This is a genomic window from Brevibacillus choshinensis, from assembly GCF_016811915.1.
Taxonomy (GTDB): Bacteria; Bacillota; Bacilli; order Brevibacillales; family Brevibacillaceae; genus Brevibacillus; species Brevibacillus choshinensis_A.
Map to the genome: position 1 here is coordinate 347501 of NZ_CP069127.1, position 57671 is coordinate 405171.

49 protein-coding genes, 1 rRNA gene and 1 riboswitch (1 of these 51 cut by a window edge) are annotated in these 57671 nt (G+C 52.9%); of the genes, 34 read left to right on the plus strand and 16 right to left on the minus strand.

The features are described from left to right. From JNE38_RS02015 to JNE38_RS02060, 10 genes are all read left to right on the plus strand, one after another. Positions 1-166 (plus strand): 23S ribosomal RNA (locus JNE38_RS02015); it begins 2761 nt to the left of the window's first position. Between the two features lie 234 nt (positions 167-400). After that, on the plus strand, positions 401-1846 hold the full coding sequence (locus JNE38_RS02020) for an efflux RND transporter periplasmic adaptor subunit (RefSeq protein WP_203355020.1): 1446 nt from the start codon (positions 401-403) through the stop codon (positions 1844-1846). Positions 1847-1855: 9 nt separating this feature from the next. Continuing rightward, complete coding sequence (locus tag JNE38_RS02025; protein WP_203355021.1) at positions 1856-5005, plus strand: efflux RND transporter permease subunit; 3150 nt, start codon at positions 1856-1858, stop codon at positions 5003-5005. A 44-nt stretch (positions 5006-5049) separates the two neighbouring features. After that, a complete protein-coding gene (locus tag JNE38_RS02030; RefSeq protein WP_203355022.1) occupies positions 5050-5724 on the plus strand; it encodes a response regulator transcription factor in 675 nt (224 codons plus the stop codon). Continuing rightward, positions 5724-7016, plus strand: a complete 1293-nt coding sequence (locus tag JNE38_RS02035) for a sensor histidine kinase (RefSeq protein WP_203355023.1) — start codon at positions 5724-5726, stop codon at positions 7014-7016. The genes JNE38_RS02030 and JNE38_RS02035 overlap by 1 nt, the downstream gene beginning before the upstream one ends. Before the next feature lie 147 nt (positions 7017-7163). Next, complete coding sequence (locus tag JNE38_RS02040; RefSeq protein ID WP_203355024.1) at positions 7164-7451, plus strand: HesB/YadR/YfhF family protein; 288 nt, start codon at positions 7164-7166, stop codon at positions 7449-7451. Positions 7452-7572: 121 nt separating this feature from the next. Continuing rightward, positions 7573-8385, plus strand: a complete 813-nt coding sequence (locus tag JNE38_RS02045; RefSeq protein WP_203355025.1) for a TrmB family transcriptional regulator — start codon at positions 7573-7575, stop codon at positions 8383-8385. A 13-nt stretch (positions 8386-8398) separates the two neighbouring features. Beyond that, the gene (locus JNE38_RS02050; protein ID WP_203355026.1) at positions 8399-9133 is read left to right on the plus strand and encodes an AzlC family ABC transporter permease; all 735 of its coding nucleotides are present in this window, start codon (positions 8399-8401) and stop codon (positions 9131-9133) included. Next, on the plus strand, positions 9124-9453 hold the full coding sequence (locus JNE38_RS02055) for an AzlD domain-containing protein (RefSeq protein ID WP_203355027.1): 330 nt from the start codon (positions 9124-9126) through the stop codon (positions 9451-9453). Before JNE38_RS02050 ends, JNE38_RS02055 begins: the two co-directional genes overlap by 10 nt. Before the next feature lie 121 nt (positions 9454-9574). Then, positions 9575-10483 carry a hypothetical protein gene (locus JNE38_RS02060; RefSeq protein ID WP_203355028.1) on the plus strand — a complete coding sequence of 303 codons (909 nt, stop codon included), beginning with the start codon at positions 9575-9577 and terminating at the stop codon, positions 10481-10483. A gap of 77 nt (positions 10484-10560) precedes the next feature. On the opposite strand, the gene menC is transcribed toward JNE38_RS02060, so the two are convergent. The 4 genes from menC to JNE38_RS02080 form a co-directional block, all read right to left on the minus strand. Beyond that, positions 10561-11709: an o-succinylbenzoate synthase gene (menC, locus tag JNE38_RS02065; protein WP_203355029.1), complete on the minus strand. Its 1149-nt coding sequence runs from the start codon at positions 11707-11709 to the stop codon at positions 10561-10563. Positions 11710-11742: 33 nt separating this feature from the next. Then, positions 11743-12879 carry a M20 peptidase aminoacylase family protein gene (locus JNE38_RS02070; protein WP_203355030.1) on the minus strand — a complete coding sequence of 379 codons (1137 nt, stop codon included), beginning with the start codon at positions 12877-12879 and terminating at the stop codon, positions 11743-11745. A gap of 27 nt (positions 12880-12906) precedes the next feature. Continuing rightward, positions 12907-14340, minus strand: coding sequence for a YfcC family protein (locus tag JNE38_RS02075; RefSeq protein ID WP_203355031.1), 1434 nt, complete (start codon positions 14338-14340; stop codon positions 12907-12909). Between the two features lie 188 nt (positions 14341-14528). Then, positions 14529-16556: a sigma 54-interacting transcriptional regulator gene (locus tag JNE38_RS02080; RefSeq protein ID WP_203355032.1), complete on the minus strand. Its 2028-nt coding sequence runs from the start codon at positions 16554-16556 to the stop codon at positions 14529-14531. A 144-nt stretch (positions 16557-16700) separates the two neighbouring features. On the opposite strand from JNE38_RS02080, the gene JNE38_RS02085 reads away from it, so the two are divergent. Next, on the plus strand, positions 16701-17372 hold the full coding sequence (locus JNE38_RS02085) for a LytTR family DNA-binding domain-containing protein (RefSeq protein ID WP_203355033.1): 672 nt from the start codon (positions 16701-16703) through the stop codon (positions 17370-17372). Positions 17373-17524: 152 nt separating this feature from the next. Continuing rightward, positions 17525-19039, plus strand: a complete 1515-nt coding sequence (locus tag JNE38_RS02090) for a succinyl-CoA:acetate CoA-transferase ScpC (RefSeq protein ID WP_203355034.1) — start codon at positions 17525-17527, stop codon at positions 19037-19039. 43 nt (positions 19040-19082) lie between these two features. On the opposite strand, the gene JNE38_RS02095 is transcribed toward JNE38_RS02090, so the two are convergent. Together JNE38_RS02095 and JNE38_RS02100 are read right to left on the minus strand one after the other, a co-directional pair. Next, positions 19083-20111 (minus strand): cytochrome d ubiquinol oxidase subunit II, encoded by a 1029-nt coding sequence (locus tag JNE38_RS02095; RefSeq protein ID WP_203355035.1) that lies wholly within the window; start codon positions 20109-20111, stop codon positions 19083-19085. A gap of 26 nt (positions 20112-20137) precedes the next feature. Continuing rightward, the gene (locus JNE38_RS02100) at positions 20138-21469 is read right to left on the minus strand and encodes a cytochrome ubiquinol oxidase subunit I (RefSeq protein ID WP_428993711.1); all 1332 of its coding nucleotides are present in this window, start codon (positions 21467-21469) and stop codon (positions 20138-20140) included. A 211-nt stretch (positions 21470-21680) separates the two neighbouring features. Here JNE38_RS02100 and JNE38_RS02105 point away from each other — a divergent pair, with 211 nt between their 5' ends. From JNE38_RS02105 to JNE38_RS02130, 6 genes are all read left to right on the plus strand, one after another. Then, on the plus strand, positions 21681-22409 hold the full coding sequence (locus JNE38_RS02105; RefSeq protein ID WP_203355037.1) for an amino acid ABC transporter ATP-binding protein: 729 nt from the start codon (positions 21681-21683) through the stop codon (positions 22407-22409). 54 nt (positions 22410-22463) lie between these two features. Further along, entirely contained in the window at positions 22464-23318 is an 855-nt protein-coding gene (locus tag JNE38_RS02110) for a transporter substrate-binding domain-containing protein (RefSeq protein WP_275296672.1), read from the plus strand. An 85-nt stretch (positions 23319-23403) separates the two neighbouring features. Continuing rightward, a complete protein-coding gene (locus tag JNE38_RS02115) occupies positions 23404-24057 on the plus strand; it encodes an amino acid ABC transporter permease (RefSeq protein ID WP_203355038.1) in 654 nt (217 codons plus the stop codon). A 14-nt stretch (positions 24058-24071) separates the two neighbouring features. Continuing rightward, positions 24072-24722 (plus strand): amino acid ABC transporter permease, encoded by a 651-nt coding sequence (locus tag JNE38_RS02120; RefSeq protein ID WP_203355039.1) that lies wholly within the window; start codon positions 24072-24074, stop codon positions 24720-24722. Between the two features lie 76 nt (positions 24723-24798). Then, a complete protein-coding gene (locus tag JNE38_RS02125) occupies positions 24799-26067 on the plus strand; it encodes a sensor histidine kinase (protein ID WP_203355040.1) in 1269 nt (422 codons plus the stop codon). Beyond that, positions 26067-26999: a response regulator gene (locus JNE38_RS02130; protein ID WP_203357384.1), complete on the plus strand. Its 933-nt coding sequence runs from the start codon at positions 26067-26069 to the stop codon at positions 26997-26999. The genes JNE38_RS02125 and JNE38_RS02130 overlap by 1 nt, the downstream gene beginning before the upstream one ends. A gap of 71 nt (positions 27000-27070) precedes the next feature. Here JNE38_RS02130 and JNE38_RS02135 read toward each other — a convergent pair whose 3' ends face one another. The 5 genes from JNE38_RS02135 to JNE38_RS02155 all read right to left on the minus strand — a co-directional run bounded on the left by JNE38_RS02135 (position 27071) and on the right by JNE38_RS02155 (position 29881). Continuing rightward, positions 27071-27838 (minus strand): pirin family protein, encoded by a 768-nt coding sequence (locus JNE38_RS02135; RefSeq protein ID WP_203355041.1) that lies wholly within the window; start codon positions 27836-27838, stop codon positions 27071-27073. A 52-nt stretch (positions 27839-27890) separates the two neighbouring features. Then, positions 27891-28277, minus strand: a complete 387-nt coding sequence (locus tag JNE38_RS02140) for a DoxX family protein (protein WP_203355042.1) — start codon at positions 28275-28277, stop codon at positions 27891-27893. A 104-nt stretch (positions 28278-28381) separates the two neighbouring features. Beyond that, a complete protein-coding gene (locus JNE38_RS02145; RefSeq protein WP_203355043.1) occupies positions 28382-29008 on the minus strand; it encodes an FMN-dependent NADH-azoreductase in 627 nt (208 codons plus the stop codon). Positions 29009-29132: 124 nt separating this feature from the next. Further along, on the minus strand, positions 29133-29579 hold the full coding sequence (locus JNE38_RS02150; RefSeq protein WP_275296673.1) for a MarR family winged helix-turn-helix transcriptional regulator: 447 nt from the start codon (positions 29577-29579) through the stop codon (positions 29133-29135). Positions 29580-29719: 140 nt separating this feature from the next. Beyond that, positions 29720-29881, minus strand: coding sequence for a hypothetical protein (locus JNE38_RS02155; RefSeq protein WP_203355044.1), 162 nt, complete (start codon positions 29879-29881; stop codon positions 29720-29722). Between the two features lie 510 nt (positions 29882-30391). Between JNE38_RS02155 and JNE38_RS02160 the strand changes: the two genes are divergently transcribed. The 5 genes from JNE38_RS02160 (at position 30392) to JNE38_RS02180 (ending at position 36277) form a co-directional block, all read left to right on the plus strand. Beyond that, a complete protein-coding gene (locus JNE38_RS02160) occupies positions 30392-31147 on the plus strand; it encodes an SDR family NAD(P)-dependent oxidoreductase (protein WP_203355045.1) in 756 nt (251 codons plus the stop codon). A 230-nt stretch (positions 31148-31377) separates the two neighbouring features. Then, positions 31378-32478 carry a carbohydrate kinase gene (locus JNE38_RS02165; protein ID WP_203355046.1) on the plus strand — a complete coding sequence of 367 codons (1101 nt, stop codon included), beginning with the start codon at positions 31378-31380 and terminating at the stop codon, positions 32476-32478. Positions 32479-32481: 3 nt separating this feature from the next. Then, complete coding sequence (locus tag JNE38_RS02170; RefSeq protein WP_203355047.1) at positions 32482-33408, plus strand: pseudouridine-5'-phosphate glycosidase; 927 nt, start codon at positions 32482-32484, stop codon at positions 33406-33408. A 173-nt stretch (positions 33409-33581) separates the two neighbouring features. Next, positions 33582-35999, plus strand: coding sequence for a heavy metal translocating P-type ATPase (locus JNE38_RS02175; protein ID WP_203355048.1), 2418 nt, complete (start codon positions 33582-33584; stop codon positions 35997-35999). Positions 36000-36076: 77 nt separating this feature from the next. Further along, on the plus strand, positions 36077-36277 hold the full coding sequence (locus JNE38_RS02180; RefSeq protein ID WP_203355049.1) for a copper ion binding protein: 201 nt from the start codon (positions 36077-36079) through the stop codon (positions 36275-36277). Between the two features lie 122 nt (positions 36278-36399). On the opposite strand, the gene JNE38_RS02185 is transcribed toward JNE38_RS02180, so the two are convergent. Next, on the minus strand, positions 36400-36768 hold the full coding sequence (locus JNE38_RS02185; RefSeq protein WP_203355050.1) for a Na-translocating system protein MpsC family protein: 369 nt from the start codon (positions 36766-36768) through the stop codon (positions 36400-36402). A 261-nt stretch (positions 36769-37029) separates the two neighbouring features. Next, a riboswitch (cyclic di-AMP (ydaO/yuaA leader) is annotated at positions 37030-37175 on the plus strand. A gap of 698 nt (positions 37176-37873) precedes the next feature. Here JNE38_RS02185 and kdpA point away from each other — a divergent pair. From kdpA to JNE38_RS02220, 7 genes are read left to right on the plus strand one after another with little or no spacing between them, the layout of a single operon-like run. Then, positions 37874-39547, plus strand: coding sequence for a potassium-transporting ATPase subunit KdpA (gene kdpA / locus JNE38_RS02190; protein WP_203355051.1), 1674 nt, complete (start codon positions 37874-37876; stop codon positions 39545-39547). Positions 39548-39593: 46 nt separating this feature from the next. Beyond that, complete coding sequence (kdpB, locus tag JNE38_RS02195) at positions 39594-41633, plus strand: potassium-transporting ATPase subunit KdpB (RefSeq protein WP_203355052.1); 2040 nt, start codon at positions 39594-39596, stop codon at positions 41631-41633. Between the two features lie 36 nt (positions 41634-41669). Further along, the gene (gene kdpC / locus JNE38_RS02200) at positions 41670-42230 is read left to right on the plus strand and encodes a potassium-transporting ATPase subunit KdpC (protein ID WP_203355053.1); all 561 of its coding nucleotides are present in this window, start codon (positions 41670-41672) and stop codon (positions 42228-42230) included. Positions 42231-42243: 13 nt separating this feature from the next. After that, complete coding sequence (locus tag JNE38_RS02205) at positions 42244-44571, plus strand: universal stress protein (protein WP_203355054.1); 2328 nt, start codon at positions 42244-42246, stop codon at positions 44569-44571. A 12-nt stretch (positions 44572-44583) separates the two neighbouring features. Next, complete coding sequence (locus tag JNE38_RS02210; RefSeq protein ID WP_203355055.1) at positions 44584-45342, plus strand: hypothetical protein; 759 nt, start codon at positions 44584-44586, stop codon at positions 45340-45342. Between the two features lie 44 nt (positions 45343-45386). After that, a complete protein-coding gene (locus tag JNE38_RS02215) occupies positions 45387-46271 on the plus strand; it encodes an arginase family protein (protein WP_238933532.1) in 885 nt (294 codons plus the stop codon). 33 nt (positions 46272-46304) lie between these two features. Continuing rightward, entirely contained in the window at positions 46305-47267 is a 963-nt protein-coding gene (locus JNE38_RS02220; protein WP_203355056.1) for a sporulation protein, read from the plus strand. Positions 47268-47337: 70 nt separating this feature from the next. On the opposite strand, the gene JNE38_RS02225 is transcribed toward JNE38_RS02220, so the two are convergent. Together JNE38_RS02225 and JNE38_RS02230 are read right to left on the minus strand one after the other, a co-directional pair. Next, positions 47338-48282: a spermidine synthase gene (locus tag JNE38_RS02225; RefSeq protein WP_203355057.1), complete on the minus strand. Its 945-nt coding sequence runs from the start codon at positions 48280-48282 to the stop codon at positions 47338-47340. 47 nt (positions 48283-48329) lie between these two features. Then, positions 48330-50216, minus strand: a complete 1887-nt coding sequence (locus JNE38_RS02230) for a spermine/spermidine synthase domain-containing protein (RefSeq protein WP_238933533.1) — start codon at positions 50214-50216, stop codon at positions 48330-48332. A 221-nt stretch (positions 50217-50437) separates the two neighbouring features. On the opposite strand from JNE38_RS02230, the gene ytaF reads away from it, so the two are divergent. The 4 genes from ytaF to JNE38_RS02250 all read left to right on the plus strand — a co-directional run bounded on the left by ytaF (position 50438) and on the right by JNE38_RS02250 (position 55821). Beyond that, positions 50438-51118 carry a sporulation membrane protein YtaF gene (ytaF, locus tag JNE38_RS02235; RefSeq protein ID WP_203355058.1) on the plus strand — a complete coding sequence of 227 codons (681 nt, stop codon included), beginning with the start codon at positions 50438-50440 and terminating at the stop codon, positions 51116-51118. A gap of 104 nt (positions 51119-51222) precedes the next feature. Next, complete coding sequence (locus JNE38_RS02240; protein WP_203355059.1) at positions 51223-54030, plus strand: calcium-translocating P-type ATPase, SERCA-type; 2808 nt, start codon at positions 51223-51225, stop codon at positions 54028-54030. Between the two features lie 23 nt (positions 54031-54053). Then, on the plus strand, positions 54054-54752 hold the full coding sequence (gene yunB / locus JNE38_RS02245) for a sporulation protein YunB (protein ID WP_203355060.1): 699 nt from the start codon (positions 54054-54056) through the stop codon (positions 54750-54752). 85 nt (positions 54753-54837) lie between these two features. After that, entirely contained in the window at positions 54838-55821 is a 984-nt protein-coding gene (locus JNE38_RS02250; RefSeq protein ID WP_203355061.1) for a copper amine oxidase N-terminal domain-containing protein, read from the plus strand. Positions 55822-55825: 4 nt separating this feature from the next. Here the strand turns inward: JNE38_RS02250 and JNE38_RS02255 are convergent, their stop codons facing one another. Both JNE38_RS02255 and JNE38_RS02260 read right to left on the minus strand, forming a co-directional pair. After that, positions 55826-57004, minus strand: coding sequence for an MFS transporter (locus JNE38_RS02255; protein ID WP_203355062.1), 1179 nt, complete (start codon positions 57002-57004; stop codon positions 55826-55828). A gap of 75 nt (positions 57005-57079) precedes the next feature. Further along, on the minus strand, positions 57080-57607 hold the full coding sequence (locus JNE38_RS02260; protein ID WP_203355063.1) for a GNAT family N-acetyltransferase: 528 nt from the start codon (positions 57605-57607) through the stop codon (positions 57080-57082). Positions 57608-57671 lie beyond the last annotated feature (64 nt).

Below are 57671 nucleotides of genomic sequence, written 5' to 3' on the forward strand. Positions count from 1 at the left end.
CGGGATAAGCGCTGAAAGCATCTAAGCGTGAAGCCCCCTCCAAGATGAGACTTCCCACAGCGCAAGCTGGTAAGACCCCTCATAGACGATGAGGTTGATAGGTTCGGTGTGGAAGCGTGGTAACACGTGGAGCTGACGAATACTAATCGGTCGAGGACTTATCCACACACTCTTAGCAAACATGCATATTCAGTTTTGAAGGAATGAAGATGAAAAACTGCATTCTCGATTACTTGAAAAAGTAATGGAGAATGCAGTTTTTTTGTTTTGTCCAAGGGAAAGCGGCATCTTTTGATTTTTCAAATCTAATTCAAAAAAATCCATGCTCTAATGAATTTATCTATACATATGCCTGTCTTTTGGCCCAAGCCAGATGGCAGACGAAACGGAGGAAAGTAAGGTGAATCGAACGATTCGTAGCATCACCATAGGCTTATTGGTCCTGGCTGTGGTGAGTGGTTGCTCTAGCAATGCTGAAAATTCGAACAGGAGAAATAGCCAGGCCGCCAGAGCAGTGCCTGTTGAAGTGAAAAAAGCGGTGGAGGAAGAGTTTGCGGTCCAAATGTCACTCTCTGGACGTTTGGAAGCGGCACAGCAGGTCGATGTACCCTCAAAGGCCACAGGACGTGTACAGCAGCTGCTCGTCAAGGTAGGGGACCGAGTAAAGAGCGGACAGCCTATCGCGTTGCTGGATGGGGAAGAGCTGCGAATCCAAATGCAGAAGGCCCAGGCTTCCATGCTATCTGCCAAAGCCAGATATGCAGAGGCGACAGAGGGAACCGAGGCGGAAGTACTGGCGCAGACGGCTAATTCTCTCGCAGATCTCCAGAATAAGGCCAATGCTGCAAAAATCGATCTCGATCGCGCACAAAAACTATTCTCTGAGGGCGCCATCTCTACAGCAGAAGTGGAGAAAGCTCGCCTGGCCTTGGCGTCTGCTCAGACGAGCCTGGAAAATCAAAAGCAAAAGGCACAGCAGGAGAAAAAAGGACCGACACAGGCAGCGCTGGATTCAGCGGCAGCGACATTAAAGCAGGCGGAGGCAGATTATGCCTTATCGCAACTGAACGTATCAAACCTGACGATCAAATCGCCGATTGACGGTATCGTTGGGTCGCTCTCCGCAACGGTCGGAGAAAACGTATCGAACAATACGGTCGTCGCACAAGTCATCAACATTTCCACAATGAAAGTGACAGCCAAGGCAAGCGAAGGACAAGTCGGGCAATTCCAGCCAGGGCAAAGCGTAGCGGTAAAAATTCCTTCAGCAGATGTGACGGTGAATGGGAAAATCACGTCGGTTAGTCCAATGGCCGATTCCAGCAAATCCTATCCAATCGAAATCGAAGTAGCGAATACGGACCTGCGCGCAAAGGCAGGCATGGTCGCTTCTGTCGAAGTGAAAGGAAACCCGCATAAGGCGATCATCGTACCTCGTGAGGCTGTTATCACGAAGGCGCAAAGCTCGTATGTTTTCGTGGTGGAAGGCGACAAGGCCAAGCAAGTAACGGTCACTACGGGAGAATCCGATGGGACGAAGATCGAGATTTTGACTGGACTGCAAGGGGGAGAGTCTGTCGTCGTGCAAGGTCAAAATACGCTGACTGCCAACGCCACGGTAGCTGTCATCGATCCAGCCCAAGCTCAAAAGGCGTCGGGTAAAAAGGGCGGCAATGGACAGGGCAACGGTGGTTGGCAAGGTGGCCAAGGAGGATCTGGCGGGCAAGGCGGCCAAAGAAACCAGGGCGGCCAAGGAGGTCAATCGAACCCGGGAGGACAAACCAACCCATCAGGACAACCAAACAGTACAGGGAACCCCGAGCCTTCGGCAACCCCAAAAGGATAGGTGAGCCCCATGCATATATCGGAACGCGCCATTCGTCGTCCCGTCACAGTCATGATGGGAGTCCTCATCGTGATTATTTTGGGAATCATGTCTCTCAGCCGCATTCCCATCGATCTGTATCCGAAAATCGAAATCCCAACCATCGCGGTCATCACAAGCTATTCAGGGGTAGGGCCGGAAGAGATGGAGAACCTGGTCACGAAGCCGGTGGAACAAGCAGTCGCTTCCGTAGCAGGCATCAAGTCCGTGACTTCGACATCACGTGAAGGTTCTTCGATGGTCATCGTGGAGTTTTCCTATGGAACCGATCTGGATAAGGCCGTAACGGAGGTTACCCAAAAGGTAGAACGTGCGAAGCGCTCTCTGCCGGATGATGTAGATTCCCCAACCGTCGCTCGAATGGACCCGAACAGCACGGCTGTGCTGACGCTGGCTATCTCAGCAGACATGGGGGCCGATCAGCTGAAAAGCTATGTCCAAGACCAGATAGCACCTTCGCTCGAACGCGTGAATGGAGTCGCATCGGTAACGGTATCGGGCGGTCTGGACAGGGAAATCAAGATTGTCGTGGATAAGGCCAAATTGGAGCAGTACGGCATCTCACTGTCTGACATCAGTTCGCAGCTGAAGAGCCAGAACCTGGACTCGTCCGGAGGAAATATTACGGAAGGCGGAGTATCTTACAATGTTCGATCCTTGGGTAAATTCAAGTCCGTAGATGACATTCGCAAGGTCTCCATACCATTGAAGGACGGTGGCCGGATTTTCCTCGAGGATGTGGCTCTTATCCAAGATGGATTTAAAGAAGTATCCATCGAGAACACGATGAACAACCAGACGACGGTAACGATGTCGATCATGAAGCAGTCGGGTACCAATACGGTTGCGGTCGTTGACGAACTGTACGCGGAGCTGGACCGTCAGCGAGCAAGCATGCCGCAATCGATGTCCGTCATGGCCTTGTCGGATCAATCCTCGTTCATCCGTGCATCCATCAATACACTCGTGCACGACACCCTGATCGGTGGAGTGCTGGCAATCCTGATCATTCTGCTCTTCCTGAAGAGCGCAAGCAATACAGTCATTATCGCAACAGCCATTCCGATCTCCGTGATTTCTACCTTTACGCTCATGTACTTTGCTGACATGTCCATTAACATCATGAGCTTGGGGGGACTCACGCTCGGTATCGGGATGATTGTCGATGATGCGATCGTCGTATTAGAAAACATCCACCGTCACCGGGAGACCGGCCTGTCGATTAAGGAATCAGCTGTCAAAGGGACGAAAGAGGTGGCGATGCCGGTTATCGCCGCTACCTTGACGACAGTCGCGGTATTTTTCCCGATCGTATTCGTGGAAGGTGTGACCGCTCAGCTGTTCCGGGACTTGGGAGTGACAGTATCCTTCTCCCTGCTCGCCTCGCTGATTGTTTCCCTGACGGTCACTCCGATGCTGACATCCAAGTGGACGATGGCGCACAAAAAAGAATCGCTCAAAGCTGCCGCTCATGCGGAAAAACGCAATGACTCACGTGGATTATCAGCTTACAGACGCATTCTCCACTGGTCTTTGAACCACCGCAAATCGGTCCTGGCAATCGGGCTGGCTTCGCTGGTAGCTGGAGTAGGCTTGATTCCATTTATCGGCTCTGAATTCATGCCGACATCCGATCAGGGGCAGATCAACGTATCCATCTCCATGCCGAACGGGACAGAGCTGGAAAAGACAAAAGAAGCAGTCACACAGGCAGAGGCCATTTTGGCGACAATCCCTGAAGTGAAAACGATCTTTACGGCAATCGGATCTACCAACGCTACACGCGGGAACTCTGCGTCCACCTCCGCGGGATCGTTCTTGCTGATTCTATCCGACAAGTCCGAGCGTGAGCGGACAACCGCAGAAGTAACGGACGAGATCAGACAAAAGCTGAACCGTTTCCCAGGAGCCAGACTCCGGGTCAGTGAGGCTGGCGGTACGACCTTGCCAGGCATGGGAGGCGGCGGTGGCGGACAATTCGGAGGGGCAGCGCCGATCTCCTATGCCATTCGCGGAAATGATGAGGATACGCTGAAAGAAGTAGCGGAAGGTCTGACAGCAGCCATCAGCGAGGTACAGGGTGTCCGTGAAGCAGATAACAACCTCGAGGAATCCCGTCCGGAAATCCAGGTAAAACTGGATCGCGTGCGAGCGGCGGATTTGGGCGTGACCCAAAGCCTGATTTCGGGCACCATCCAAACCGCCTTGAGGGACCAGGTGGCGACCAAATACGAAACAGCTGGGACAGAGGTGGACGTCACGCTCAGCCTCAGCGACGGGCAGGCCAGCAGCATGCAGGATATCGGCAACCTGCTTTTGACGACGCCAAAGGGTGAGCTGATTCAGATCAAGGATGTCGCCGATGTCGTGATGGCGAATGGTCCGCAAGCGATCCAGCGCTACAATCAGACGAGGGTAGTCAACGTGACGGCATCGACGGCACCAGGCCAAGACTTGGGTACGGTCACAGCCGCAATCGATCAAGTGTTGGCGACCTATCCGATCCCGCCTGGGTATACCATTGAAAAGCAGGGGCAAAATCAGCAGATGGATGAGTCTACCAAAAGCATGCTGATTGCCTTTGGACTGGCGATCGTGCTGGTGTACATTATTTTGGCAGCGCAGTTCGAGTCGATGGTGTATCCGCTGTCGATCATGCTGTCGGTTCCGCTCTCCATTTTCGGAGCGACGTTCAGTCTCTGGGTAACGGGAAGGCCGGTCAGCGTCCCAGCCTTTATCGGGCTGATCTTGCTCGCGGGGCTCGTAGTGCGTAATGCGATCGTCCTGATCGACTTTACCAACATCCTGCGCAGAGAAGGCATGGAACGGACGGAGGCACTCCTCACAGCCGGACCTGTGCGTCTTCGCCCGATTTTGATGACGACGTTTTGTACCGTACTGGCGCTGCTGCCATTGGCACTGGGCTTGGGAGAAGGGGCAGAAAGCCAGGCGCCCATGGCGACGGTCGTCATCGGTGGATTGCTGTTCTCGACCATGCTGACGCTCATTGTGATTCCGGTCGTTTATGCTATGCTGGATGATATCACGGTTAAATTGAAAAAAGCAGTACGAATCACTGTGCCGTTTCGCAAGCCAAAAACAGTAAGCATCGAAAAATAAAAGAAGCTTTCACACGTGGCTTTTCAGATGAAAGAGGGATAAGTATGCTGATTCTTGCAGTGGAGGATGAACAAGCTCTGCTTCAGGCGATCGCTGGAGTTTTGACGGATGAAGGCTATCAAGTGGACACCGCTGAGCGTGGAGACGACGGGCTATTGCTGGCGCAACGGGGAATCTACGACCTGCTCGTGCTCGATATCATGATGCCTGGCATGGATGGACTCACACTGGTCAAAACACTGCGCGCGAAAGGAATTACGACACCTGTGCTGTTTTTGACGGCAAAGGACAGTGTGAAGTCGCGCGTAGAGGGCTTGGATGCGGGAGCAGACGATTACTTGGTCAAACCGTTCGCTGCAGAGGAGCTGACTGCCCGAGCACGAGCATTATTGCGCCGGAACGGAAAGACAGGGGCAGAGGGGGAAATGTCGTACGGCCCTCTCTCCCTGAAAGTAAACGAGTACGATGGCTTCATCGATGATGATCCCATGAAGCTGACCACCAAGGAATACGAGCTGCTCAAGTACTTTTTGCAAAACCGGGAGCAAATTCTGACCCGCCAGCAAATTTTCGACCGGGTATGGGGGATCGACTCGGAAGCCAATTACGGGGTAGTCGATCTGTACGTTCATTATTTGCGAAAAAAGCTGGGTCCCTATGAAAGCTTTATCCGTACCATCCGCAATGTTGGCTACATTTTGAAGAAGGAAGAGCGATAATGTTTCAAAAAACCCGGATCCGCCTGGTGACCTTGAACGTCATCGTCGTTTTCCTCCTGCTCAATGCTCTGGGTAGCGCGGTTTACTTTACCATGAAGTACCGGCTCTACTCGCAGGTAGATCGCGAGCTGACAAAAGTAGCGCAGCGGCTGACGATTGATCCCCTCCCTCGTCTCCAGCGGATCAATGAGGATCTTTTTCCGTACAATCGCACTGAGCGCAAGAAATTTAACGAGATGGACCGAAGATATGCCCTGATCGCATGGGACGGGGTGGGACAAGTCATCGGTACGGCATTTGGAGAAAGGCTGGAGCCGGAGGATTTCCCCAAGTTCCGCCATGTCAACAAGCAGGATGGGATCGAAACCATGTCCATCAACGGTCAGGTCTATCGAGTGCAAACGGTCACCATCCCGAAAAAAGTATTCGTTGGGGATCGGATCCAGCTGGCGATGCAATATCAAGTCGTCTACAATCTGGCACCCGAGCAAAACATGCTGAGCAGCTTGCTGTACGTCGTGGCGATCGGGGATGCCGTCAGCATCGTCATCGCTGTGGTAGCCGGACTCTTTCTCGCAAGAAGGGCCCTCGTCCCAATCCAGGTCTCCTGGGAAAAGCAGCAGCAGTTTATCGCGGATGCCTCGCATGAGCTGCGAACGCCTCTGTCCGCCATCCTGGTCAATCTGGAGCGCCTGTTTCGCCACCCGGATCACACCATCGAGCAGGAAAGCGAAAAAATCATGATCGGGATGCAGGAAGCCCGTCGACTGACCAAGCTCGTATCCGACCTTTTGACCCTGGCGCGCAGCGATTCCAATGAGCTGCAAATCATGAAACAAAAGCTGCGGTTGGACGAGCTGGTGCTCAAATGCACCCAGGTGTTTACCGAGCTTGCTATCGTCAAGGAAATCCACCTGGAGACAGATATTGAGCAGCCGCTTGAAATCGTCGGGGATGAAGAGCGGTTGCATCAGCTCTTGGTTATCTTGCTGGACAATGCGCTGAAATACACGAACCAAGGCGGCAAGATCTACGTATTGTGCAAACGGGAAGGGCAGAGGGTGACGGTCATGGTCAACGACACGGGGATCGGCATTCCCAAAGAGGACATTCCCTTTTTGTTCGATCGCTTCTTCCGCGTAGACAAGATGAGGTCGCGGCAGACGGAAGGAACAGGCTTGGGATTGTCGATTGCCAAATGGATCGTTGACGCCCATCACGGAAAAATCCAGGTGAGCAGCGAGGAAGGCGTGGGAACAAGCTTTTTACTGACGCTTCCCCTCAAGCAATAGAACAAGAACAAGGAACCGATTTCCTGAAGGGGAGATCGGTTTTTTTTGAAAAAACAAAGTGCACATTTATTATACTTTTTTACTGTACATATTTAGAAAGTGGGGTAAACTACAGAAGAGAGGAATTAGCAAAGGAGTGTGGCATCGATGAACCTGACCGTGACAGCTGCTGCCGTGGATTGGTTTCGGCAAGAGTGGGGCTGTGTGCCGGGAGACAGCATTCGCTTTTTTGTCCGCTATGGCGGAGTAAGCACCGTGCAAGACTCCTTTTCCATGGGAATTGCAAAGGAACAGCCGAATGAGGCCGGGCTGTCTACCGTGGTGGATGGCATCATGTTTTATATGGAAAAGGATGAGCTGTGGTACATGAACGGACAAGGATTGACGGTGGATTACTTGCCCGCGACAGACGAAGTTGATTTTAAACTGACTTAAAAATAAAGAAGAGAACAACGGAAGGCAGAGGGCGAGAACCTCTGTCTTTTCTATTTCCAATTGACAGCTTGAGCAAACCGACTTTATAGTGAGTATAACACTAACTACTAAAGGAGCGGCTATGGACGATATCTTTAAGGAGCTTCAGAGATTGGGGTTTTCCCAATACGAATGCAAAGCCTATGTCGGGCTGCTGAAACACCATCCGATTACCGGGTACGAGATCAGCAAACGGTCGGGAGTGCCGCGCTCGATGATCTACGAGGTGGTCGGGAAGCTGGTCGACAAAGGGGCTGTTTATATCGTACCGTCCGAGCCTGTGACGTATGCGCCACTGCCGGCCAAGGAGCTGATTTCCCGGCAACGCAAGCAATTTGAACAATCGTTTGATTATCTGGAAAAGGAGCTCTCTGCCCTGGAAAGCGAGCGTGAAGTCGATGTCATCAGGCGAATCGACGGCGATGAGCTTGTGATAGCGGAAATGGGAGAGCTGATCGGGAAAGCAAAGGCGGAGCTCTGGCTATCTGTATGGGAGCCTCAAGTCCCGTTTATTCAAAAAGGGATAGAGGCGCGCATCCAGGAAGGGATCGATGTTTTTTCCGTCCTGTTTGGGGAAGCCGGTACACGAGTAGGAACGACCTTTCATCATGACTACATGTCGCCAAAGGTCGCACAGGAGCGCATGGGCGGCTGCTTGACGATCGTGGCTCGCGATCAGGAAGAAGTGCTCATCGCGAATTTCGCTCCGGGTGCGAGTGCGTGGGCGGTAAAAACGCAGGACCCGGCTCTGGTGCTGGTGGCGATCGAATACATCAGGCACGACATCATGTTTGCAGAAGTGACCAAGGAGCTGGGACCGGAGAAAGTGGAAGCGCTTTGGAAAAATAAGGCCGAACTGTTCCACGTGGTGACGGGCAAGCGGTTCAAGAGATAGGGGGATATGGCAAGTGAGGGAGCAAGAAATACGTCTGAAGGCAGATGCGGCCATCGAAAGAGAAGATACCTTTCTCCAGGGAGTCAAGGACTGCATACCGACGTTGCTCGGATATTTGAGCATCGGCTTGGCAGCGGGGGTCGTGGAGAAGACAGCAGGCCTCAGCGTGGCTGAGATTGCACTCATGTCCATCTGTTTATACGCAGGCTCTGCCCAGTTCATCGCGGCAGGCATGATGGCAGCAAACGGGTCGGCATCCGCGATCATCATTACGATTTTCTTTGTAAACTTGAGACATATCCTGCTCAGTGCGGCATTATCGCCATACTTTCGGCATTTGTCTCCGGGGCGTAACATGCTGATCGGCTCTCTTTTGACCGATGAGACATTCGGTGTCGCCATCAACGAAGCGGCGAAGCGCAAGCGCATCAGTGAAAGATGGATGCACGGTCTGAATATAACCGCGTACCTCAATTGGATTCTTGCCAACATTGCCGGGGCTTATTTCGGGCAGTGGATTGCAGATCCGGAAAAGTTCGGTCTGGACTTCGCGCTGCCTGCCATGTTTATCGGACTATTGGTACTCTCCATGGTCAGCAGAAGCAAATGGCGGCTGGATATAGCGGTAGGAGTTAGTGCTGTCGTGATTGCGGTAGGAGCCTCCCTCCTTCTGGGCGGAAATATCGGGGTAATCGCGGCGACGGTGATCGCTTCCACGATTGGGATGGTGATTGAGAAATGGAAATAAGATGGGATGTCATGCTGATCATCCTGGGGGCAGCTCTCGTAACGTTCCTCCCGAGGGTTCTGCCGTTGATGCTGTTCAGCCGAATCGCGCTGCCGGAGTGGGGAGTGCGCTGGTTGAGCCATGTGCCGATATCCGTGATGGCGGCTTTGGTCGGTCAGGAGCTGTTTTTGCAGGATGGAAAATGGGCGCCCCTAACGTCAAATGTGCAATTGCTCGCAGCTATTCCGACATTCCTGGTGGCGATCAAAACACGCAGCCTGCTCGGAACGGTAGTGGCTGGCATCATATCGATCATGCTATTGCGTTATTGGGTGGCGTAGCCGCTTCTTGGAAAGCTCCGAAAATGAAGGAGCTTTTTTCTTTTTCTAATTTTAATACTTAACAAATAAAAATGTTTGTTATATTATGAATACATAGCATTTGGAAAAAGGAGGAATGGGTATGCAGCGATTGGTGGATTCCTATTTGGAGCTTGGCGTTGTGGGAATGGCAAGGGCAGCAGCATCGGGATGGTTCGGGGGGCATTATGGAGCGGCTTTGCTGGCTGGTTATTTCATGACGCGCGAGCACGATTTGCCCGAGCATGTCATCGAAGGAATCGAGCGCACTTGTGAAGCATATCGGGAACTGAAGCCGGAGTGGTTCCTGTCTTTGGAGCAGAACGAAGAAGCAGATCCCGCTCTCTTGCAAAAGGTCTTGTCGGGCCTGGAGGAAAACGTGAAGCAGCTGCGTACATCAGGCCATGGGCTCGCGCTAGGTGTCCTCGCCCTGAAAGCGCTGCGTGAGCGTCCAGACCTGATCCGTCCGACGATAGTGGAGGGCCTGGCTACTCTCTTGAAAAAGACGACGGAAGACAGGTGTGACCGATATTGGGGGATTCCCAATTACTTTGAAGTGACGGCAGCGGATATCCGGGACATTCCTGAGTACGATACGACATTGGAGATGGCGAAAAGGACGTTTGAGGAATTGCCACCGGTCGTTCCAGGGCGTGTCATAGACGGGGTCATGTACTTTTTCTCTGGAGAAGTAGACCACAGTATCACGCATGCCCAAGCTTTGACCGATCTGGAGCGTTTCGGGTATGGTGAGTTTACAGCCAAAGGCATGCGAAATCATCGAGTGCAGCTTTACCTCGATCGGCAGATGCCCGAATTCGTTTTGCAGGATGAAGTAACAGAACCAGCCTTTGAAAAAATTACGTCCCCTGACTATTGGGCAAAGACGTACAGCGATCCTCATGCACTCAAAGTGCCTTATGCAGCGCTGGATTTGCTCAAACGCCTACCGAAAGAGGCGCAGGCGAAGGCGGAACGTGACGTATGCAAGCTTTTGACCCTCATGGATTAAGTCAGGAGGAAAGGCCCAACCGCTGCGAAGGGATACAAAAAGGGAGACCGCTATGGATCTCCCTTTTCTCATTTCCCTTAGAAGTTCGGAATGACGGTCGTCGTCGATTCGCGGTTGGCAAAGTAGCTTTTGTGTTCGATGAGGGCATCGCGGACCACGTCTTCGTTGATGACCATTCCGATTCCTGGGGCAGTCGGCACGTCCAGGACACCGGGAGCAGCGAAGTCGATCATCGGGGTGACGACATCGGCTGCAAAGTAGCGGTGAGAAGGAGAAGTGTCCCCTGGAATCGTGAAATTGGATAGCGAGGCGATCGCAATGTTGTGAGCGCGCCCGATTCCGACTTCCTGCATGCCGCCACACCAGACCGGGATGTTGTGCGCCTGACAGAGGTCGTGTACCTTTTTCGCCTCGGTCAGTCCGCCTACGCGTCCGATCTTGATGTTGATGATCCGGCAGCTGCCCAGCTCGATGGCTTTGCGTGCATCCTCGACCGTGTGGATGCTTTCATCGAGGCAGATCGGCGTCTTCAGCTCGCGCTGCAAGGTCGCATGGTCGATGATATCGTCATGGGACAGCGGCTGTTCGATCATGATCAGGCCGAATTCATCCAGCTCTTTGAGCAATTGGATGTCTTTGAGCGTGTATGCGGAGTTGGCATCTGCCATGAGAGGTACATCCGGGCCGAATTTTTGGCGGATCGCGCGCATCGGCTCCACGTCAGCACCTGGCTTGATTTTCACTTTGATTTTTTTGTAGCCGTCGCGGATAAAGCCGTCTACACGCTCCAGCAGTTTTTCGATGGTCGGCTCGATGCCGATGCTGACCCCGACATCGATCTGCGCACGAGTGCCGCCCAATGCCTGTGAGAGGGAGATGCCGTTCATCTTGGCATACAGATCCCAGATAGCTCCTTCCAGGGCAGCTTTGGCCATATTGTTGCGGCGCATCCATGAAAACAGGCGGGACACATCGTCGGGATGCTCGATCTCGCGGGTAAACAGCTGCGGGATCAAATATTTCTCGAGCATGTACCAGACCGTGTCGACATCTTCTTCATTGTAGACTGGGACGTCCATCGCTACGCTTTCCCCGAAGCCAACGTAAGGGCCGCTGTAAGCACGGACGAGAACGCATTCTTTGTGCGTCTCGAGCCCCATGCTTGTCACAAACGGTGCAGTCAACGGGATTTTGATACGTTGCAGGTCAACGCGTTCGATTTTCATGATGATCACTCCTTGGCATTGGATTGATGTCAATCAGGCATGAAGCTCAAAGGTGGAAAGTACCGTTCGGGTCAGGATCTCGATTCCATCGAGCAGGGCTTCGCGATCAAAGGTCATGTGCGGGTGATGCAGGCCTGGCGTAAGGCCGCAGCCGAGGCCGAGCATCGTCGCGCGCAGATGAGGACGTTCTTTGGTGTAGTAATGGAAGTCCTCTGCACCGGGAGTGGAGATGGGAGCTTCGAGCTTGCCTGGGCCGAGCGTCTGCGTGATCGCTGCTGCCAGGATTTGTCGGGCTTCCTCGTTCACCTCAGCGGCATACACGCGCTCGGTAATCTCGTACTGCACCGGGACCTCATAGAGCTGGGCGATATGCTGCAGGATGTGCTCCACCTTGGTGAACAACGCATGGATGGCTTCGTTTGTCTGGGCCCTTAAATCCAGATGGAAGTGTGCCGAGCCAGGGATGATGTTCGTGCTTTTCCCGCCAGCAGACAGCTGTGTCATCTTGACGGAATACGGAATGAGCGGGTCCAGATGGATGCCTTTGAGCTGTTCCACGATCGCGGCTGCCACCTCGATGGCATTGACCCCGAGATGAGGACGCGCACCGTGGGCATCGCTGCTCTGAATGTGACCCGCAATCGTGCCTGCCGCGCCATGCAGAATAGCAGAGGCAGCCGTTCCGTTTGGAATTTCTTGAACAGGGCGTAAATGAACGCCGTAAAGGTAGTCAATCTCGTCGACGACCTTCTTGTTTACGAGGGTGAGCGCTCCATTCCCGGTCTCTTCGGCTGGCTGGAAAATGAGGCGCAGTCGACCGGGCAGCTGGATCTTCTCTGCATGCAGAACCATGAGGACACCCATCGCCATGGTCATATGCGCATCGTGACCGCAGGAGTGATTGGCGCGAAACACACCGTCTACTTCTTGCCATAGGGCGTCCATGTCGGCGCGCACCCCTACGGTAAGGGACTCGGGAGCAGCATGGCCATAGTCTCCCACGACCCCGGTCACATCCTCAAAGGTAGTAACTTGGCAACCGTGCTGGCGCAAAAAATCAGCGACAAACGAGGTAGTGGCTTCCTCCTGCCAACTCACTTCCGGATGCTGATGCAAGTGATCGAATAGAGAAAAGATGGCAGGCCGTAATTGTTCGATAGTAGTGCGCATGGTTCCTCCCTATGATGTTGGACCGATTTAGGTGATGCCGAGGTATACGGCGGTGATTAGCGCGACGCAGGCAATCAACGCCCAACCGAGCAGCAGCTTCCAGATGAATTTGACCCATTTTTCATAAGGGATACCAGCAACCGCCAAGTAGCCCATCAAGGCGGAAGAAGTCGGAATGATCGAGTTGGTGACCGAATCGCCATACTGGAAGGCGAGGACGGCGACTTGACGTTGGATGCCCAAGAGATCGGCAATCGGTACCATGATCGGCATCGTGGTCGCAGCCTGTCCGCTTCCAGAAGAAATAAACAGATTGAGTACCGCCTGGATCAGGAACATCGCAATGACGTTGATGGCGTCGGGCAGATGACCGATGGCCGAAGTGAGGGCGTAAATCATCGTATCGATGGTCTTCCCATCCTCCAGCACGACCGTGATGGCACGGGCAAAGCCGACGATCAAGGCACCGAATGTAACGGCTTTGGCGCCAGCTACGAAAGAGTCAAACAGGTTGTTGACGGAGAGTCCGCCGACGAGTCCCGCGACCAGACCCATGATCAGGAAAGAAGCAGTGAGCTCGGTCAGGAACCACTCGTATTTAAAAACACCGTAGACGTTGCAGGCAAGTCCGACGACCATGACCAGAAACACCAGCTTGTGGCGAATATTCAGCTCTGGAATGTCCATCTCTACTTTTTCTGAGACGGCTTGCTTTTCTACCTCATAGATCACGCTCTTGGTCGGGTCAGCCTTTACCTTGTAGGCATAGCGCATGACGTACCAAATGGCAAAGCCGAGAACGATGACGTAGATGACCGCACGGAATGCCAGGCCGGAAAAGAGGGGGAGCTGCGCAAGAGATTGGGCGACCCCGACTGTGAACGGATTGAGCATGCCGCCCATGAAGCCACTGGCTGCTCCCATGGTGATCATCGCGGTACCGGTGACGGCATCAAAGCCCATCGCACGAGCCAGCGCAATGCCGATCGGAACGAAGATAATGCTCTCCTCCGCCATCCCCATCGTGAAACCGCCGATGGAAAAGAGGAACATGGAAGCGGGGATCAAGAGCTTTTCCCGTCCCTCCAAATGACGTACTCCTTTGTGTATCCCGGATTCAATGGCCCCGGTGGAACGAATGATGCCAAAGACCCCGCTGACGATGAAGATGTAAAAAATGATTTGCGCACCTTTTTGCATCCCGTCTGGAATCGCTTTGAACATGTCAAAGAATCCGACAGGGCTGCTTTCGACTGGATGGTAGCTGTTGTTCACGACAATCGTTTTGCCGGAGGTAGCGTCCTTGATGCGCTCGAATTCTCCTGTAGGGAGCACATAGGAGGCCAGGGCTGCCAGGACGATCATGATAAAGAGAATGGCATAGGTATGAGGCACGGAAAAACGTTTTTTGGCCGGCGCTTTGGTCTGCGCAGGAGCCGGAGAATGATGCTGTGTAGCCATGAGGTCACCTCGCTTTTAATTGTTACAACTCGGTGAATAAGCAAGGGTCATGCCAAGATTCGACAAAGCTTGAAAATAGCGATTTCTCAGGCATTGCTTCACGGTCAACAACCATCCACCTGTTCCTTTAGGAATGTTTATTAGGATTAAGTCGACCTAATAGCGCCTAATAAACCTTGCAAAAGGCGTCAGATCCGGTCAAGGCTGCGGAGCATGTCGATCCCGTCCGGTGTGATCGTCGTGCCTTGCCGGGTCGTTCCGGAGCGGACCAAGCCTCTCTCCTCCAGCTGCTTTAGCTTGCCTCGCAGCGCGCTTTCCGTCCACCCCTTAGAGCGCAGGGCGGGAGCATGGGCGAGCTGGTAACGTCCGACTGGTCTGTTGGTCACATAGAATTGGTACAGGCACAAGAGCAGATCGACGTCTCTCTCGTCGGTTCCACGAAAAGCGGAGGCTGCTCCCAGGGACTTCTGTGCGAGGCGATCGGTTAAACGCTTGGGCAAATCATCGATGGTGATGACCGGCTTTTCTGATACGGCCAGAGCGTAGTCCACGACATTTTTCAGCTCACGGATATTCCCGGGCCAATCATGGCTAATGAGCAGCTCCATGACGTCAGCAGACCAGGTTTTGCGAACGCCTTGGCTGGTCAAATGATCCTCGATCAAAAGCGGTAGGTCGCTGATGCGCTCGCGCAAAGAAGGGATTTCGATAGGCAGCACCGCCAGTCGATAAAACAAATCCTCGCGAAATTGCCCTTGCTCCACAGCGGCTTCGAGATCGCGATTGGTGGCAGCAATGACGCGGCAATCTACGGACAAGATGCCTGTTCCGCCCACTCGGATCACCTGCTTTTCCTGCAGAACACGCAGCAGCTTGACCTGAATGGCGGAAGAAATATCCCCGATCTCATCGAGAAAAATCGTGCCTCCATCTGCCTGCTCAAACAGACCGGGCTTTCCGCCTTTGCGCGCACCTGTGAATGCGCCTTCCTCGTAGCCAAACAGCTCGCTCTCCAGCAGATTTTCCGGCAAGGACGCACAGTTGATGGCGACAAAGGGGCCGTTCTTGCGCAAGGAATGCTGGTGAATGGCATGAGCAAAAAGCTCCTTTCCCGTTCCGTTTTCACCGAGAAGCAGGATGGTCTGATTGTTCTTTGCCATCTTTTTGCTGATTTCCATCGCTTTCTGGATCGGCCCGCTCTTTCCTTTAATATCCGCAAAGCTGTAAGTGGCGGTATGCCCGCGCTGCACGAGCTGCGTCCTCAGCCTTTGGAGCTCGGTCACGTCCTTCAGGGTGCAGACAAAACCGAGTCGCTCGTGACGGCGTCGAATGCTTTGACTGCTGACGATAAATTGCTTGTGCGCCAGTGTGACCAATGTATCCTCCTGTCCCACGTGCTCGAAAAACGGCGTAAGGAAGCTGTGCTCCATCAGGACGGTATAAGGCTGACCGACGACAGAGTCGGCGTGAGGGCAGAACAGCTCGATCGCGACATCGTTGATAAAGGTGATTTGCCCTTCCTGATTGCAGGCAATGACGGGATCGCGGACTGCCTGGAATGTGGACTGGAGCTGGCTGTTGAGCTTTTGGACTTCGGCATAAGAAGTTCCCAGCAGCTTGGACAGCTCGGACATTTCCGCAATAAAAGCAGACAAATAGTTGCGTTCCCATTCGACGGGTACTCCTACCTTGCGCCCTACATCAATCAGGTCGTGAATGTGGATTTTGCGGAATCCCAGATCAATCAGCTCCAAATGGGGAGGCGGCGGAACATCCGGGATGCTCATGATGACAGCGTACTGAAGGCTGGGGTCATCAAATGTACAGTCGGGATGAAACGGAATATAGTTCAGATGATCGACGTTTGCTTCCTTCAGGTTTTCGATGACCTCCTGGGCGGTGACGGGAGAGTTGTTCATGACGGGAACCGTCGTGCCAGGTGGAATCTGCATCAATGCTTTGAGTTTTCGCAGCTCAAAGTAGCGGTTCAGGACCGTGATGGGAACCGCGTCTGCCACTGCCTGCCGAGCGATGGTGAAGAGTTCCGGCGACTTTGTCGTGAGAAAAACATGAGCGGCCTCGTGCAGATCGGGGATGTACTGGTGACTCGCAAACCCGATGACGCGACAGTAGGGTTCGAAGTACGCTTTTAATTCCTGGAGCAAAAACTCAAGGGTATCCGTGCCTTTGGCAATCAAGACAATGGTGTTTTCCATGCTGCACCGCCTTTTTCCAAATCAGTTGCCTCCATGATAGCACACGAAGTGTCACCGGATGGAAAGACAAGGCTCGCTCGAACATGCGAAAAATATGATTTAATAGAAGGAGAGACGAAGTCACTAGGGTCAGGGGGAATCTTCATGGATAACACATTGGTGCCAGAAGTGCTGCAAATGATCGGGGAAGTCGTGCCAGATGGTGTATCCATCGCCATATCTGACGGTTCGCATTACCTGTACTATCAGCCAAGTGCCGTCATTGATCTGAAAATCATGCCAGGCGATACCGTGCCTGTGGGTTCAGCTACCTATAAAGCGCTGCAAGAGATGGGAAAAGTCGGTCATTATGTGGAGAGCCGGATATTTGGCGTGCCGTATTACGGCCTGTCTCTGCCTCTGGTCAGTCACGGACAAGTCATGGGGTGCATTACGGCGATTTATGCACCGCAAGCTTTGCCGATGGCAGCCCCGGAGCCTAGCGTTTCCTTTTTGATCGGCAAGGATGAAGATGGCTGGCGGCCACTGTCTTTAAGCGAGATTGTGTACATCAGCTCCAACGACGGGAAGACCTTTTTGCACACGACGACAGGCTCGTATGCGAATAAGTTTTCCATGTCTGAACTCGAAGGAATGCTGCCTCAGGGCAAGTTTGTTCGCTGCCACCGTTCTTACTTTGTGAATGTGGAATCGATCGGATTCATTCATCCTCATTTTCACTCTACGTTTATGCTGGAAATGAAGGACAAGCAAAAAACAAGAGTACCCGTCAGTCAAACGTATTCCAGCTCGTTTCGGCAATTATTGGGTTTTTAAGTCCGTTCTGTTGAGAACGATTCGCGGCTTAATTTTCTGGCTTTTCCTCCGATTATTCTGCTTTGCGTGAAATCGAGTGCCCGCTCAGATTGGATGTGCTAGTGTAAATACACAACAATTCGAGAACGAACAACATACGGGGGGTCACTATCATGTGGGAGCGCTTACGCGATAAACGAATGGCAGAAAAAATCGTGACAGCAGAGGAAGCTGCAAGCTGGATCGAAAATGGCATGACGATCGGGCTAAGTGGCTTTACGCGAGCTGGGGATTCCAAAGTCGTGCCGGTCACGCTGGCAGAACGGGCAAAAAATGAAAAAGAACCTTTCGGGGTGAACGTATATACAGGAGCTTCCATGGGAGCAGATGTGGATTCGATCATGGCAGAAGCGGGGATTGTCCTGAAACGACTGCCATTCCAAGCCGATGCGACCATGCGCAAAAAAATCAATGACGGCAGCATCATGTTTGTAGACCAGCATTTGTCGCATACTGCTGAGCTGATTCGGAGCGGTGCTCTGCCAGCGATTGATTATGCCATTGTGGAAGCGGTTGCAATCACGGAGGATGGAATGCTCATCCCGTCCACATCTGTGGGCAACTCCAACATCTTCGTCGAGCAAGCCAAACACGTGATCATTGAACTGAATCTGGCGCAGACAGATGCACTCGAAGGCATTCATGATATTTACACCCCAGCGGGGCAAGGGGAGCGGGAACCGATTCCACTCGTGGCGGTCGATCAACGGATCGGGACTTTGGGTATTCCTGTGGACCCTGAAAAGGTAAGAGGAATTGTCGTAACCAATATTTCCGATTCTCCTTCCTCCATCGTCAAACCGGATGAAGAGACAGCTCAAATCGCAGCGCACCTGATCGAGTTTTTGCGTCAGGAAGTGAAAGAAGGCCGCTTGCCGCAAAACCTCGCTCCGCTGCAATCCGGAATCGGGTCGGTTGCCAATGCGGTGTTCAACGGATTTTTGGACTCGGAGTTCACCGATCTGACCGTATACTCGGAAGTGCTCCAGGACGCAGTATTTGATCTGCTCGATGCCGGGAAAATCGCTTTTGCCTCTGGCTGTTCGATTACGCTGACAGATGAGAAGATGAAGCACGTGACGGAAAACTTCGCCAACTATCGCGACAAGCTCCTCCTTCGTCCACAGGAGATCACGAACCATCCGGAGATTATCCGTCGTCTGGGGCTGATTGCGATCAATACCGCGATCGAGGTCGACATCTACGGAAATGTAAACTCCACCAACGTATCCGGTACGAAAATGATGAACGGTATCGGCGGATCGGGTGATTTTGCCCGTAATTCGCGTCTGGGGATTTTCGTCACCAAGTCCATCGCAAAAGGCGGGAACATCTCCAGCGTCGTACCATTCGCATCCCACGTGGATCATACCGAGCATGACGTGGACATCATCGTGACCGAGCAAGGACTTGCTGACCTGCGTGGGTTGGCTCCACGCGAACGGGCACTGAAAATCATCGATAACTGCGCACATCCGATGTATCGCGGTCAGCTGCGTGCTTATTACGAGGAAGCACTCACTCGCGGCGGCCATACACCGCATGTATTGGAAAAGGCGTTCTCCTGGCACGTGCGCTATGCCGAGGAAGGAACCATGCTGGAAAAACAACCGGCTTTGGCTCGATAATCATCAATAAGGCGATGCCCGATAGGTAGGGGCATCGCTTTTTTCATTTCTGCCGAACATACTGCTCGTCCTTCATGAAGAGCCGCCAGAAGTAAATAAATCCCGGGACCAGAATAGCAAAGCCGACCAGATAGCAAATAAACAGGGCGTGGAAGGTATCGGGATGCGTAAAGCTCGACTCGATCGTGACATGTGGATAGACGATGTACGGGAGGCGCGCCGCCCCGTAGGCATAGCTGGCGAGCAAGTATTGGATCGTGACGGCAACGACTGCCAAACGGGGCATATGGAAGATCAAGCGCCGCTCAGGAGGGAGTAGCACCGCGATATAGCCGACAAAGAAAAAGAGCACGGATGCGATGAGCCAAGGCATATAGGCGAGGATGCGGTCGTACAGCCACGTCGCTTCGATCTGCATGGTCACGACCGTCAAGACCGCCATGAGCAGGGTGATGGGCCCGAGCAAGGTCGCATCCCTCCGGTAAACGGAATACGCCTGGTGTGCACCTGCCACGTAGGAGTAGTCCGCGAGCAAAAGGGAGGAGAGCAGCAGCGTGCTGCTGACGGCTAGCCCTATGTAGGCATATACGTGCGGGCTGGTAAAGAAGAGCGACCAGTCCAGATGCTCGATGCCGTCCGTGGCTTGAATAAAGCCGCCCTGAGTGACAGGCAGGACGCTGATCAGCAACGCGGGCACCAATATGCCCGTGATGCCCGAGACGATGCTAAGGGTTTTGTCGTACTTGTGGATCAGGTGAGAGAAAACCATGAATGCGCTGCGGATCAGCATCAGCAGCAGGACGAGACTGCCGGGGATCAGCAGCACGGACCCGAGTGTGTAGGTGGCTCCGGGAAAAAAGGTGACCAGCGCGACGACTATCAGCACAATGAAGACGTTGACGACTTCCCACGAAGGGGAAAGGTAACGGTTGGCGATGGACGTGGCTTTGGTCTTTTCGCGGTTCAGGTAGATCATGGACCAAAAGCCTGCCCCAAAGTCAAAAGAGGCGGCCACGGAGTAAATCACGACGAAGATCCACAGCAGGGTAATGGCAATGATGGTATCGGTCATGTCATGCAGGCCTCCGGGATCAAGGATTACTCAGCCGTACGCTCTCGTGGCTGGTCATGGGGGTCCAGCTCGAGAGGATGCCGGCCGAAATAGCTGCGAAAGACGAGCAGCGTGACAATCGCCAAAAATAGATAGACGGCCAAAAAGATCCAGAAAAACGTGGAAACTCCGGCAGCCGCAGTGGCAGCGTCGACCGTTTTCATGACGCGGTAAATGACCCACGGCTGGCGTCCTGTGCAGGCAAATATCCAGCCGAATTCAATTCCTAGCAGTGCGAGCGGACCGCTGGCGACAAATATCCAGAGCACCCAGCGGGGAAACTCGGAGCGCCTCAGCAGCTTCTTCCAGGCAAATCCGAGGAAGCCGACCACGATCAACAGGCTCCCGATGCCGACCATCCCGTTGAAAAGCGTATGGATGTAGAGCGGCGGCCACAGCTCTTCAGGGTAGTCATTCAAGCCGACGACGACTTCATCAAACCGGTTTGCCGCCAAAAAGCTCAGAGCCCATGGAATTTCGATGGCGTACTTGACTTCCTTTGTCTCCCGATCGGTAAAGCCTCCTATGGCTAGCGGTGCGTACGCTTGTGTCTCAAACAAGCCTTCTGCGGCGGCGAGCTTCTCCGGCTGATACTCGTGCAAGAGCTGAGCGGATTCATGGCCGTTCAACGCTGTCAGGAGAGAGAAAGAACCACCGACGATCAACCCGAGCAGCAAGGCTTTTTGATGGTACCGGTAGACTCGGCCACCTTTTTCCGAACGCAGCAACTTCCACGCCGCCACACCCGCGATCGCAAATGCTCCCGTCATATACGCCGAGACGGTGACATGGCCAGCGGTGACAAAAAAGCTGGGGTTGAAAAAGGCAGCCCACGGGTCAACATCGACGATCTCTCCGTTGCTGATGCGAAAGCCCGCCGGAGTGCCTTCAAAAGCGTGGACATTGGTAATCAAAATGGCAGATGCCGTGGCTCCCACCAGCACCATAAACACGCTGAGCAGGCGCATCGCGGGGGAGAGGCGATGAGCTGCGTACACGTAAATGGACATAAACAAGGCCTCGAGGAAAAAAGCGAAAATCTCGATTTGAAAGGGCAGCGAGATGACTTTTCCCACGACCTCCATAAAGCCTGGCCACAGAAGGGAGAGCTGCACCCCGGAGATGGTGCCCGAGGGAATGGCGACGCCGAGCAGGATCGCTTGCGCTTTTGTCCAGCGTTTCGCCATAGTCTCGTAATCGCGGTCTTTGGTGCGCCAAAAGAGCAGCTCGACAAGCAGGATCATGAGAGGAAGTCCCACACCGAGAGTGGCAAAAATAATATGAAAGGCCATGGTTGTCCCAAAGGCGGCTCTCGTCATAACGATGTCTTCCACGGGGCAGCTTCCTTTCTAGTTCACACCTGAATTGTTAGGGATTCCCTGATAATGTCCCAAGAGGGGGGAGCGATTATGCAAAAGACGTTATTAGAAAATTAGAAAGAGAGAGATATTTCTTTCGTCTTTTCGTGTAGATTCGTGTAGAATCCCGTTACGATATGTCTAACAAATAGAGAAAAGAGGGGGATTCTGGTTGATCAGTTTTCATCAAGTGAACAAACATTACGGAAGCTTCCATGTCTTGAAGAACATTAACCTGCACATCAACCAGGGCGAAGTCGTCGTTGTGATCGGGCCTTCCGGTTCGGGGAAGAGCACGATGGTTCGGTGTATCAATCGATTGGAAACGATTACAAGCGGCGAGCTGGTAGTCGACAATGTGAAGGTAAACGACAAGGACACGGACATCAACAAGCTGCGGCGCGATATCGGCATGGTCTTCCAGCATTTCAACCTGTATCCGCACAAAACCGTGCTGCAGAACATCACGCTGGCTCCCACCAAAGTGCTGGGCATTCCGGAAAAGGAAGCGATCGAGACAGCGATGTACTACTTGGAAAAAGTGGGTATTCCTGAAAAGGCTGAAAAATACCCGTTGCAATTATCGGGAGGACAGCAGCAGCGCGTGGCGATTGCCCGCGGGTTGGCGATGAAGCCGAAAATCATGCTGTTTGACGAACCAACCTCAGCGCTCGATCCGGAGACGATCGGCGAAGTGCTGGATGTCATGAAACGCTTGGCGCAGGAAGGCATGACGATGGTGGTCGTTACCCACGAGATGGGCTTTGCCCGTGAAGTAGCGGACCGCATCGTATTCATGGACCAAGGACAGATCCTGGAAGAGTCCACTCCTGAACAATTTTTCGCCAGTCCTCGTGAAGAGCGGGCACGTCTGTTCTTGAGCCGCATTTTGAATCACTAGTTTTCTGCCGCAAAGGTATCAAGCTTTCAAAACATAGAGAAAAGGGGCATTCACATGAAAAAAAGCGTTTGGAAGAAAGTAACGGGCTTGGGCCTGGTATTGATGCTCGGCGCAAGCGTTTTGGCAGGCTGTGGCGCGGGCAAGACCTCCGAGGGTGCAAACCAGGGCGGACAGGCAGCTTCTGGAGCAGCAGCTAGCACCGTGGCGAAAATCAAAGAAAGAGGCAAGTTCGTTGTTGGCGTGAAGTATGATCTGAACCTGTTTGGCTTGAAAGACCCTGCTTCCGGAAACGTAGAAGGCTTCGACATCGACATCGCCAAAGCAATCGCCAAAAAAGTACTGGGCGATGAAAACAAAATCGAGCTGAAGGAAGTCACTTCCAAAACGCGGATTCCGATGCTCAAAAACGGTGAGATTGATGCCATCATCGCTACAATGACCATCACGGAAGAGCGGAAAAAGGAAGTGGATTTCTCGGATATCTATTTCATGGCGGGTCAATCCCTTTTGGTGAAAAAGGACAGCCCGATCAACGGACTCAAAGATTTGCAAAAAGGCATGAAGGTTTTGACTGCCAAGGGCTCCACTTCTGCGAAAAACATTCGTGAAAAAGCGCCAGACGCAGAAGTGCTGGAATTTGAAAACTACGCGGAAGCCTTCACTGCACTGAAAGCGGGACAAGGCGACGCACTGACCACCGATAACGCACTCTTGTACGGCATGGCCAAGCAAGATCCGAATTATCGCGTAACCGAAGAGACCTTTACCGAGGAGCCTTACGGAATCGCGATCAGCAAAGGCGATGCGGAATTCGTGAAGACGGTGAACGATTTGTTGAAAGAAATGAAGGACAATGGTGAATACGACAAGATCTACGAAAAATGGATCGGCGAAAAACCGAAAAAGTAAAGCGGTAGGACTTCAAGAAGGATGAGCGGACACCCTACCGCTCATCCACTTATTTCTAACTGGCAAAGGGGGATCGACTACAGAGATGATTGATATGTCCATCCTGTTTGATCACTGGGATATGTTTCTCCAAGGATTCGGCAACACGCTGAAGGCCAGCTTGCTTGCACTCATTGGGAGTTTTCTGTTAGGTACGCTCATGGCCGTGTTCCGGATTGCGCCCGTGCGCCCTCTCAACTGGCTGGGGACAGCGTATGTGGAATTCATCCGCAACATCCCGTTAATTCTCGTCGTTTTCATATTCTTTGTCGGGCTTCCTGCCATTGGTATCCGCTTGGAATCATTTGTTGCCGGGACTCTGGGGCTAACCGTTTACACGGCAGCTTTCATCGCGGAGACGATTCGTGCGGGAATTCAGGCTGTACCCAAAGGACAAACGGAGGCAGCTCGTTCATCAGGGCTTACCTATGTCCAAACCATGCGTTACGTCATTTTGCCGCAAGCGATCAAAATCGTCATTCCGCCCATGGGCAACCAGTTTATCAACCTGGTGAAAAACTCTTCCGTGCTGGGAGTGATTGCAGGTCTCGACCTGATGTATTTCGGCGACCTGATTTCGGCGGATACCTTCGTTACGTTTGACGTGTACATTTTTGTTGCCATTTTTTATTTGATTCTCACTCTTCCGCTGAGTCTGCTCGTAGGATACCTGGAGCGACGCTTGGCGAGAGCAAGATAAAAGGAGGGTAAACCATGGACTTTATCGGCGCATACGCTCCCAGTCATCTTACCTTCCTGCTTGAAGGTTTTTGGGTCACATTGCAAGTGGCTTTCCTGTCCATCGTTCTCAGCTTTGTGGTCGCGACCATCGTTGGCGTCCTGCGTTATGCACGCATTCCCGTGGTGTCACAGGTACTTACCACGATTGTGGAGCTGGTTCGCAATCTGCCCCTTCTGCTGATCATTTTCTTCACTTACTTCGCATTGCCGGAGGTAGGGATCAAGCTGGATAAGTTTTATGCGGCTATTATGGCACTGGTCATTTTTGAATCGGCCATGATTTCCGAGATCGTCCGCAGTGGTCTGAACTCGATCGAGAAGGGACAGATCGAAGCGGCCCGTTCCTCTGGGCTTACCTACATGCAAACACTCTGGCACGTCGTGCTGCCGCAAGCGCTTCGCCGTATGGTGCCGCCGATGGTGAGCCAATTCATTTCGCTATTGAAGGATACGTCGCTGGCAGTCGTGATTGCCCTGCCAGAGCTGATGAACCACGCTCAGATCATCAACGGCCGGAACGTGAACTACGTCATTCCGACATTCCTCCTGGTGGCTGTCATGTATTTTGTGGTGAACTATGCACTTTCCATCATCTCAAAGCGTTTGGAAAATAAGCACGCCTAATCTTTTACACTTTGCAGGTCTCCGATTCTCGGTACAATAGGAATGGGAGATCTTTTCTATTGGGAGAGGGGCGTCTATGAGAGAGCGTTTGGTGGTACTCCTCATCATCATGCTGGCAACCGCCTTCTTCGGGGAAATGAAGGTAAACCCTCTAGGGGGCTCTTTTCGTTTTTCACTGGGGATTGCCGCTTTCTTTTTTGGGTTGTTATGGTTTCAATCAGTGCCTGTGCTGCTGACTGGTTTTCTGACCGGGACGTTTATTCTCGGATTTCGGATTGGACTCGATCAAATCATCGGCCAAGCGGGATGGCTGGAAAGTCTGCAGGTCCATATGCCGTCTGCTTTCTATTACTTCAGCTTTTCTTTGCTCATTCATTTCATCCATGCGAGGCGGTATCTGGAGTCACCGTTGCTGCTTGGACTGATTGGAGCTTCGGTCGATTTTGCATCCAATATGGTGGAGCTGCAGGTGCGACATTTATTCAATCATTTTCCTCCCATCAGCTGGGAGAGCGTCTTCATGCTTCTCTTTTTTGGGGTCTTGCGCAGTTTTTTTGCCGTGGGTCTGTACAACAGCTTTTCGATTCGTCAGGTCCGGGCTGTAGGAGAAGTGCGCCAACAAGAGTTGGAAAAGCTGCGGATGATCAACACAGAGCTTTACGAGGAAGCATTCTACCTGCGAAAATCCATGTCTCATATGGAGGAAATCACGCGGGAGAGCTACCAGCTCTATACACGACTTCTCTCATCAGAAAATACAGAATCGTCAACGGCACTTCTGATCGCGGAAAATGTCCACGAGGTGAAAAAGGATTCTCAGCGTATGCTGGCGGGCTTGTCCAAGCTGATCAATCAGGAAGGACTGGATTCGCAGCTTTCCATCACGGAGCTGTGCGGACTGGTGATGAGAGCGAATCGAAAATATGCCGAAATGATGGGGAAAGATATCGAATTTTCTTTGAGGTGCGACGTAAATTTATGTACGAGCCAAATTTATGCACTGCTATCCGTATTGAACAATTTGGTGGCGAACGCGGTTGAGGCGATTTATTCCACCGGCTGGATTGAGCTTGTGGTGAAGCTGGATAAACGAAATATTCTTTTTCATGTAGTGGACAGTGGGCCAGGGATTCCTAGCGAGGAACGGGAGTGGGTGTTCAAACCAGGGTATACCACCAAGTTTGACCAGCACGGGAATGCCTCTACGGGAATCGGATTGACACATGCCAGAGGGATCGTGCACAGCTTGCAAGGAAGCCTGCAGATTATGAACGACTGGGGACCGACCACTCATTTTGCAGTGAGCCTCCCAACGGATCAACTTTTACGAAAGGAGGGGGTATGATGATACGATTTTTTCTAATCGAGGACGACCCTGTGGTGCGAAGGATGCTGGAGCGCATTATCATGGAAAGCAGCCTGGGGGAAATCGCGGGGCAAGCAAGCGACGGGATCGGCGTGTCCATCGATCAACTGTACGGTGTCGATGTTGTGCTGATCGATCTGCTCATGCCTGGCCAGGACGGAATTCAGACGATCAAAAAGCTGCGATCGGAAGGATTTGCAGGACGATTTATCATGGTGTCACAGGTGGAGAATAAAGAGATGATCGGCGAGGCGTATTTGCAAGGAATCGATACCTTTATCCAAAAGCCGATCAACCGGTTGGAAGTCATGTCTGTGCTGAGACGGGTAGCCGATCACCTTTCGCTGGAAGCTTCCTTGCAGTCCATCCGCAAATCCCTTCAGATCCTGGATGTGAAGGCAAAGGAACCCGCTGATCATGACAGCAAGAGCACGCTCTTGCATGGATCGGGTGGTTACGTGGGAAGCAGCCTGGAGCAAAAAGCTCGGCAACTGCTGCTGCAGCTGGGTATTGCCAGTGAAGCGGGGGCTCCTGATCTCTTGCTGATCATGCGTTGGCTGGGTCAGGAAGAGCAGAGGGGAGATAAGCTGCGCGAATTGCAGTTAAAGGAATTGTACACGCACATCCTGCATAAAGTGCATGGCGATCTGGATGAGCAATCGATCGTGAAAGAAGTGCGTGCGATGGAGCAGCGCATACGACGCATGGTGATACAAGCATTTACTCATTTGGCATCACTGGGGCTGACGGATTACGCCAATCCTACCTTTGAGCATTTTGCCCCTCGATTGTTTGATTTTCAAGAGATTCGGGTGCGCATGCAGGAATTGGAGGCAGGAGAAAAAGCGACGAAGTGCCGAATTAGTGTGAAGAAATTTTTATCTGTCTTTCTATTAGAGGCGAAAGCATAAGGAAAGGGCACCCCAGAGAGAAGGATCTACTCTGGGGTGCCCCTTTGTTTGTAAGTGGAAGAGTAAAATGATTATTTCCGATACAGCGGATAATCGACTTCGGTTGGCACCTGAATGAGTACCACTCGAAGCGGTGTGTTCTCAGAGGCTGCATACACCAATTTCCCGTCCACATCAGCGGAGGACACGACAAAATCGCCTGTGTTCATCGATTTTGCATCCTGAAGATTGTCGCTTTCGACTCGCCCGTCTCCTTCGACCACAACGACTGCATGGCTGTAGCCTGCGGGAATGCTCACGGGGTAGGATTGGCCTGCCGGGATCGTGATATCGCTCATAAGGGAATCCGTGACGAGCTGGATCGGTGTGTCGGGTCCGATGATCCGTTTGATCTGAACTCCATCTGAGACCTCAGCCGGAAACGCTTCATGATCGTACTGATTGTAGGTCGGAGGACGTTTGACCGCTGTTGCCAGATGGGGCTCAAACCAGATTTGGAACAGCTCCGAATCCTGGCTCAGCTCTTCCGCATGGTGGGCACCGGAACCGGTCTGCATGATCTGGACGCCGCCAGTCGTTACTCTTTGTACATTGCCCAAAGTATCGCGGTGACCGACTGTGCCGTCCAAGACATAGGTCAAGATCTCGAAGCCGGAATGCGGATGCAATGGAATTTCGAATGTATTCAATGATTTCGCCCAAGCCCAGTAAAAGAGGGGACCTACCCGGGTTACAACCGATCCTTCACGGGGAAAGCCAATCGGTTTATTTTCCACGATTTCACCGTCGCCAAAATGCCCTTTTGCTTGTTCATCTCGTGTATAGACGCGGATATCCATGTTTTCTGCCTCCTTTAGTCAAGTCATTGGCGCCCCAGCGAGAAGAGGGGGATTAAAGCAGAACGTATGCGCCAGGTCCGATCAAAGCGACACCGATGGCTACTGCAATCAGAGCCAGGTTGTATTCATAACCGTTTTGCGTTACCCAATATCCATTTTGACCGTGGACCTTTACAATCGCAACCAGCATGGTGAAAGCAATCAAAATCGCTCCAATCCAAGTGCCGACACCAGCAGCGAACAACAGACCGCCTACGAGCTCACCCAAACCTGCGAGCAGTGCCATCATGACGCCAGGTTTGACCCCGATGGAATCCAACCAACCGCCCGTTCCTTTCAAGCCATAACCGCCGAACCAGCCAAACAGTTTTTGTGTACCGTGAGCAGCGAACGTCAGACCAACAACCAAACGAATAATGAGCAAACCGAGATCCATCATTTTCAATCACTCCTAAATTAGTTTGAATTATAGTATTTTAAATTTGAGATATTGTGGCTGTAGAAAGCCTCAAAGCGAGGCTTTCTTTCCATGGCAAAGCATTCTTAGAATGTTTCAGCCAGTTTCGCAGCTTTTGTAACGCCTTCAGAAACGATTGCTTCTGCTTTGTCAGGGAATTGGTTGTGGCCTTCTACGATCACCTCAGTGATGTTGGAAACGCCCCAGAATCCGAGCAAGGTGCGAACGTATTTGTTAGCCATTTCAATTGCAGCCATAGGGCCTTCGGAGTAAACGCCACCACGTGCGCTCAGCAAAGCCACTTTTTTGTCGCCCATCAGGCCTACAGGGCCTTCAGCAGTATATTTGAACGTGATGCCTGCTTGGGACAGGTAGTCCATGTACGTGTGCAGAGGAGCTGGTACAGTGAAGTTCCACATTGGGAACGCGAAAACCACTTTATCTGCTTCAGCAAATTGGTTCAGGTATTTTTTAACCAGATCAGCGCCTTTTTGCTCTTCTGCGCTCAGTTCCATACCGCGGCCTGCTTTGAACATAGCAGTCAACAGATCGTTGCCGTAGTAAGGGAGGTTTTCTGCGAACAGATCCAGCTCGACTACCTCATCGTTTGGATGCGTTTCTTTATAAGATTGAGCAAAAGCTTCGTACAGCTTTACGCTGACTGCTTGCTCCACTGGGCGGTCGTTCGCTTTAATTAAGAGTACTTTACTCATGGAATGTTTATTCCCCTTCCTTTTTGTAAGTAGCTTACTTTTGTTTGTAAATCTTGATTTTAAGATTATTATGCCTTGGAGATTTTGTCAAGGTCTTTTTTTGAGACCAATCGAGCCGCTCAAGCTAGTAGCTTTCCTGAGCAGCGCGACCCAGTTTTTTCAGCAATTGAATAGCCTGACGTTGTTCCTCTGGCGAAAGGCCGCTGACTGCCTTTTCAATCGCTTGCTTGTGGGAAGGAAAAATGTCGGCCAGTAATTGCTGGCCTTTTTCCGTCAGCTCTGCGTAAATGACACGGCGATCCTCTAAACAAGGCTTGCGAATGAGCAATTCCTTCTTCTCTAGTTTGTCCACGACATAAGTGATATTTCCGCTGGAGATCAGGATCTTTTCCCCAATCTGCTGCAGTGGCTGGGGACCTTTATGGAAGAGAACCTCCAGTACGCCAAACTCGGTAGGATTGAGGCCATGCTGGCGAATATCACGATTGGTATGGGCCGTGACCCAGTTGTACGATCTCGATAATACGACCATCAGATCGAGGGAATCATCTCGGATGAACTTGTCCGACATCATGCCCCTCCTTTCTGTTTACCATTTATCAAGAATTTGCGATATCTTGAATTTGAGATAATGATACCTGAATCTCCCCATGCTTGTCAAACAAAACCCTGACCTAGGAAAGCAGTGTCAGGGCTTAGAGGGTGGATTGATCAATATTCGATCTTCGTTACCTCTTCTAATGGAGAGAGGGGATTTTCCTCTGCTTCCTCCAGCTCATGCTGCAGCAAACGTTGGTTACCCTCACTGGAGAGGTCGAAGTAAAAGTATTCGGGCGGCTCCTTTTGCTTTTGCTTTGGACGTTTTTCTGGCATGATATCCTCCTTGTTTTTTCTTATTGTTCTCAAATCGAAGGGATTCATCCATAGATGCCATCTTCAGGTGCATACATTTCCATAGAAACGGTTGAACTTTTGCAAGGAATGAATTATTGTTAAAAGGGTTAAGTAATTTTGGTCTGAGGACGAAGGGAGGGAAAAGTGATGATGGACACTGTTTTCGCGATGGTCGAGGCGTTGGTAAAAGCACCCAGACTGCTTGGGGATTTGCGTGCAACGGGATCAGTCTGCCCTTTTTTTGGCATGCCAATTTCATACGAAAACAGGTACCGGATGCTTTTGCCCCTCGATAGCTCACACTTTACTGCAAGCTGACTTCATGTGGATTGCTATATCGTGATGCGATTATTTATAGAAGACGCCGGTATTCTTACGGCGTCTTTTTTGCGTTCTCAAAAGGAGGTGAGGGTAGCCGAAGTATCACTCAAGCAGCAGGCAGTCCGAAGGCATCATCAAAAAAAACAGGAACAAAGGGAGAGAATCAATATGTCTCATACACAGGTAGCGGTAGTAACAGGAGCAGCAAGCGGAATTGGCAGGGCGACCAGCATCAAGCTTGCGGAAAACGGATATCGAGTGGTGCTTGTAGATTTCAATGAGGAATCAGGCAAGGAAACCCTGCAGCAAATTCAAAGCAATGGGGGAGTAGGCATTTTCGTGAAAGCAGATGTCTCGAACCCAGCCAATGTGGAAAACTATGTGAAGCAGGCCATGGATGAGTACGGGCGTATTGATGTCTTGTTCAACAATGCAGGGATCATTCAAAAGTTCGCTCCGTTTACCGAAGTGTCTATCGAGGAGTACGAACGGATCATGTCCATTAATTTGAAAGGCATTTTTCTGGGAATGAAATATGTCCTCCCGATCATGGAGCAGCAAGGAAAGGGAGCCATCGTCAATACAGCTTCCTCGGCCGGTATACGCCCTGAGCACAGCATCGCGGTCTACTCTGCCAGCAAGCATGCGGTGATTGGTCTGACGAAGGGAGCCGCAATCGAGTACGCGAAAAAGGGGATTCGGATCAATGCTGTGTGCCCCGGCGGGATTGAGACTGCGATCTTCAAGAGCGTGGCCGATACGTTTGCAAACGGTGGATACGTGCCGGAAGAGCTTTCGCCTATGCGAATGGGACGGCACGGTCAGCCAAATGAGATCGCAGAGGTTGTCCTATTCCTGGCTTCTGAAAAAGCGAGCTTCATGACGGGTTCCGTCGTTGCTGTCGACGGCAGTCTGACTGTGTAAAGGAAGTGCTCGTAGCGATAGGAGGTGCAAAAAGGCTGTCGAAAATCGGCAGCTTTTTTTGTACTGATAAGAGAATGATAAGATTCTTATCCAGTATAAGTGCATCCGCAAAAGGCTTGGCGCAGATAAATTTTCTAATTGAAGTCGGTTTGCAAAACTTTTGTTTGTGTGATAGACTTTTGTTTGTAAACGAAGCTGTGAATGCTATTTAGGAAGAAAGGAGGATGACCGTGGACAAAGAAATGCAGATTTTACAGCATATCCGCCACAATCCTTTTATCAGCCAGCAGGAGCTGGCAGACTTGATGGGAATCTCCCGTTCCGCTGTCGCAGGCTACATCGCTCAGCTGACCAAGCGGGGAGAGATCAAGGGACGTGCGTATGTCCTGCGAGAAGAGGGCTCGATCGCGTGCATCGGCGGAGCCAATCTGGACCGCAAAGCGCGCGGGAAACAGCAAGTGCGGCTGCATTCCTCCAATCCCGTCACGATTATGGAATCATGCGGAGGGGTGGCGCGGAACATTGCCGAGAATTTGGGCAGGCTGGGCTGCAAAACCTCTCTTTTTACCAGCATAGGTGAAGATAAAGAAGGGGAATGGATCCTGCAAGAGACGCGCAAGCACGGTGTCGACATCAGCCAGGTATGGCGCTTGCCAACCCAGCGGACAGGCACCTATACGGCTCTGCTGGACATCGACGGGGAGATGGTTGTCTCGCTGGCGAACATGGATATTTATGATGCGCTGACACCGGAAATGTATGCAGACAAGTGGTCTCATATCGCGGCGGCCCAAGCAATATTCCTCGATACAAACGTACCGGCCGATTGCTTGGCTTATATCATCGAGCGCTGCCGGGAAGAGAACATTCCGCTCTTTGTGGACCCGGTCTCTTCTGCCAAAGCCAAAAAGCTGCCACAGCGATTGGACGGAGTCGAAGCCATTTTGCCCAATCGGGAAGAGGCTGAGTTATTGGCAGGAATGAGCATCTCCAGCATCGAGGAGTGCGCCGAGGCTTGCCGCAAAATCAGGGAGCGCGGCGTGAAGCACGTCATCGTGACCATGGGAGAACAAGGCGTTTATTATCAGTCAGAGGATGTATCCAAGCATTTCACTCCGTACCCTACGGAGGTCGTGGATGTGACTGGTGCGGGAGATGCCTTTGCATCGGGATTACTGTACGGGTATGTGGGTGGCGAGTCCTTTGAACGAGCCTGCCAATTGGGGCTGGCTGCTTCTGCCCTGACCTTGAAGACAGAGCAGTCCGTATCCCCAATGCTGAAACCGGAACAGCTCGAGATGACCGTAGATCAATTCGAAAAGGAGCGATAAGCAATGAAACAATATATGACCTTCACAGAGGAAGTACGTCACGCCCTGGAAAACAATCTGCCGGTAGTGGCTCTGGAGACGACGATCATTTCGCACGGGATGCCATATCCGCAAAACATCGAGATGGCGAAAGAAGTGGAGCAAATCATCCGTGACAACGGGGCCGTTCCAGCCACGATCGGGATCATGAACGGAAAAATCAAGATCGGCCTGACGGAGAGCGAGCTGGAAGAGTTTGCGACCAACAAGTCCGTAGAAAAAGTAAGCCGCCGCGACTTCCCTTACATCCTCGCGAGCGGTAAAATCGGTGCGACGACGGTGGCAGCTACGATGATCGCAGCTGAACTGGCTGGCATTCATATGTTTGCGACAGGCGGGATCGGCGGGGTGCACCGTGAAGGAGAAATTACATGGGACGTTTCTGCTGACCTGACGGAGCTGGCCCAAACAAACGTTGCAGTCGTTTGCGCAGGCGCCAAGTCCATCCTGGACATCGGCCGTACACTGGAGTACCTGGAGACACAAGGTGTGCCAGTCGTAGGCTACCGCACCTCCGAATTCCCTTCCTTCTTTGCCCGTGAGAGCGGCTTTGGGGTAGACTTCCGCCTGGATACACCGGAAGAAGTGGGAACCTTGATGGATACCAAATGGAAGCTGGGCCTCAAAGGCGGCATGATTATCGCCAATCCGGTGCCAGAAGCAGATGCGCTGGATCACCAAAAAATCGAGGCAGTCATCCTGCAAGCGCTGAAAGAGGCGAAAGACAACAACATCGCCGGCAAAAAAGTGACACCGTTCCTGCTGGATAAAGTGAAACAGCTGACGGAAGGCAAGAGCTTGCAAACAAACATCGCGCTGGTGCGCCACAATGCAGAGGTAGCAGCGAAGATCGCGGTAGCGTATCAAGCCGCTGTCAATAAAGGAAATTAAAAGGGAAAATTGATGCTGCAGGCTCCTGAGAAATCAGGGGCTTTTTTTTTGCAAAAACCCCTTGATATACCCTGAGGGGGTATTGTATAGTTAGAGTGTAATAACAAGACAGCGATGGGGAACCATACTTATAAATATACCCCTAAAGGGTATCTGTAACGGAGGTATTCGCCATGAGTGCCAAAACAGCAGAAGCGACAGTTCCGATCTCAGGGATGACCTGCGCGGCATGTGCTTTGCGCATAGAGAAGGGCCTGAACAAGCTGGATGGCGTAGAGTCAGCCAACGTGAACCTCGCATTGGAAAAATCGACGGTCGTTTATGATCCGGCTGTTACGAATCTGGATCACATCCGTGGAAAAATCGAAGCTCTCGGTTACGGGGTCGTGGCAGACAAGATTGAGCTGAACATAACCGGCATGACCTGCGCAGCGTGCGCCACCCGAATTGAAAAAGGGTTGAACAAATTGCCCGGAGTCTTAAAGGCCAATGTCAATCTGGCGTTGGAGACAGCAGTGGTGGAGTACGATGCTGGTCAGGTCGGCGTAGCCGATCTCATTCGCCAGGTCGACAAGCTGGGTTACGGCGCTGAACGCAAGGAAGAGGGGAAAGAACAGGAGCAGGTAGATCGTCGGCAGATGGAAATCAAGCGGCAGACAAAGAAGTTTTGGTTCTCCTTGCTCTTATCCCTTCCGCTGCTGTGGGCGATGGTGAGTCACTTCTCCTTCACCTCGTTTATCTGGCTGCCGGATGCTCTGATGAATCCATGGGTCCAGCTTGCCTTGGCCACACCTGTGCAGTTCATTATCGGTGCCCAGTTTTACGTAGGAGCGTACAAGGCACTGCGCAACAAGAGCGCCAATATGGATGTGCTGGTCGCCCTCGGGACTTCCGCCGCTTACTTTTACAGTCTGTATGTGGCGATTTCCTCCATCGGCACCCATGCGCACATGCTTGAGCTGTACTTTGAGACCAGCGCGGTGTTGATCACATTGATTCTGCTGGGCAAATTGTTCGAGGCCAAAGCCAAAGGACGTTCCTCGGAAGCGATCCGCAAGCTGATGGGCCTCCAGGCCAAGACGGCCGTCGTCGTACGGGATGGCGAGGAAATGACCATTCCGGTCGAAGATGTGAGGCTGGGGGATATCGTCCATGTGAAACCGGGTGAAAAAGTCCCCGTCGATGGGCTGGTGCTGGAAGGACAATCCGCTGTAGACGAATCCATGCTCACGGGGGAGAGTATCCCGGTGGATAAAGCAGCAGGAGACAATGTCATTGGTGCCACACTCAATAAAAACGGCTTCCTGAAAGTACAAGCGACCAAAGTCGGCAAGGAAACAGCGCTGGCGCAAATCATCAAGGTCGTGGAGGAAGCCCAGGGCACCAAAGCACCGATTCAGCGGCTGGCGGACAGCATTTCGGGTATTTTTGTCCCGATCGTGGTCGGCATTGCGGTTCTGACCTTTCTCGTCTGGTTCCTCTGGGTACTCCCCGGAAACTTTGCGGAGGCGCTGGAAAAAGCTATTGCGGTACTCGTGATCGCCTGCCCTTGCGCCCTCGGACTCGCGACGCCGACGTCCATCATGGCGGGTTCGGGCCGTGCTGCAGAGCTGGGTATTCTATTCAAAGGCGGCGAGCATCTGGAAACAGCTCACCACCTGGACACCATCGTTCTCGATAAAACTGGCACGGTGACCAAAGGCGAGCCGGAGCTGACGGATGTCATCGCGTGGGAGATCGCGGAGGAGCAGCTGCTCAAGCTCGTTGGCGCTGCCGAGAAAAACTCGGAGCATCCACTGGCGCAGGCAATCGTGAAAGGAATCGGCGAGAGGGGATTGGCCCTCGCGGATACGACTTCCTTTGAGGCGATCCCCGGCTACGGCATACATGCTGTGGCAGAAGGGCGTGAAGTGCTGGTAGGAACCCGCCGGTTGCTGGAGCGCGAGGGTATCTCGTTTGAACCAGTAGCGGAGACCATGCTCGCCCTTGAGAAATCGGGGAAAACGGCGATGCTCGCGGTCGTAGATGGCAAGCTGGCTGGTCTGATCGCCGTAGCGGATACCATCAAGCCTACTTCGAGAAAAGCGGTAGAGCGACTGAAAGCCATGGGGCTGACGGTGATCATGATGACGGGTGACAACCGCCAAACAGCCGAAGCGATTGCTCGTGAGGCAGGAATCGATCACGTCATCGCAGAAGTGCTGCCCGAGGGCAAAGCAGCAGAAGTGAAAAAGCTGCAGGCAGCGGGCAAGAAAGTAGCCATGGTCGGTGACGGAATCAACGACGCCCCTGCACTCGCTACCGCCGATATCGGAATGGCGATCGGCACCGGTACAGATGTGGCAATGGAAGCTGCAGATATTACCTTGATGCGCGGCGAGCTCACCAGTGTAGCGGATGCCATCGAGATGAGCAAACGCACGATCCGCAATATCAAGCAAAATCTGTTCTGGGCTTTTGCGTACAACACGCTGGGGATTCCTTTTGCAGCTCTGGGGTTCCTCGCTCCGTGGCTGGCAGGAGCCGCTATGGCCTTCAGCTCCGTGTCGGTAGTGCTCAATGCCCTGCGCTTGCAGCGAGTGAAGCTGTGACGGCAGGAAGGAGTGAAAACAGGCAAGAAGCGGCTTTGTCCGCATAATCATATGGAAAAAACAAAGGAGAGATCATCATGCAAACCATTACCCTGAATGTAGAAGGAATGTCCTGCAACCACTGCGTCAACACCATCGAGAAAACACTCAAAGAAATGGGTGCGGCTGGAAAGGTCAATCTGGCAGCGAAAACAGTCGAGGTTTCCTATGACGAGAAAGGCTTGTCGGTGGACGCCATCAAGGAAGCGATTGAAGAACAAGGCTACGACGTCGTGTAAGTTGAAGTCACCATGTAAAGGAATGAGAAACAGCCCTAACGGATCATCGTTAGGGCCGTTTTGTTAGGGTAATCGAAAAGCTCCGCCTATCATGCAGGCGGAGCTTCCTTTTTATCCAGAGGTTAAGCCATGTTTTTTTCGAGATCCTTGTCCAACACATACACTTCGATGCGTTCCCCCATCTTGGTGCTGATGTCACTGTGGCTGGACAGCACCTTGCATCCGGTATGTTTTTCTACGATCGCCTCGGATTCCTCGCTGTACATCTCGCGCAGAACCTCACGCATTTCCTTTACGATACGGCGGCCCTTGTCATGGGTGGACAGATGGCGTTCCTCTACCGTCAGCACACCTTTGAAACGGCAGATCACCATATCTCCGACGATGTACGTCTTTGCCTCTTGAGGTCCTCGCCCGATCAGGTCGCGCTGGAATTTGATAAAAGCCTCGCTAATCTCGGCTTCCAGCTTTTTTTTATTTGAGATGGCCAAGCGCCATACCTCCCACAATCGTCATTGTGCCTTATATTACTCAGGGGTCTTGGGCCTGTCAACTTGAATGGCACGGGAGGAAAAATGAAAAGCAATTTACTCGAAAATAAAAGAGAACTCACGAAATATCATGAGCGAATGAGGCTTGATGGTAATAAAGCGCTTACATCGATAAAGAATCCACAAATCGTGCAAAACAGACAAAAACAGGACATTAACAACCGGTTATGCCGGTCGTATAATGAGACTCGTAACCAACAATTGCAAATCTGGCCAAATCCCGGGGCACTCGGGAACGGAGGACCCAATCAGTAGGGGTTAATCTCACGCATCGTCGTGGGAGGGATGAGTAACTCTTTCGCCATCCTACCCGTCAGCTAACTTCGTCGGCTAAAGCGAGGGAGGTCTAAAGACCGCCTATTTGGATAGGCCTTTTTTGTTGCCTGATGGCACGGGAAGGCTGCGCTCCAATCATTCTGCAGGTCTTTTTGTTTTGCTCTCAAACTGAATAAGCTGTTTTCGGAAGAAGGAAACGGGAGACAAAACGCAAAGATGGCAAACCACTGTCAGCTGGGCGTTCGGTAGACCAATGAGTACTTTTTCTCCGATGATCGGATCGTTATGGCCGCGGGCTGCGGACGACTGCGTTCGTCTGTTTCGCTTGCCAATTCCATGGCGATTCTCGGGGAAATCGTAAGCATTGGTCTATTTTTTTATCCAATAAGGCAGGCCTTTTCCATAAGAGAGGGCACGTAAAGGATAAGCGAAAGAGGCGACCCAGTCGGACAGTTTCATAAAAAGGGCTTTTGGGCTCGGAGGTGGGCCAAACAACGAAGCAGCGTAAGGGTCGGGAAATTGACAAAAGAGGGAGGGGTAAGACACATGGACGCGGTTTCCATACTGCTCTTGGCGCTTTCATTTGGTGCATTTTTCGCTTTCATCAAATTTTGCGACGCCGTGGTGAGAGAACAGGGAGGGGGAGAAAAATGATCTTGTTACTGCTGATCATGGCAGCACTCGCCTTGTATTTGTGCCATGCCTTGATTTATCCGGAAAAATACTGAGTTCGCTCGTTTCATTGAAAAGGAGTTAGGAGGAAACTGTCGTGGACTTTTTACAAATAGCGTTGGTCTTGGCCGTGCTGCTCGTTGTGGCCATACCGATGGGACGATATCTGGCTAGCGCATTCTCGCTCGAGAGGACCCGATTGGATCGGTTTTTTGGCGGGATGGAACAGCTGGTTTGCAAGGTATGCGGGATCCGCGCAGCCGACATGAGCTGGAAGCAGTACGCAGCGGCAGTACTGGTGAGCAATATGACAATGGTGGCAATCGCCTATTTGCTGCTTCGCTTGCAAGGGGGACTGCCTGGTAATCCAAGCGGCATTGGCTCGATGGAACCACTGCTGTCGTTCAATACGGCAGCCAGCTTTTTGACCAATACCAACCTGCAGCACTACAGCGGTGAGAGCGGACTGTCGTATCTCTCCCAGATGATGGTCATTATTTATCTGATGTTCACCACGCCGGCGACAGGCATCGCCGTCGTCATGGCATTCATGCGCGGATTGACGGGCAAGCGCAGCATCGGCAACTACTACGTCGACCTCATCCGTGCTCATACACGAGTCCTGATTCCTCTCGCGATCGTCGTCACGCTGCTGCTCGTCACTCAAGGGGTTCCGCAAACATTGGAACCAACGGCGACAGCGACTACGATCACGGGGGCGGAGCAGCAGATCGCACGGGGACCCGTTGCTTCGCTCGTTTCGATCAAGCATTTGGGTACGAACGGCGGGGGATTTTTCGGGGTCAACTCCTCCCATCCGTTTGAAAACCCGACGCCGTTTTCGAACGTATTGGAAATCCTGTCGATGTTCTTGATTCCTGCGTCGCTGCCGTTTACGTTCGGATTCATGGCAAAAAGCCGCAAGCAAGGCTGGATGATCTTTGGGGCAATGGGCGTCATGTTTCTCGGCTTCCTGCTCCTCGCCTACTTCAATGAGGTGAACGGAAATCCGGCGTTGGAGCGTGCGGGACTGTCCCAGACAATGGGCAGCATGGAAGGAAAAGAGGTCCGTTTTGGCATGGCGCAGACTGCGTTGTTTACCGCTGTTACGACTGCGGCCACTACGGGTACGGTGAACAACATGCACGATACGCTGACACCTCTGGGGGGATTGGTACCGCTAGGAGAAATGATGCTCAATTGCGTCTTTGGCGGAGACGGTGTCGGTACGGTCAACATCCTGATGTACGCGATTTTGGCGGTTTTCATCGCAGGTCTGATGGTGGGGCGCACCCCAGAGTTTTTGGGACGCAAGATCGAAGGCAGAGAAATGAAGCTGATCGCCATCGCAATCCTCGTGCATCCATTGATCATCCTGGCACCAACGGCGATTGCCTTGGCGACGGATATGGGCATGTCCGGGATCTCAAACCCTGGATTCCACGGCATTTCGCAAGTGCTCTACGAATTTACTTCATCGGCTGCCAACAACGGCTCCGGATTCGAAGGACTGGGAGACAACACGCCGTTCTGGAATATCTCGACGGGCCTGGTCATGCTGTTGGGCCGGTACGTCTCGATCATTGCCATGCTGGCGGTAGCAGGTTCGCTCATTGTCAAAACGCCGGTGCCAGAAACGATGGGGACCCTTCGTACCGACAATAGCGTCTTCCTGGTGATCCTGATTGCAACGGTAGCGATCGTAGGCGCGCTGACTTTCCTGCCTGTGCTGACATTGGGGCCGATTGCGGAGTGGCTGACCATCCGATAGAGTGAGTCGGATTTGAAAATGGATAGAGGCAAAGGAGATGGCTGCGATGAGCAGAACGCGCACGGCTGCGCTGCCCAAGGATTTGTATCGGCGGGCTTTTGCGGAGTCTTTCAAAAAACTTGACCCGCGCATCATGATGAAAAATCCGGTGATGTTTGTAGTGGAGGTAGGGTTTGTCATTACCCTGCTCCTCACCTTCATTCCCAACATGTTCGGGGGAGCGTCGGAACCCTTTTACAACGGTGTCGTGAGTCTGATCTTGCTGGTGACCATCCTGTTCGCCAACTTCGCAGAGGCATTGGCGGAAGGTCGAGGCAAAGCGCAAGCTGAGAGCTTGAAGAAAACCAAGCAGGATACAAAGGCGCGGCGTCTCGCCAAAGACGGCTCCATACAAACGGTCGATTCCACTGATCTGCGAAAAGGCGACATCGTTGTCGTAGAGACAGGCGAGCTGATCCCAAGCGACGGTGAAATCATTGAAGGGGTAGCCTCCGTCGATGAATCCGCCATTACAGGTGAATCCGCTCCTGTCATCAAGGAGGCTGGCGGTGATTTCAGCTCGGTTACAGGCGGCACTCGCGTCGTCAGTGACAGAATTCGGATTCGGGTCACGACGGATCCGGGTGAATCGTTCCTCGATCGCATGATTTCGCTGGTAGAGGGTGCGAAACGCCAAAAGACACCGAATGAAATCGCGTTAAACACTCTTTTGGTCAGCTTGACCCTGATTTTCCTGATCGTCTGCACGACGCTGCTGCCGATTGCCGGTTATGTGAATGCAGCGATTCCCGTGGCGACACTCATAGCCTTGCTCGTATGCCTGATTCCGACAACGATCGGCGGGCTGTTATCGGCGATCGGGATCGCAGGGATGGATCGCGTGACGCAATTCAACGTCATCGCCATGTCCGGGAAAGCAGTAGAAGCATCCGGTGACATCAACACCATCATTTTGGATAAAACCGGGACGATCACGCACGGAAACCGGATGGCAGCGGAGTTTGTAACCGTAGGGAGAGCCAAACCGGACGTGCTGAATCGAGTAGCAGCGCAAAGCTCCATTTACGATGAAACCCCCGAAGGCCGCTCCGTTATTGAGCTGGCGAAGAAACAAGGTCTGGCTGGCGAAGCGCTGGATCTGCCTGGTTCAGAAGTCGTAGAGTTCCGTGCCGAAACCCGAATGAGCGGTACGAACCTGGCAGACGGCACCCTCATTCGCAAGGGGGCCGTGGATGCGATCAAACAATACGTCAGCGAGCAGGGAGGCAGTATTCCCGCAGACCTGGAGACGAAAGCGAATGCGATTGCGGTAGCCGGCGGCACACCATTGGCTGTCGTGGAAGGCAAGACCATTCTGGGATTGATTTATTTGAAGGATACTGTGAAGCCAGGTATGCGGGAGCGCTTTGAGGAGCTGCGCCGCATGGGAATCCGCACGGTGATGTGTACAGGGGATAATCCGCTGACGGCAGCGACCATTGCCAAGGAAGCCGGCGTCGATGACTTCGTGGCGGAGGCGAAGCCGGAAGACAAGATTGCATTAATCCGCAAAGAACAGGCAGAAGGCAAGCTGGTTGCAATGACCGGTGACGGAACGAACGATGCACCTGCGCTCGCACAGGCTGATGTGGGGCTCGCGATGAACACGGGGACTGTTGCGGCGAAGGAGGCGGCCAACATGGTCGATCTGGACTCTGACCCGACCAAAATCATCGAGGTCGTTGCGATCGGCAAGCAGCTGCTCATGACCCGCGGCGCCTTGACGACGTTTAGTATCGCGAATGACGTGGCGAAATACTTTGCGATCATCCCGGCGATGTTCATGCTGGCGATTCCGCAGATGAACGCGCTCAACATCATGAGCCTGGCGACACCGCAAAGCGCGATTCTGTCGGCTTTGATCTTTAATGCGATCATCATCCCGATCCTGATTCCGCTCGCGATGAAGGGTGTCAAATATACGCCGATGAACGCTTCCAAGCTGCTCAGCCGCAATCTCGTCATCTATGGACTTGGGGGCATACTCGCACCGTTTGTCGGGATCAAGCTCATTGACCTAGTCCTGATCTCGGTCGGGCTGGTGTAACCATCATTTATACAAGGAAAGCAAAGGTGAAGATCTATGTGGCTTACCAATCTGCGTCTCAGTATCGCACTGCTGTTGATCTGCGGTCTGGCGTATCCCCTGGCGATGACGGGGATTGCCCAGGTCGTGATGCCGGCGCAGGCGAGCGGCAGCTTGATCGTCGATTCTTCGGGCAAGGTAATCGGCTCTGAACTGATCGGCCAGAATTTCACGGATCCGAGGTACTTTTCCGGACGTGTTTCATCGATAGAAAACAACGCAGCAGGTTCGGGGTCCAACAACTATGCACCGTCCAACCCGGCGCTAATCGAGCGGACGAGGAAAGATTTGGATGCCTTTTTACGTGCCAACCCGGGGGTCAAGCTTGAGGACATTCCCGCTGATCTGCTGACCAACTCCGGTTCGGGTCTCGACCCGCACATTTCCCCGCAGGCAGCGCGGGTACAAGTCGAGCGCATCGCCCAAGCGCGCAATTTGGATCCAGCCAAGCTGCAAGCGTTGATCGAGCAGCATACGGAAGGCAGAAGCATGGGGGTATTCGGTGAACCGAGGGTAAACGTCCTGAAGCTGAATCTGGCGCTGGATCAACTGAAATAAGGAGAGCGAGTGCATGGGAGAGCAGTTTCGGAGAAAGTCCCCTGAAGAGATCTTGAAGTCCATTTCCAACATGCATCGGGGAAGGCTGAAAATCATCCTCGGGGCAGTGAGCGGTTCCGGAAAAACCTATCATTTGCTGATGGAAGGGAGAAGCTTGAAGAAAAAGGGGATCGATGTGGTGATCGGCGCCCTCAGGATCGCCACTCGTCCGAAGCTGGCAGAGCAGCTCGAGGGGCTGGAGAAGATCGCGGAGATTGCCTGGAGCACGCGCGATGAAGATAGGTGCGATCTGGACGTGGAGGCAATACTAGCGCGCGATCCAGAGGTCGTACTCGTAGACGGGCTGGCGCATCGCAATCGACCGGAGGCCCTCAGGCCGACTCGTCTGGACGATGTCCGTTACTTGCTGGACCGCAATATCAGCGTGATTGCGACCGTCAATATTTACGAGCTGGCAGGCATGATGGAGCTGGCGGAACGCCTGACCAAGGCGGAGGTGCGGATCGAACAGTGTGTGCCAGAGGATACGCTGGCTTTGGCGGATGAGGTGAAGCTGTTGGATGTCACGCCCGAGTCCATGCTGAAGCGGCTGGAGGAAGGTCATATCGAGGTTCCGCAGTCGGGACTAACGCTGTTTCGCCGGGACAATCTCCAAGTCTTGCGGGAGCTGGCGCTTCGGTTTGTTGCGAATGGCGTCAACGAGGATTTGGAGGACTATCGGGAGAGGCATGGACTGGTCGGGGCATCGGGAGCGACAGAGCGTGTACTGGTGACGGCGCAGTATCACTGGAACGGCTCGATTCTGGTCAGGCGGGGCCAGCAGGTAGCCAAGCGGCTCGGAGGAGAGCTTTTGGTGGTCTGCTTTCGGTCCCCGTCAAAAAAGCTGACGAAAGAGGAAGCAACCTTTCGGCGATCGATCGGCAAGCTGGTCGAAAAGGTAGGGGGAGTTTTTGAGGAGCGCCCTTTGCAGCGGGATTTGGACGTGGCAAACGAGCTGGTCGCCTACGCGATGGAAAACAACGTGACGCGAATAGTCATGGGGCAGTCCAAGCGAACGAGGTGGGAAGAAATCTGGCGGGGCTCTGTCGTCCACAAGATCCTACGGAAGACGAGGAACATTGATATTTTCATCGTGGCGGACCGCTCCGAGCGGGATGGTGAGCGGGTGCTGCCGACCAAGAGAAGGACTCCGCAGCCAAATCCGTATCGCCGCTTGTCACAAGAAGAAGTCAAGCGGGAAATCGGAAGAATCCAAAGAGGCACGCTCAAAGTCTACGTCGGCGCGGCACCCGGAGTCGGCAAAACCTACACGATGCTCAGGGAAGGAAACGAGCTCGTGCAAAAGGGGATCGACGTGGTCATCGGCCTCTTGGAGGCGCATGGACGAAAGGAAACGATCGAGCTGGTAGGCGATCTCCCTGTGGTGGCCCGCAAACGAATTCCGTACAAGAACGTGGTCCTCGAGGAAATGGATACGGACGCGATCATTCGCCGCAATCCGGAGGTCGTGCTGGTCGATGAACTTGCCCATACCAACGTGCCGGGCAGCGTGTGCGAGAAGCGCTATCAGGATGTGGAGAAGATTTTGGCGGCAGGCATTTCCGTCATTTCCACGATGAACATCCAGCATCTGGAGAGTCTGAATGACAGCGTCGAGCAGATCACGGGCATCCGGGTGAGGGAAACGGTGCCTGACCATATTCTGCATCAGGCGGACGAGGTGGAGCTGATCGATATTTCCCCCAAAGCCCTGCGGCAGCGAATGCGTGAAGGGAACATTTACGCCATGGAAAAAGTGGAGCAGTCTCTGAATCACTTTTTCAAAACAGGCAATCTGATCGCGCTCAGAGAGCTAGCGTTGCGGGAAGTGGCAGACGATGTCGATGAACGGCTGGAGGCTTGGGAGCGGCGGACGCTGCGCGGGCCTTGGCGGCAGCAGGAAGTGATTTTTGTCTGCGTCAATTTGCGGGCAGACAGTGAGAGGCTGATCCGCCAGGGCTTTCGCATCGCTTATCGTCTCAAGGCGCGCTGGCATGTCACGTACGTGCAGGATCACCAGCCCTTGACGGCAGAGGAAGAGCTGCAGCTGGAAAAGCTGAAGAAGCTGACACAGCGGCTCGGAGGCATTTTTGAGCACGGGAAGGCAGCGAACGGGCGCAAGGTATTTACCGAGCTGGTGCGCCTGATGAATGAGAGACAAACGACTCAGGCAGTCATCGGACAGTCGGCGAGGACGAGGTGGAAGGAAATTCGGGAAGGGTCCGTCATATTGCGGCTGCTGCGGGAAGTCAGGCACATGGATGTGCTGGTCGTGGCTGATCAGACACCCGACTCGATGTGAGGGAGGATAACGATGGGTGGAGAGAAGGAAGTGCGATGGGAGCAAAGCATGGCGGACGCCTATAGACGGCTGGAGTCTCTCGTATCAGAGCAAGAAGTAGGGCAGGGGGAAGCATACAAAGGGCCTTGCGTGGAAAAGCAGTTGTTTGCCTTGATGACACAGGTCTATTTGATGGAAGAGGAGGTGCGCGTGAGGCAAAAGCTAAAACGAAAGTCCTCGCAGCGTATCTCTCGAGTCCTGCATGAAAGAATGGGGAATTTCCTCGGGCACAGGCTGACTGGCTATGAGTTTGGGGTTGTCGAAGGTTTGCTTTTTGCCAAAAAGGAAGGGAAGGTCGTAGCTGTGATCAAATGCATCCCGGATTTGGGCAGCTACGATACCCATTCCTGGAATGCGACGATCGCTCGCTTTGCGGGGCAGTATAAAAAGCGGTATCGACTGGCAGCTGAACAGCTTCTGTTTGTCGTCTGCTCGCTCTCCAAAAGTCTCGATGCAGCTCACGCCAAGGCCTTGACTGGAATCGAGGTGTGGAGCGGAACAGCACTTACGGCGCCGGCGTATCGGGAGGCCCTTCAGGACTATGTCACCAAATGCGTGGAGACGATGGAGGCACTCCCTGATCCTGCCCGGCAGCTCTATTTCTTGAGCGCGGAAGTTCATCCGAATGCACTTGCCTGTCAGCTGATTCAGAGGGAAACGGCGGCTTTGCCAGATCGTTGGCTCCGTCCATCGGTAAGTGAATTGATCCAATATCTGGATTCTGGGCTGTGATATACTGTAGGCATGTGCACAGTTGGAGGCAGGAGGGATCGGCTATGAAAGTAAATGTGGTTGGCATACCACATTTTGCGGGAGCGTACGTCTCAGGGACGGAGCTCGCTCCAGAAGCTTTGCGAGCAGCGGGCTTAATCGAGCATTTGCAACAGGCTGGACTGAGTGTGCGCGATGAAGGAAATCTGAAGCTTCCGGATTATTTGCCCAGACACAATATTCCGCCCGTCCGCAATTGGCCGGCTCCCCGGATGCTGTGGGACTTGCTGCGGGAAGAAGTGCGCGGCTGGCTTGGCGGCGACGGTTTTGCCCTCATGCTCGGTGGGGATTGCAGCACGATCGTAGGCACTGCGACAGCCCATCAGGAGCTGCACGGAGATGCGGCGTACGTGCTGGTGATTGACGGCCATTTCGATGCCGTGGCCCCTTCGGCGAATCGCTGCGTGGGAGCGGCGGGAATGGGGCTATGGTTTTTGCTCCGCGATAACCCGATGTGGGCGGCTGAAAAGGTATGGGATGCCGGGCGAATACACGTAATCGGGTGTCAGCAAAAGCCGCGGGAAGACTACGGCGTAGAAATCGTTACGCTCGCCGAAATGCGAACGGGCGGACTCATGCAGTCGGTCAGCACCATTTTGGAGAAAATTCCGGCGAATGCGAAACTGCTTGTTCATTTTGACGTAGATGTAATGGACGAAGAAGCAATGGCTGCCGCGTACTCACCGAGCAAAACCGGCTTATCTCTGGAAGAGGCTGAGGGTTTGCTTGCTGCAGTATTGCGGGATCATCGGGTAATAGGCTTGGAGGTAACGGAGTTTTCCGCTTTGCGGGACACAACGGGAATATATGCCGAACGCCTGGTTCGATTGCTGGGAAATGCATTGGCTACTCGCGCAACCACGGCTTCTTCTGATACACTAATGATATAAGTATTTGCTTATGAGTGGAGGAGGAGAGGCTTTATGCTGAAAAAGCTGATGGCGAAAATAGGTGTGGGTGCTGCCAAGGTGGACTTGCAGCTGGATCGTTCCGGGTACCGCCTCGGAGAAACCATGACAGGTGTGGTTCGGATCGAGGGCGGCAATGTCGAGCAACGCATTTCTGATTTGAGTGCGATGTTCATGATGAAGGCTTATGTGAAGGGGCAGGAAGTCACCAAACCGGTGCAGCTGTTCCCGATCAAAAGCCATTTCACGGTTCAGCCGAAGCCTTCCGTAATGGAGATTCCTTTTGCGTTTGAATTGCCGGAAGGGTTGGCGATGTCCACGCCGTCCATTCAGTACTACCTGCATACCAAGCTGGATGTGGAAATGGCGCTGGATCCGACGGACATGGATTACATTCAAGTACTTGCGCCGGTAGCGGTGGAACGTGTCCTGTATGCTCTGGAACGATTGGACCTGCGCCAAAAACCGGACTCCGGCAAGCTGACTCCGTACGGTCAGGAGTTTTCCTTTTTCCCAGGGACCCAGCTGGGCATTCCGCTGAAGGAGCTGGAAGTCATCTTTTTCTCTGCTCCAGGCGAGCTCAAGCTGCTGGTCGAGCTGGATCTGGCAACGGGCTTCCTGAGAAGAGAGGTCGAATATAAGGCGGAGATCGTCATTCCGCAGGGGCTGCTCGAAGCAGGCCAAGAGGAGGAGCTCTCCCGTTTTCTGCTGGAGACGATCCGCGAGTATGCAAACAACCCAAGCGCCATCCCGTACGTATCGATGGCCGCTTACCGCCAAGGGCAGTACGGTCACCACTCTCACCGCGGAAGCGGCATGGGCGGCATGATTGGCGGTATGGCAGCAGGCTTCCTCGGGGGGATGCTGCTCAATGAAATGATGTTCGGAGACGATGAAGTCGCTTCGGACGACATGGGCGGCGACGAAGGAGAAGACGGCGGCGGCTTCGACTTCGGTGGATTTGACGACGAGCTGTAAGAGGATCGGAGCACATAGAAGAGCCACCGCTTGCCAAGAAGGCAGGCAGTGGCTTTTCTGTTCAATCCTTTCAGTGCTTCTCATGGATTCTGGCTAAAACGTCGTTGCCATCGGTCTGTATCATTCTTTCGCTCCACTTTCGCTGATAATGGAGCGGAATCTGAAACATCTCCCTGAGTTTTTCTGGAGTCAGGTAGCAGGTGTTGATCCGCATGCTCACCTCATTGGGCGATATCGGTCTGGTGGCTGCTAAGCAAAAGCACCAGTCCTGTTCATATTTCTCCATCGCGTCATAGTGATAGGGCAACACATAATAACCGGCTGCCTTGAGGGTTGCCACAACACTCCAGCAGAATTCTGGCATCTCCGATAATATGGAGGATGCAATGGCTATCACTCCGCCTGGTGCCAGTCTTTTCTTCAGGAGTCTGTAAAACTCCCTGCTGTACAGTTTGCCAAGCGCGAGGGCTTTATTGCTGGGTTCTGGGACGTCAATGATGATGACATCCCACTGCTTCCGGCTTTTCTCCACGAATGCCCTGCCGTTCTTTATGATTGTGCGCACCTTGGGGTCGTTCAGGGAGCCTTTGTTAAATTTCACCAGTGGCTTGAAGTTTTTCCCTAAATCCATCATTGCATCGTCTATGTCAATCACCGTGACCTTATCCACCTCAGTGTATCGAAGCACTTCTCGCGTGGTTATTCCGCCTCCGCCGCCAATGATCAGGATTCGCTTCGGCGATGGGACAACGGACATCGGTATATGTACCAAGGTTTCGGCCCATATATCGTCATCCTCTGTCGTTCCAAACATCACGTAGCCATCGCCATAGACCAGCACTTGCCCATCTTTTTGTCGGACTACCGCGATTCGCTGGAAAGGTGTCTTCAGTCGGCGCAGAATGCGGTATTTCCCGTCCGGCTCGTCTTCCTTGGATATATAATCGCGCAAGGATACAGTTCTTGCATCGAACAGAGAACCGTCAGATACCGTTTGCCGTATCTTATTCACCATGAAATCCTCCTTTCAGCTGCTGTCCGGATTAAACACATGCAATCCTATCATTCTCGTCTAGCAGACGTTAAGATGACTCCGACTTCCTTCCTATATGTTTTGTGTAAGTTCTTGTTGCTCATTCTGTTTGCCTTGGCATTCCTTCGAACCGATCGGATTTTCTTCGTGAAATGGAACCATGAGTCGAGCTTTACCGGAATCGTTTCAGTCTGGACGGAAATCTTTCTATCTCCCCACTCAAGACTCTCATTTGCAGCCAAATGAAATCCCCAATCACCGAACGATGGTACGGTGACGTGGTAGCTTAGCGTGTTCAATCCTATGCTTTTCAGTGTTTTACCTATGCTCCAGTACACAGACGGAGCGCTCTCCGGCGAATGAGATTGACAAACCAAGATGCCGTTCGGGGTCAATTGCTGGAACATGATTCGAAAGAACTCTGCCGTATACAAGCTGCTTACCACTTCATCTGCAGGATCTGGGAAATCAACGATGATGGCATCATAAAGATCCCTTTGCTCCGACAAAAACTCGCGGGCATCCATTTGATAGATGGTGACTCGCGCATCACTCAAAGAATGCTCATTTAATGACGCCACTTTTTTTACGCTTTTCGCCACTTTGAGAACCAGCGGATCCAGATCTACGAGATCAACGTTCCTCACATCCGTATATTTGAGGACTTCCCGCACGGCAAAACCGTCGCCGCCCCCCACTATTAGGATACGTTCACGTTTGGGAATGAGCGTCATTGCGGGGTGAACGAGTGCTTCATGGTAAATTCGTTCATCCAAAGAGCTGAATTGCAGCTGCTTATCCAGGTACATGCGAACATCTTTCGATTGGATGATGAAAACTTGGTTGCCGTCAAAGGAACCTTGCTCCAGGATCCGATGGGGTCCAGACAGCAATTGCTGCAATTCAATTAAGTCTTCGGTGTCACTGGAACCATTCTCGCTCGAATGGCTGTTATCGTAATCTTGGAGATCGCTCAATGCGATGAGATTTGCAGTAGGAGCTGGAAGCAGAGGGGAGTAGAGTTTGTGCAAATTTGGATTGTCTGATGTGTTGACACGGGCGCTCTTGCGGACGGATAGAACATTTGTGGGGAATTGAAACCATGCAGAAATATCTGGAGGAAGTGTTCGATGCGGAACAGCAATTGACTTGTTTGGCCAGACGACGGTTTTTTTTCCTGCCAAATGAAATCCCCAATCACCAAAAGAAGGGACAGTCAGATGATAGCCGAGCGTCTTAAATCCGGCCCTTTCAAGTGTACGCGCTATACTCCAGAACAACAAAGGTACTTTCTTCGGAGAAAGTGACTGACAGACTAATATGCCATCTTCGGATAAAAGGGAGAACAGACCATTAAACACCTGCAGGGAATATAAGTTCCCAATCTGTTCATTTACCGGGTCTGGAAAATCTACAAGGATCACATCGTATTTTTCGCTAGCGCTTGCTAAGTACGTATGAATTTCATCCTTAAAAACGCTCAAACGCTTGTCGAACAACGCTCGCTCGTTGAGGGTATTCATTTCAGGCATTTTCTTGATGGCATTCAGTAAACGGACGGAGATGCCGACCAAATCGACTTGTTTGACATCCGCATATTTGAAAACTTCACGCAGCAGCAGACCATCATTACTTCCAATGCACAAAACTCGGTCGCGCTTGGGAGCAAGGCTCATCGCAGGGTGAACGAAAGCTTCATGATACATCCGTTCGTCCATCGAGTTGAATTGCATCTGATTATTCAAGTACATTTGGATATTTGGCGATTCCAAAACCAGTACGTTTTGATACTTGCTAGTACCCTCGTACAGAATTTTATGCGGACCTGCCAATAACTGCTCCAGCTCTATGAGGTCTTCCTTATCCCCGCGTTCATGAGACATTGATAATTCTGGACCTTTCCCATTTTTCAACATTTCACCCCGCCTCATGTGTGCTGTTGTACGGTACAGTATACGAACGACGTGAAAAAATGCTTGGGTTTCTACCCAATATAGAAAACAAAAGTAAGTGGAGCCGTGCAGGAATGACCTCCGCGCAAGTGGCCCTATGAACCGTAGCTTTTTTTCCCGTTTTCCGCACATCGGAAAAGCCATCCGCGTATACCTAGTAGGCAACGAGAAAGAGGTGACCACATATGAGCGGATGGCTCTCGCTCCTGCTCGTTTCCCTGGCCATCAGTATGGACAGTGTCAGCGTAGGATTGACGTACGGGCTGCGTAACATGAGAATGCCATTCTTGTCGCTTGCCGTCGTGTCTGGTTGTTCATTTATCGTCGTTTACGGTGTCATGATGATCGGCTCGTCTCTGACGTATTGGCTGACTCCGGAGATTGGAAAGCAGATCGGGGCTGCCGTCCTGATCGCGATGGGGCTGTTCACGCTGTGGCGGCTCGTCTCTCCGCGTTCCGCTGCCGAAGAAGAGCAGAGCCAGAAGGAGCAGGTGTCCGTCGCTTTGCGGCAGGGAGAGCAGGAGCCCACGGTTCTCTCGCAATTTCGCATGTTTGGATTGATGATTCAAATTCTGCGCGATCCCTCTCGCGCCGATACCGACCGCTCGGGGCACATTATGGGCTCGGAGGCTGTCATGCTCGGTTTGGCCCTGTCCCTCGATGCGTTCGGCGCCGGGATCAGCCTGACGTTCCTCGGCTATTCTCCGTTGATTGTCGCTCTCTGCATCGCCTTGATGAGCGCGTTGCTCCTGCAAATTGGCATGACGCTGGGGAGGCGAGCGGGTCAGAGCAAGTGGATTGCCAAGCTGACCTGGCTGCCGCCGATTTTGCTGATCTGCATCGGGCTTGCGAAAAGCTTGAAATAACCGAAAATCATCTGCCCGTCCCAGGCACAGGGACGGGTTGTTTTATTTTGTGGCTCGTCTGCATACATATCAGAATGAGTGAGAAGTGGATGGAGGAGATGTAGGTGGATACACAGCCAATTCGAAAATGGTACACGCTGGCGGCGACTGACGTGACCGAAGCCCTTCATAGCGATGCGGCACAGGGATTGACTCAGCAGGAGGCGGAGCGGCGACTGGCTAAGCAAGGTGCCAACCAGTTGGCTGAAAGCAAGCGAAAGCCTCTCTATACAGTCTTTCTCGATCAGTTCAAGGATTTTATGGTACTCATCCTGTTCATCGCTACCTTGATTTCCTACGTTCTCGGAGAGTATCTCGATGCCATCACGATTATTGCGATCATCATCATTAACGGGATTCTCGGCTTCATTCAGGAGGCCAAGGCAGAGCGTTCCCTGCAGGCGCTAAAGGAGCTGGCTTCCCCCATGGCGCGGGTCATGCGGGATGGACAGCTGTCGATGATTCCCGCTTCCCGCCTGGTCCCTGGGGATATGGTATGGCTGGAAGCAGGGGATCGCGTGCCCGCGGATATGCGCCTGATCGCTGCCAACCGCTTGGAAGTCGAAGAGTCGGCCTTGACTGGGGAGTCGGTGCCAGTCAGTAAATCGATCAAAAGGCTGGAAGTGGCATCGGAGACGCAGGTACCGCTGGGAGATCAGAAAAACCTTGCCTTCATGGGTACCATGGTGACCGGAGGAACGGGGCACGGCGTCGTAGTGGCCACTGGGATGGGCACAGAGATTGGAAAGATCGCACACCTGATGAACACGGCGGAGGAAGTCGAGACTCCTTTGCAAATGCGGTTGGAGCAAATGGGCAAAATCCTCGTGGTCGTAGCCGTTCTCCTCACGATCGTCGTGATTGCCGCAGGGGTCTGGCACGGACATGAGCTGTTCACGATGTTCCTCGCGGGGGTCAGTCTTGCCGTAGCGGCGATCCCGGAAGGATTGCCAGCGATTGTGACAGTGGCGCTCGCGCTCGGTGTGCAACGGATGATACGGCGCAATGCGATCGTTCGCAAGCTGCCCTCGGTAGAGACACTCGGCTGCGCGTCCGTCATCTGCTCGGATAAAACGGGTACCCTCACGCAGAACAAAATGACGGTCACACAGGTGTGGCATAGCAATACCCTCTACGATGTGAGCGGCAACGGGTATACCCCAGAAGGGGCATTCCTTCTGCAGGGAAAAATGGTCTCTCCGGCTCGAGATGGCGCGCTCAATCAGATCCTGCGTATCGCGGAGCGCTGCAATAACGCCCGGCTGACTTGTGAAGAGCAGAGCACGCGCAATATTTTGGGAATGGGCAAAACCTCTCGTTTCTGGCAGGTCGTAGGCGATCCGACGGAAGGCGCGCTAAAGGTGCTGGCCGCCAAAGGACAAAACGGCACGATCGAGCGGGGGAAAGCAGCGCACCAGTCGATCCGGGTCGAGGAGCTTCCGTTTGATTCCGACCGGAAAATGATGTCCGTCGTGGAAAAAGGATCGGATGGCGTGCACTCTCTCTTGACGAAAGGAGCAGTAGAAGCCGTGCTGGCGCGCTCCACGCACATTCTGTGGAAAGGGGAGCTGCAGCCGCTCTCCGCAACCATTCGCCATCAGGTTTTGGAGCAAACCGAAGCCATGGCTGGAAAAGCGCTGCGTGTTCTGGCGTTCGCTTACAAAACATTGCAAGGCTATCGTCCTGGACAGCCGATCGGGTCAATTGAAAACAATCTCGTTTTTGTCGGAGTGGCTGGGATGATCGACCCGCCACGGGAAGAGGTCCGTCCCGCGATCAATCTGTGCCATCAGGCGGGAATCAAGACGGTCATGATCACGGGCGACCACAAGGTGACGGCCGAGGCGATAGCAAGGCAGATCGGCCTGGTGCGCGGTTATGGCGAAGTGCTGGAAGGACGTGATCTGGATAACTTGTCCGATAGCCAATTGGCGGAGTACGTCGAGCGGGTATCGGTCTACGCCCGCGTCTCTCCAGAGCACAAGCTGCGGATCGTGCGCGCCCTGCAAAGCAGAGGCCATGTGGTAGCAATGACGGGCGATGGGGTAAACGATGCGCCTGCGATCAAAACCTCGGACATCGGCATCGCTATGGGGATCACGGGTACCGATGTGACAAAGGAAGCTGCCGATCTCGTGCTTCGCGACGACAACTTTGCCACGATCGTTTCTGCCGTAGAAGAAGGTCGGAATATTTACGACAATATCCGCAAGTTCATCCGATACCTGCTCGCCTCCAACGTAGGGGAAATTCTCGTCATGTTCTTCGCGATGCTTCTCGGATTGCCTCTGCCGATGGTCCCGATCCAAATCTTGTGGGTCAATCTGGTGACGGATGGCTTGCCTGCCATGGCACTCGGCGTAGATCCGGCAGAAGCGGATACGATGTACCAGAGGCCGCGCAACAAGTCGGAGAATATCTTTAGCCGGGGACTGGGCTGGAAAATCATCAGCCGTGGATTCCTGATCGGGGCGATGACGCTGCTCGCATTCTGGCTGACCTTGCGTGAAAATCCAAACGATCTGGTGCATGCGCAGACGGTTGCCTTTGTCACCCTGGTGATGGCGCAGCTGATCCACGTCTTTGATTGCCGCAGTCAGTACAGCGTTTTTCACCGCAATATCTTCGAAAATAAATATCTGGTTTGGGCGGTCATCTCATCCCTCGTGCTCGTCCTCGGTGTCGTCTATATCGACTCCCTCCAGCCGATCTTCAAGACGACGGATCTGTCGCTGCGCGATTGGGCGTTGATTCTGGTCACGTCCGGAGTGCCTACGTTTGTAGCGGGAATCGGCGGGGTGCTCTCGAGCGGCAGACCAAAGGCGAAAACACAGCAAAAACGCCCGTCCATGCGTACCGTGCGTCCTGACTGATTAGGCAAAAGAGAGGGATGGATGTGCGTTTTAGAAAAAGCGGATGGCGAAGAAGGGGCAGAAGAGCCCTGGGGATAACGGTTTTTGTGATCATGGGGTTGTTCGCTCTGTTTTTCATCGCAGAAAAACGAATCGAGCCGACGCTGATGCTGATCGCGCAGGCCAAAGTGGATCAAGTGGCGAAGCTCGCCATTACAGATGCGGTCACCAAGCGACTCAGTCAGCAGGGGGTTGATTTCAACGAAGTCGTCCTCATGGAAAAGGATCAGGAGGGCAGCATCAAGGCGGTGAACTTCAATTTTCGGGAGTACTCCCGGATCGTCGGGGAGACGACGGCACGGATCCAGAATCGCCTGAAGGAATTTGAGCAAGAAAACGTAAAAACGACGGTGCCGCTCGGTCTGGCAACGAAAAACGTCTTTTTGGAGCACCTGGGACCGGACATCCCGATCTCGTTTGTCCCCATCGGCGCCGTCAAAACGAGGCTCGAAACAGGGCTCAAGCAGGCAGGAATCAACATGGTTCTGGTGACCGTCTACATTTACGTCGAGGTAGATTTGCGGGTCATCATTCCGTTTGCCACCGACCAGCAGACCGTCACGACACAGATCCCGATCACGGAGGCGTTGATTGTCGGCAAGGTACCGACCTATCTCTACGACAATCCCTCAGGCAAGCCGGATGTGCCGATGCCGCGCACGGGTCAGAGCATCTCTCCCTGAAAATTATTTTGAAACGTTTGTTGAATGCTGTCGTCCAAGTTATAGAGACACTACACAATAGACAAAAATTGGAGGCTGAAACAGCATGAAAACAATACGAACAGGCATGATGACTTTGGCGGCACTGGCCGTTTTGGGAACCAACGTGGTATCGGCAACCTCCGAACCAGTAAAAGAGCTTTCCGTCAACGTAAACGGACAGCATATCGAGCAAGCAGCGATTTTCGATAAAGGTCAACAAACGGTACTGGTTCCCCTCCGTGATGTAGCGGAATCCCTAGGGTTCCAGGTGAAATGGAACGCTGAGACAAAAGCGGCAGAAGTAAACAAAGGAGCTATCTTCAGCTACGCGAAAGTCGGCGAAGACCGCTACCCGTTTGCGAAAATGTACAAAACCTTGGGTGCGGAGCCGCGTCTGCTGAATGGCAACACGTATGTGCCAGTGGCATTCGTCGATGAAATCCTGCAAGCGGAAGTAAACGTAACCGATGATGCGGTAACCGTGGTAGACGAAGAATCCGACGTTGCTCCTGTGCGCACCGGCACCATCACTACCCTCAATAAAAGAGAGGATGGCGGAGTATCCTTCCAATTGAACGGATATGAGACCGGAATCATTCTGCACGTAGATAAGGAGACCAAAATTACGACGGCTGACGGAAAAGAACTGAAGCCAGAGGACCTGCAGCTGGGTATGGAAGTAGAAGCGACGCACCAAAAATTCATGGCGATGAGCATGCCGCCGCAATCCGGCGCTGTGAGCATCGTGGTAAAAAGCGGCCTGGAAACACCTGAGGTGCTCGGTACAGCAGGGAAAGTGGCAAGCATCGATAAAGACCAGGAAGGCAGCTACAAAATGCTGGTGGAAGGTCAGGCCCTGGCTGAGAATGCACCTGAAAAAGTAGCGTTGATCGTAGGTAAAGATACCAAAATCGTGAGTGCGAAAGACAACAAGGAGCTCGCACCTGAGGATCTGAAAGCAGAGATGAAAGTATTTGCTTATTATGGTCCAAAACTGACTCGCAGCCTGCCGCCAATCGGTGTTGCTGAGAAAATCGTAGTAGAATAATGAGCTAGAAGCGGAACGGCAGAGGCTGTTCCGCTTCTTTTTGCTTGGGAGCCGGGCGCAGACTGCAGAGGCCAGCGATGAGCGCTGCACCCGCACACAGGCAAGCGAGCACAGTAAAACCCCACGCCTGATAAACGGGTCCTCCCACATAGGAGCCGATCGTCATCCCGATGTACATGCCTGTGATGTTCCATGCCATGATTCTTCCGAGGTGGTCCGGGTATTCCAGGGCGAGGCGGGATTGATAGGAAGGGACAAAGGCATAGCCGACGAATGCCCAGAGGAAAAGCAAGACAAATAGCCAGACTCCCTGCTGGTAGAACAGCCCTACGCAGACAAGACAGGCGGTTAACGTCAGTAGACTTGCAGAAGAAATCGCTTTGGCTCCAAATTTGTCTGCCAGGTTTCCACCGTTTAGACTGCCAAGCATGGCTCCGACCCCGTACGCGATAAGGGAAGCTGCGATCTGGGAGGGACGAAAGCCGATATCCTCCGTCAGAGACGTACCGAGATAGGTGTAGACGCCATAGATGGCAGTGGCCCAGTAGACAGTGACGAGGACGGAACGAACCATCAACGTGACAGAAGGGGCAAAACCTCGCGCAGCCGGGCTCGAATGCCTGCGCTGCGGCCAAATGGCGAGATTGATCCAGGCGAGAATAAAGCTAAGGACGGCGATCAGCCAGAACGTAAAGCGCCAGCCATACTGATCGGCAATCAAGGTTCCAAGCGGCGTGCCGGCCCAAAGACCAGTCAAATTGCCGGAGACGACGACGGACAGCCAGGCTGCTCTGCGGCTCGGAGGAGCCAAATCACTCACAAACGCATAGACACAAGGGGCGATGGCGGCGAGAGCCAAGCCTGCAACAGCCCGACTGGTGAGAAGCATGCCAAAGGAAGCGGCAAAGCCGGTCCACAGATTGGCGAGGCAAAACAGGACAAGACCTCCCCATAAAAGGAGACGCCGCCGCTTTGCATAACGGTCAAACAAAACGCCCATCAAGGGAGAGCCGCAAGCGTACATGATGGACATGGCCGTCACGAGCCAACCGGCTACGGCAGGTGTCACGCCATACTCTTCTGCGATGGACGGCAGCAAGGGAGAGACGACAAAGACGTCCGTCCCTACGACGAACAGGGTAGTGGCACCCGTGACCAACCAAACGGCAGCGTTCCTCGTCAAAATCCCATACCTCCTGACAGATCCGTGCAAAATGGATGCTTCTATCAGTTATATGGAGAGAACGGGAGGGGGTGCCTACTCCTGTGAGCCGGGATGAATGGGATACGCCATGCAAATGACGCGGCCCAGCTTCTCCGTGACACGCTCTTCGTAGGCGGCAAAGCCAACCTTCTCGTAAAAGGGCACGACAGCCTGATTCTTCTCCAATACACCGAGGTGGAGAGAAGCATAGCCATTTTCCCGGTACCAGGCGATGAGGCAGTCGAGAAATTCTTTGGCGTAGCCCCTTCCATGGGCACGACTGTCGATCATGATCAGTCCGAGCCACGGATGTCCGTCACGCGGGTTTTTCAGAATAAATTGGGCGATACCGATCAGGGAATCGCTGGAAGACTCGCGCAAGCAGTAGCTGTACGAGCCTTCCAAAGCTAGGTTATCCGCATGGTCTTGGGCGACGGCATCCAGGGAGACGGCGCGCTGCCCATAGGCGTATTCCATGTAAGCAGGATTGGAGTTGTAGACGTCGAGAAGCTCGGGAAAATCACGCTCGGCAACGGGGGTATAGACGAGACGGCTGCTGGCGGTGGGAAACGGGGTAGGCATAAATGGACACTCCTTGCAATTGATGTTAGACATTTATCTAATTAGATAATAAGCGAAATAGATT

Excerpts from the sequence above, each read along its gene's own strand:
- JNE38_RS02025 (WP_203355021.1), top strand. The coding sequence starts at position 1,856 with ATGCATATATCGGAACGCGCCATTCGTCGTCCCGTCACAGTCATGATG.
- JNE38_RS02030 (WP_203355022.1), top strand. The coding sequence starts at position 5,050 with ATGCTGATTCTTGCAGTGGAGGATGAACAAGCTCTGCTTCAGGCGATC.
- JNE38_RS02035 (WP_203355023.1), top strand. The coding sequence starts at position 5,724 with ATGTTTCAAAAAACCCGGATCCGCCTGGTGACCTTGAACGTCATCGTC.
- JNE38_RS02040 (WP_203355024.1), top strand. The coding sequence starts at position 7,164 with ATGAACCTGACCGTGACAGCTGCTGCCGTGGATTGGTTTCGGCAAGAG.
- JNE38_RS02045 (WP_203355025.1), top strand. The coding sequence starts at position 7,573 with ATGGACGATATCTTTAAGGAGCTTCAGAGATTGGGGTTTTCCCAATAC.
- JNE38_RS02055 (WP_203355027.1), top strand. The coding sequence starts at position 9,124 with ATGGAAATAAGATGGGATGTCATGCTGATCATCCTGGGGGCAGCTCTC.
- JNE38_RS02060 (WP_203355028.1), top strand. The coding sequence starts at position 9,575 with ATGCAGCGATTGGTGGATTCCTATTTGGAGCTTGGCGTTGTGGGAATG.
- menC (WP_203355029.1), bottom strand. The coding sequence starts at position 11,709 with ATGAAAATCGAACGCGTTGACCTGCAACGTATCAAAATCCCGTTGACT.
- JNE38_RS02070 (WP_203355030.1), bottom strand. The coding sequence starts at position 12,879 with ATGCGCACTACTATCGAACAATTACGGCCTGCCATCTTTTCTCTATTC.
- JNE38_RS02075 (WP_203355031.1), bottom strand. The coding sequence starts at position 14,340 with ATGGCTACACAGCATCATTCTCCGGCTCCTGCGCAGACCAAAGCGCCG.
- JNE38_RS02080 (WP_203355032.1), bottom strand. The coding sequence starts at position 16,556 with ATGGAAAACACCATTGTCTTGATTGCCAAAGGCACGGATACCCTTGAG.
- JNE38_RS02085 (WP_203355033.1), top strand. The coding sequence starts at position 16,701 with ATGGATAACACATTGGTGCCAGAAGTGCTGCAAATGATCGGGGAAGTC.
- JNE38_RS02090 (WP_203355034.1), top strand. The coding sequence starts at position 17,525 with ATGTGGGAGCGCTTACGCGATAAACGAATGGCAGAAAAAATCGTGACA.
- JNE38_RS02095 (WP_203355035.1), bottom strand. The coding sequence starts at position 20,111 with ATGACCGATACCATCATTGCCATTACCCTGCTGTGGATCTTCGTCGTG.
- JNE38_RS02100 (WP_428993711.1), bottom strand. The coding sequence starts at position 21,469 with ATGACGAGAGCCGCCTTTGGGACAACCATGGCCTTTCATATTATTTTT.
- JNE38_RS02110 (WP_275296672.1), top strand. The coding sequence starts at position 22,464 with ATGAAAAAAAGCGTTTGGAAGAAAGTAACGGGCTTGGGCCTGGTATTG.
- JNE38_RS02115 (WP_203355038.1), top strand. The coding sequence starts at position 23,404 with ATGATTGATATGTCCATCCTGTTTGATCACTGGGATATGTTTCTCCAA.
- JNE38_RS02120 (WP_203355039.1), top strand. The coding sequence starts at position 24,072 with ATGGACTTTATCGGCGCATACGCTCCCAGTCATCTTACCTTCCTGCTT.
- JNE38_RS02125 (WP_203355040.1), top strand. The coding sequence starts at position 24,799 with ATGAGAGAGCGTTTGGTGGTACTCCTCATCATCATGCTGGCAACCGCC.
- JNE38_RS02130 (WP_203357384.1), top strand. The coding sequence starts at position 26,067 with ATGATACGATTTTTTCTAATCGAGGACGACCCTGTGGTGCGAAGGATG.
- JNE38_RS02135 (WP_203355041.1), bottom strand. The coding sequence starts at position 27,838 with ATGGATATCCGCGTCTATACACGAGATGAACAAGCAAAAGGGCATTTT.
- JNE38_RS02140 (WP_203355042.1), bottom strand. The coding sequence starts at position 28,277 with ATGATGGATCTCGGTTTGCTCATTATTCGTTTGGTTGTTGGTCTGACG.
- JNE38_RS02145 (WP_203355043.1), bottom strand. The coding sequence starts at position 29,008 with ATGAGTAAAGTACTCTTAATTAAAGCGAACGACCGCCCAGTGGAGCAA.
- JNE38_RS02150 (WP_275296673.1), bottom strand. The coding sequence starts at position 29,579 with ATGTCGGACAAGTTCATCCGAGATGATTCCCTCGATCTGATGGTCGTA.
- JNE38_RS02155 (WP_203355044.1), bottom strand. The coding sequence starts at position 29,881 with ATGCCAGAAAAACGTCCAAAGCAAAAGCAAAAGGAGCCGCCCGAATAC.
- JNE38_RS02160 (WP_203355045.1), top strand. The coding sequence starts at position 30,392 with ATGTCTCATACACAGGTAGCGGTAGTAACAGGAGCAGCAAGCGGAATT.
- JNE38_RS02170 (WP_203355047.1), top strand. The coding sequence starts at position 32,482 with ATGAAACAATATATGACCTTCACAGAGGAAGTACGTCACGCCCTGGAA.
- JNE38_RS02175 (WP_203355048.1), top strand. The coding sequence starts at position 33,582 with ATGAGTGCCAAAACAGCAGAAGCGACAGTTCCGATCTCAGGGATGACC.
- JNE38_RS02180 (WP_203355049.1), top strand. The coding sequence starts at position 36,077 with ATGCAAACCATTACCCTGAATGTAGAAGGAATGTCCTGCAACCACTGC.
- kdpB (WP_203355052.1), top strand. The coding sequence starts at position 39,594 with ATGAGCAGAACGCGCACGGCTGCGCTGCCCAAGGATTTGTATCGGCGG.
- kdpC (WP_203355053.1), top strand. The coding sequence starts at position 41,670 with ATGTGGCTTACCAATCTGCGTCTCAGTATCGCACTGCTGTTGATCTGC.
- JNE38_RS02205 (WP_203355054.1), top strand. The coding sequence starts at position 42,244 with ATGGGAGAGCAGTTTCGGAGAAAGTCCCCTGAAGAGATCTTGAAGTCC.
- JNE38_RS02210 (WP_203355055.1), top strand. The coding sequence starts at position 44,584 with ATGGGTGGAGAGAAGGAAGTGCGATGGGAGCAAAGCATGGCGGACGCC.
- JNE38_RS02215 (WP_238933532.1), top strand. The coding sequence starts at position 45,387 with ATGAAAGTAAATGTGGTTGGCATACCACATTTTGCGGGAGCGTACGTC.
- JNE38_RS02220 (WP_203355056.1), top strand. The coding sequence starts at position 46,305 with ATGCTGAAAAAGCTGATGGCGAAAATAGGTGTGGGTGCTGCCAAGGTG.
- JNE38_RS02225 (WP_203355057.1), bottom strand. The coding sequence starts at position 48,282 with ATGGTGAATAAGATACGGCAAACGGTATCTGACGGTTCTCTGTTCGAT.
- JNE38_RS02230 (WP_238933533.1), bottom strand. The coding sequence starts at position 50,216 with ATGTTGAAAAATGGGAAAGGTCCAGAATTATCAATGTCTCATGAACGC.
- ytaF (WP_203355058.1), top strand. The coding sequence starts at position 50,438 with ATGAGCGGATGGCTCTCGCTCCTGCTCGTTTCCCTGGCCATCAGTATG.
- JNE38_RS02250 (WP_203355061.1), top strand. The coding sequence starts at position 54,838 with ATGAAAACAATACGAACAGGCATGATGACTTTGGCGGCACTGGCCGTT.
- JNE38_RS02260 (WP_203355063.1), bottom strand. The coding sequence starts at position 57,607 with ATGCCTACCCCGTTTCCCACCGCCAGCAGCCGTCTCGTCTATACCCCC.